The 49,631-nt window shown below is 71.6% G+C and carries 49 protein-coding genes and 1 riboswitch (1 of these 50 running past the window's edge); of the genes, 23 read left to right on the top strand and 26 right to left on the bottom strand.

Going from position 1 to position 49,631, the window contains the following annotated elements:
* Together ABD292_RS32280 and ABD292_RS32285 are read left to right on the top strand one after the other, a co-directional pair.
* Positions 1 to 357 carry the 3' portion of a TetR/AcrR family transcriptional regulator gene (locus ABD292_RS32280; protein WP_344213963.1) on the top strand. It extends 282 nt beyond the left edge of the window, so the window shows 357 of its 639 coding nt (coding positions 283-639); its start codon lies off the left edge, out of view; the stop codon is at positions 355 to 357.
* Between the two features lie 263 nt (positions 358 to 620).
* Positions 621 to 926: a hypothetical protein gene (locus tag ABD292_RS32285; protein WP_344213965.1), complete on the top strand. Its 306-nt coding sequence runs from the start codon at positions 621 to 623 to the stop codon at positions 924 to 926.
* 30 nt (positions 927 to 956) lie between these two features.
* On the opposite strand, the gene ABD292_RS32290 is transcribed toward ABD292_RS32285, so the two are convergent.
* A complete protein-coding gene (locus tag ABD292_RS32290) occupies positions 957 to 1,445 on the bottom strand; it encodes a MarR family winged helix-turn-helix transcriptional regulator (RefSeq protein WP_344213967.1) in 489 nt (162 codons plus the stop codon).
* A gap of 55 nt (positions 1,446 to 1,500) precedes the next feature.
* On the opposite strand from ABD292_RS32290, the gene ABD292_RS32295 reads away from it, so the two are divergent.
* Entirely contained in the window at positions 1,501 to 1,908 is a 408-nt protein-coding gene (locus tag ABD292_RS32295) for a VOC family protein (RefSeq protein ID WP_344213969.1), read from the top strand.
* Positions 1,909 to 1,912: 4 nt separating this feature from the next.
* On the opposite strand, the gene ABD292_RS32300 is transcribed toward ABD292_RS32295, so the two are convergent.
* Positions 1,913 to 2,413, bottom strand: a complete 501-nt coding sequence (locus ABD292_RS32300; RefSeq protein WP_344213971.1) for an HIT family protein — start codon at positions 2,411 to 2,413, stop codon at positions 1,913 to 1,915.
* Positions 2,414 to 2,449: 36 nt separating this feature from the next.
* On the opposite strand from ABD292_RS32300, the gene ABD292_RS32305 reads away from it, so the two are divergent.
* Entirely contained in the window at positions 2,450 to 2,677 is a 228-nt protein-coding gene (locus ABD292_RS32305; RefSeq protein ID WP_344213973.1) for a hypothetical protein, read from the top strand.
* A gap of 33 nt (positions 2,678 to 2,710) precedes the next feature.
* Here ABD292_RS32305 and ABD292_RS32310 read toward each other — a convergent pair whose 3' ends face one another.
* From ABD292_RS32310 to ABD292_RS32335, 6 genes are all read right to left on the bottom strand, one after another.
* Positions 2,711 to 3,145 (bottom strand): hypothetical protein, encoded by a 435-nt coding sequence (locus ABD292_RS32310; RefSeq protein WP_344213975.1) that lies wholly within the window; start codon positions 3,143 to 3,145, stop codon positions 2,711 to 2,713.
* A gap of 112 nt (positions 3,146 to 3,257) precedes the next feature.
* Positions 3,258 to 4,442: a hypothetical protein gene (locus tag ABD292_RS32315; protein WP_344213977.1), complete on the bottom strand. Its 1,185-nt coding sequence runs from the start codon at positions 4,440 to 4,442 to the stop codon at positions 3,258 to 3,260.
* Positions 4,439 to 5,023 carry a DUF6879 family protein gene (locus ABD292_RS32320; protein ID WP_344213979.1) on the bottom strand — a complete coding sequence of 195 codons (585 nt, stop codon included), beginning with the start codon at positions 5,021 to 5,023 and terminating at the stop codon, positions 4,439 to 4,441. The genes ABD292_RS32315 and ABD292_RS32320 overlap by 4 nt, the downstream gene beginning before the upstream one ends.
* Before the next feature lie 50 nt (positions 5,024 to 5,073).
* Positions 5,074 to 5,196, bottom strand: coding sequence for a hypothetical protein (locus ABD292_RS32325; RefSeq protein WP_344213981.1), 123 nt, complete (start codon positions 5,194 to 5,196; stop codon positions 5,074 to 5,076).
* 63 nt (positions 5,197 to 5,259) lie between these two features.
* The gene (locus tag ABD292_RS32330; protein WP_344213983.1) at positions 5,260 to 6,321 is read right to left on the bottom strand and encodes a HesA/MoeB/ThiF family protein; all 1,062 of its coding nucleotides are present in this window, start codon (positions 6,319 to 6,321) and stop codon (positions 5,260 to 5,262) included.
* A 174-nt stretch (positions 6,322 to 6,495) separates the two neighbouring features.
* Positions 6,496 to 8,394 carry a WD40 repeat domain-containing protein gene (locus ABD292_RS32335; RefSeq protein ID WP_344213985.1) on the bottom strand — a complete coding sequence of 633 codons (1,899 nt, stop codon included), beginning with the start codon at positions 8,392 to 8,394 and terminating at the stop codon, positions 6,496 to 6,498.
* 239 nt (positions 8,395 to 8,633) lie between these two features.
* Here ABD292_RS32335 and ABD292_RS32340 point away from each other — a divergent pair, with 239 nt between their 5' ends.
* Positions 8,634 to 9,206, top strand: coding sequence for an RNA polymerase sigma factor (locus ABD292_RS32340; RefSeq protein WP_344213987.1), 573 nt, complete (start codon positions 8,634 to 8,636; stop codon positions 9,204 to 9,206).
* On the top strand, positions 9,199 to 10,038 hold the full coding sequence (locus tag ABD292_RS32345; protein ID WP_344213989.1) for a CU044_5270 family protein: 840 nt from the start codon (positions 9,199 to 9,201) through the stop codon (positions 10,036 to 10,038). Before ABD292_RS32340 ends, ABD292_RS32345 begins: the two co-directional genes overlap by 8 nt.
* 10 nt (positions 10,039 to 10,048) lie before the next feature.
* On the opposite strand, the gene ABD292_RS32350 is transcribed toward ABD292_RS32345, so the two are convergent.
* Positions 10,049 to 10,516 (bottom strand): anthrone oxygenase family protein, encoded by a 468-nt coding sequence (locus ABD292_RS32350; protein ID WP_344213991.1) that lies wholly within the window; start codon positions 10,514 to 10,516, stop codon positions 10,049 to 10,051.
* A gap of 82 nt (positions 10,517 to 10,598) precedes the next feature.
* Here ABD292_RS32350 and ABD292_RS32355 point away from each other — a divergent pair, with 82 nt between their 5' ends.
* Both ABD292_RS32355 and ABD292_RS32360 read left to right on the top strand, forming a co-directional pair.
* On the top strand, positions 10,599 to 11,258 hold the full coding sequence (locus tag ABD292_RS32355; protein WP_344213993.1) for a TetR/AcrR family transcriptional regulator: 660 nt from the start codon (positions 10,599 to 10,601) through the stop codon (positions 11,256 to 11,258).
* Between the two features lie 36 nt (positions 11,259 to 11,294).
* A riboswitch (SAM riboswitch) is annotated at positions 11,295 to 11,400 on the top strand.
* Positions 11,394 to 12,050: a GNAT family N-acetyltransferase gene (locus ABD292_RS32360; protein WP_344213995.1), complete on the top strand. Its 657-nt coding sequence runs from the start codon at positions 11,394 to 11,396 to the stop codon at positions 12,048 to 12,050. It overlaps the preceding riboswitch by 7 nt.
* On the opposite strand, the gene ABD292_RS32365 is transcribed toward ABD292_RS32360, so the two are convergent.
* Positions 11,980 to 12,990 carry a GlxA family transcriptional regulator gene (locus ABD292_RS32365; RefSeq protein ID WP_344213997.1) on the bottom strand — a complete coding sequence of 337 codons (1,011 nt, stop codon included), beginning with the start codon at positions 12,988 to 12,990 and terminating at the stop codon, positions 11,980 to 11,982. The genes ABD292_RS32360 and ABD292_RS32365 overlap by 71 nt on opposite strands.
* A gap of 52 nt (positions 12,991 to 13,042) precedes the next feature.
* Here ABD292_RS32365 and ABD292_RS32370 point away from each other — a divergent pair, with 52 nt between their 5' ends.
* Positions 13,043 to 13,438 (top strand): cupin domain-containing protein, encoded by a 396-nt coding sequence (locus ABD292_RS32370; protein WP_344213999.1) that lies wholly within the window; start codon positions 13,043 to 13,045, stop codon positions 13,436 to 13,438.
* Here the strand turns inward: ABD292_RS32370 and ABD292_RS32375 are convergent.
* The 4 genes from ABD292_RS32375 to ABD292_RS32390 form a co-directional block, all read right to left on the bottom strand.
* A complete protein-coding gene (locus ABD292_RS32375) occupies positions 13,435 to 13,773 on the bottom strand; it encodes a VOC family protein (protein ID WP_344214001.1) in 339 nt (112 codons plus the stop codon). The two genes, ABD292_RS32370 and ABD292_RS32375, sit on opposite strands and share 4 nt — an antisense overlap.
* A gap of 62 nt (positions 13,774 to 13,835) precedes the next feature.
* Positions 13,836 to 14,261, bottom strand: coding sequence for a hypothetical protein (locus ABD292_RS32380; protein ID WP_344214003.1), 426 nt, complete (start codon positions 14,259 to 14,261; stop codon positions 13,836 to 13,838).
* A gap of 29 nt (positions 14,262 to 14,290) precedes the next feature.
* Positions 14,291 to 14,575, bottom strand: coding sequence for a hypothetical protein (locus tag ABD292_RS32385; protein WP_344214005.1), 285 nt, complete (start codon positions 14,573 to 14,575; stop codon positions 14,291 to 14,293).
* 60 nt (positions 14,576 to 14,635) lie between these two features.
* A complete protein-coding gene (locus ABD292_RS32390; protein ID WP_344214007.1) occupies positions 14,636 to 17,638 on the bottom strand; it encodes an AfsR/SARP family transcriptional regulator in 3,003 nt (1,000 codons plus the stop codon).
* 260 nt (positions 17,639 to 17,898) lie between these two features.
* Between ABD292_RS32390 and ABD292_RS32395 the strand changes: the two genes are divergently transcribed.
* Both ABD292_RS32395 and ABD292_RS32400 read left to right on the top strand, forming a co-directional pair.
* A complete protein-coding gene (locus ABD292_RS32395) occupies positions 17,899 to 18,978 on the top strand; it encodes a HesA/MoeB/ThiF family protein (RefSeq protein ID WP_344214086.1) in 1,080 nt (359 codons plus the stop codon).
* Positions 18,957 to 20,177: a hypothetical protein gene (locus ABD292_RS32400; RefSeq protein ID WP_344214009.1), complete on the top strand. Its 1,221-nt coding sequence runs from the start codon at positions 18,957 to 18,959 to the stop codon at positions 20,175 to 20,177. Before ABD292_RS32395 ends, ABD292_RS32400 begins: the two co-directional genes overlap by 22 nt.
* Here ABD292_RS32400 and ABD292_RS32405 read toward each other — a convergent pair.
* Positions 20,174 to 21,070 (bottom strand): NAD(P)-dependent oxidoreductase, encoded by an 897-nt coding sequence (locus tag ABD292_RS32405; RefSeq protein WP_344214011.1) that lies wholly within the window; start codon positions 21,068 to 21,070, stop codon positions 20,174 to 20,176. The genes ABD292_RS32400 and ABD292_RS32405 overlap by 4 nt on opposite strands.
* A gap of 48 nt (positions 21,071 to 21,118) precedes the next feature.
* Here ABD292_RS32405 and ABD292_RS32410 point away from each other — a divergent pair, with 48 nt between their 5' ends.
* The gene (locus ABD292_RS32410; RefSeq protein ID WP_344214012.1) at positions 21,119 to 21,469 is read left to right on the top strand and encodes a winged helix-turn-helix transcriptional regulator; all 351 of its coding nucleotides are present in this window, start codon (positions 21,119 to 21,121) and stop codon (positions 21,467 to 21,469) included.
* An 88-nt stretch (positions 21,470 to 21,557) separates the two neighbouring features.
* On the opposite strand, the gene ABD292_RS32415 is transcribed toward ABD292_RS32410, so the two are convergent.
* From ABD292_RS32415 to ABD292_RS32430, 4 genes are all read right to left on the bottom strand, one after another.
* Positions 21,558 to 22,157 (bottom strand): cytochrome c-type biogenesis protein, encoded by a 600-nt coding sequence (locus ABD292_RS32415; protein WP_344214014.1) that lies wholly within the window; start codon positions 22,155 to 22,157, stop codon positions 21,558 to 21,560.
* Positions 22,158 to 22,163: 6 nt separating this feature from the next.
* Complete coding sequence (locus ABD292_RS32420; RefSeq protein ID WP_344214016.1) at positions 22,164 to 22,913, bottom strand: class I SAM-dependent methyltransferase; 750 nt, start codon at positions 22,911 to 22,913, stop codon at positions 22,164 to 22,166.
* 68 nt (positions 22,914 to 22,981) lie between these two features.
* Complete coding sequence (locus tag ABD292_RS32425) at positions 22,982 to 24,586, bottom strand: N-acyl-D-amino-acid deacylase family protein (RefSeq protein WP_344214018.1); 1,605 nt, start codon at positions 24,584 to 24,586, stop codon at positions 22,982 to 22,984.
* A 143-nt stretch (positions 24,587 to 24,729) separates the two neighbouring features.
* A complete protein-coding gene (locus ABD292_RS32430; RefSeq protein ID WP_344214020.1) occupies positions 24,730 to 25,764 on the bottom strand; it encodes a TetR family transcriptional regulator in 1,035 nt (344 codons plus the stop codon).
* 140 nt (positions 25,765 to 25,904) lie between these two features.
* Between ABD292_RS32430 and ABD292_RS32435 the strand changes: the two genes are divergently transcribed.
* The 4 genes from ABD292_RS32435 to ABD292_RS32455 are packed head-to-tail and all read left to right on the top strand — an operon-like array spanning position 25,905 to position 31,278.
* Complete coding sequence (locus ABD292_RS32435) at positions 25,905 to 27,341, top strand: MmgE/PrpD family protein (protein WP_344214022.1); 1,437 nt, start codon at positions 25,905 to 25,907, stop codon at positions 27,339 to 27,341.
* Positions 27,341 to 28,303, top strand: coding sequence for an ABC transporter substrate-binding protein (locus tag ABD292_RS32440; RefSeq protein WP_344214024.1), 963 nt, complete (start codon positions 27,341 to 27,343; stop codon positions 28,301 to 28,303). Before ABD292_RS32435 ends, ABD292_RS32440 begins: the two co-directional genes overlap by 1 nt.
* Before the next feature lie 25 nt (positions 28,304 to 28,328).
* Positions 28,329 to 30,083, top strand: coding sequence for an amino acid ABC transporter permease/ATP-binding protein (locus ABD292_RS49050; RefSeq protein ID WP_425565206.1), 1,755 nt, complete (start codon positions 28,329 to 28,331; stop codon positions 30,081 to 30,083).
* Between the two features lie 37 nt (positions 30,084 to 30,120).
* The gene (locus ABD292_RS32455; protein WP_344214026.1) at positions 30,121 to 31,278 is read left to right on the top strand and encodes an NAD(P)/FAD-dependent oxidoreductase; all 1,158 of its coding nucleotides are present in this window, start codon (positions 30,121 to 30,123) and stop codon (positions 31,276 to 31,278) included.
* Here the strand turns inward: ABD292_RS32455 and ABD292_RS32460 are convergent.
* Positions 31,263 to 32,480 carry a polysaccharide biosynthesis C-terminal domain-containing protein gene (locus ABD292_RS32460; RefSeq protein ID WP_344214028.1) on the bottom strand — a complete coding sequence of 406 codons (1,218 nt, stop codon included), beginning with the start codon at positions 32,478 to 32,480 and terminating at the stop codon, positions 31,263 to 31,265. The genes ABD292_RS32455 and ABD292_RS32460 overlap by 16 nt on opposite strands.
* A gap of 101 nt (positions 32,481 to 32,581) precedes the next feature.
* Positions 32,582 to 34,651, bottom strand: a complete 2,070-nt coding sequence (locus ABD292_RS32465; RefSeq protein WP_344214030.1) for a P-loop NTPase fold protein — start codon at positions 34,649 to 34,651, stop codon at positions 32,582 to 32,584.
* A gap of 246 nt (positions 34,652 to 34,897) precedes the next feature.
* Between ABD292_RS32465 and ABD292_RS32470 the strand changes: the two genes are divergently transcribed.
* Entirely contained in the window at positions 34,898 to 36,850 is a 1,953-nt protein-coding gene (locus ABD292_RS32470) for a tetratricopeptide repeat protein (protein WP_344214032.1), read from the top strand.
* A gap of 39 nt (positions 36,851 to 36,889) precedes the next feature.
* Here ABD292_RS32470 and fxsA read toward each other — a convergent pair whose 3' ends face one another.
* Positions 36,890 to 37,069, bottom strand: coding sequence for an FxSxx-COOH cyclophane-containing RiPP peptide (gene fxsA / locus ABD292_RS32475; RefSeq protein WP_344214034.1), 180 nt, complete (start codon positions 37,067 to 37,069; stop codon positions 36,890 to 36,892).
* A 191-nt stretch (positions 37,070 to 37,260) separates the two neighbouring features.
* Between fxsA and fxsT the strand changes: the two genes are divergently transcribed.
* A complete protein-coding gene (gene fxsT / locus ABD292_RS32480) occupies positions 37,261 to 39,807 on the top strand; it encodes an FxSxx-COOH system tetratricopeptide repeat protein (RefSeq protein WP_344214036.1) in 2,547 nt (848 codons plus the stop codon).
* 19 nt (positions 39,808 to 39,826) lie between these two features.
* Here the strand turns inward: fxsT and ABD292_RS32485 are convergent, their stop codons facing one another.
* On the bottom strand, positions 39,827 to 41,158 hold the full coding sequence (locus tag ABD292_RS32485; RefSeq protein ID WP_344214038.1) for an HEXXH motif domain-containing protein: 1,332 nt from the start codon (positions 41,156 to 41,158) through the stop codon (positions 39,827 to 39,829).
* A complete protein-coding gene (locus ABD292_RS32490; RefSeq protein WP_344214040.1) occupies positions 41,155 to 42,438 on the bottom strand; it encodes an FxsB family cyclophane-forming radical SAM/SPASM peptide maturase in 1,284 nt (427 codons plus the stop codon). Before ABD292_RS32490 ends, ABD292_RS32485 begins: the two co-directional genes overlap by 4 nt.
* A gap of 176 nt (positions 42,439 to 42,614) precedes the next feature.
* On the opposite strand from ABD292_RS32490, the gene ABD292_RS32495 reads away from it, so the two are divergent.
* The 4 genes from ABD292_RS32495 to ABD292_RS32510 are packed head-to-tail and all read left to right on the top strand — an operon-like array spanning position 42,615 to position 46,447.
* Positions 42,615 to 45,044 carry a sensor histidine kinase gene (locus ABD292_RS32495; RefSeq protein ID WP_344214041.1) on the top strand — a complete coding sequence of 810 codons (2,430 nt, stop codon included), beginning with the start codon at positions 42,615 to 42,617 and terminating at the stop codon, positions 45,042 to 45,044.
* Complete coding sequence (locus tag ABD292_RS32500) at positions 45,044 to 45,475, top strand: roadblock/LC7 domain-containing protein (protein WP_344214090.1); 432 nt, start codon at positions 45,044 to 45,046, stop codon at positions 45,473 to 45,475. The genes ABD292_RS32495 and ABD292_RS32500 overlap by 1 nt, the downstream gene beginning before the upstream one ends.
* Positions 45,472 to 45,870, top strand: a complete 399-nt coding sequence (locus tag ABD292_RS32505; RefSeq protein ID WP_344214043.1) for a DUF742 domain-containing protein — start codon at positions 45,472 to 45,474, stop codon at positions 45,868 to 45,870. The genes ABD292_RS32500 and ABD292_RS32505 overlap by 4 nt, the downstream gene beginning before the upstream one ends.
* Entirely contained in the window at positions 45,851 to 46,447 is a 597-nt protein-coding gene (locus tag ABD292_RS32510; RefSeq protein WP_344214045.1) for a GTP-binding protein, read from the top strand. Before ABD292_RS32505 ends, ABD292_RS32510 begins: the two co-directional genes overlap by 20 nt.
* 9 nt (positions 46,448 to 46,456) lie before the next feature.
* On the opposite strand, the gene ABD292_RS32515 is transcribed toward ABD292_RS32510, so the two are convergent.
* Positions 46,457 to 47,785 (bottom strand): aminotransferase class I/II-fold pyridoxal phosphate-dependent enzyme, encoded by a 1,329-nt coding sequence (locus ABD292_RS32515; RefSeq protein ID WP_344214047.1) that lies wholly within the window; start codon positions 47,783 to 47,785, stop codon positions 46,457 to 46,459.
* Between the two features lie 34 nt (positions 47,786 to 47,819).
* On the opposite strand from ABD292_RS32515, the gene ABD292_RS32520 reads away from it, so the two are divergent.
* Entirely contained in the window at positions 47,820 to 48,449 is a 630-nt protein-coding gene (locus tag ABD292_RS32520) for an FMN-binding negative transcriptional regulator (RefSeq protein WP_344214049.1), read from the top strand.
* A gap of 253 nt (positions 48,450 to 48,702) precedes the next feature.
* Here ABD292_RS32520 and ABD292_RS32525 read toward each other — a convergent pair whose 3' ends face one another.
* A complete protein-coding gene (locus tag ABD292_RS32525; RefSeq protein ID WP_344214051.1) occupies positions 48,703 to 49,266 on the bottom strand; it encodes a hypothetical protein in 564 nt (187 codons plus the stop codon).
* Positions 49,267 to 49,631: the final 365 nt, after the last annotated feature.

The raw sequence follows: 49,631 nt of genomic DNA on the forward strand, positions 1-49,631 counted from the left end.
ACCGCGGCCGGGCAACTGCGCGCGCACGTCCGCGGCACCTGCGAGATCCTGGGCCGGGTCGCCCCGATCATGCCGCTGATCGCGTCCGCTGCGGCCACCGACCCCGAGATCGCCGCGCAGTGGCCGGATGGGCCCGACCCGCGTTACACCGTGCAGTACGCGGCGGCCGAAGCCCTGGTCGGCAAGCCCGACGTCCGGTCCGGCCTCTCCGTCGAGATAGCGGCGGATCTGCTGTTCGGCCTGCTCAGTCCGGAGCTCTACCTGATCTTCGTCCGCGACCGCAGCTGGTCGGCGGACACGTGGGAAGAGTGGGCCCGCACCACTTTGACCTTCCAGCTCTGCGCCGGCCCAGGGTAGTGATCACCTGATACCTGCGTTCCGCGTAATTCAGTAATTTCAAACGACTCGGCGAATTCAATCTGCAGGTCAGAGCATTGAGACCGCCTTAATGGGGCGAGATTACCTGAAAGCCGATTTTCTGGGATGCCCTTCGCCGTGTGTTCCGCCAGGAGGACAACGGCCGGCAGATCTTTGTGTCCAAGTGGTGAATATCGCCGCGATATCGACGTGCGCTAAATCTACTTCGATCGATCAACTGCCCGTCCCCTGTAAGGAGAAGCATGCAGAAAGTCACTTGGCTCCACCGGCTGGGCCTCGTCCCAGCGGTGGTGGCGGTCGGCCTGGCAACCGCGCCCGTGGCCGCGCACGCCGACGGCTATGACACTCCCCGCAGCGCCACCGCGCTGGGGGCGGGCAGCACCCACGCGGCCGGGCTGGCGGCGGCCGAACAGCGGGCCCGGGAGGCCGTCCTCGCGGTCGGCCACGACTGCACCCCTGGGACCTATTACACGCTGACGATCTATTCCTCTCCAGGTGGTGGCACATGGGTCTTCAGGTCCACCCACGAAGCGATGTGCGTTGACTGATCAGGTTTCCGCAGGTCGGCAAAGCGTCAGCTAAAAAGCCACTTCCCTAGAACGGGAAGTGGCTTTTTTATTTCGTACGGCAGCACCTTCGAGGTGGTGGAAGACCCGGGTCAGCAGGGTGTGGAGCTGGGCGCGCTCCGCTGCGTCCAGAGGCGCCAGCACTTCGTCCTCGACCGCTGACACTTCGGCGGCCAGGTCGGCGAGGGCGTCGGCTCCCGCGGGAGTGAGCATGACGTGGATGCGGCGACGGTCTCGCGGGTCGCGGGTGCGTTCGACGTGGCCGGCGGAGACCAGTTCGTCCAGCACCTTGGTCACGTCGCTGGGGTCGATCGCCAGTGCGGCGGCGAGCTCCCGCTGTGAGCGCGGCCCGGAGCCGGCCAGGGCGTCCAGGATCGCCATGTGCCACATCCGTACTCCGTGCAGGGCGAGCCGGGAGGCGACCTGGCCGCGTACGGCCTTGCCGGTCTTGGACAGCAGGTAGGGGGTCAGCGCTGCCAGGCGGGGTGGTGTCTTGGTCACTCATCTATTGTAGGTTGGTACCTATCATTGGTGCGAACCTACGATGGGAGCGGGAATGGACGGGTTCCACCCTCGTTTGCTGGCCGGCGACTTCGCTGCGGCCTTTCGCTTCTATGACGCCGTGCTCCCCGAGTTGATCGGCGCCGAGCGGGTGCAGGGCACCGAAGCCGGCCCGTACGCTCACTGGGACGCCGGCGGGCAGGGGGTGCTGACGCTGTTCGACCGGGAGGCCATGGCCCGGGTGGCCGGCACCGCGGACCTGCCGGAGCACGGCCCTGCGGTGCAGGACGTGGTGATGTTCGTCAGCCGGGTGGCGGACGTGGACGCCGGCTACCGGTTCTGCCTGCGTCAGGGGGGTCAGGCCGTGGCACCGCCGACGGACCGGCCGGAGTGGGGCCCTGGCCTTCGTACGGCGCTTCTGCGTGATCCGGAGGGCAATCTGCTGGAGTTGCAGGCGTACTGACAAGCTAGGCGTCCAAGGCATTCCTTAGCGCGGTGGCCAAGGCGGCGGCCTCCTCGGGGGTGTGCTCGACGATCCCGTTCTCTGCCATGAGGGCGTGGTACTGCTGCTGTTCGTACGGCACGCCAGGCGGCAGAGCCGCGACGTGCCAGTGCAGGTGGGCGTTGCCCTGCTGGCTACCCAAGGACAACAGGTACGTTCGCTCGCAGGGCACGCTCGCCTCCAAAGCCAGAGCGACTCGACGCACAATCCGCATCACCGTGACGAACTGGTCCTCAGTGAGGTCTCGGACGACGTGTTCGATGTGGGCTTTGGGCGCCACGAGGACATAGCCCGGCAGCGAGGCGAAGCGGGCAAGGAACGCGATGTGCTCGCCATCGTCGTAGACGATTTCCTCCGGCTGGGCGGGATCTTTGCTGACGATCGCGCAGATGAAGCACGGTCCCGTACGGGAACGGCGGATGTAACTTTCCACGTCGAACGGCACGCGCTTGATGGGATCAGTCATCGCTGCCTTTCCTGGAACCCTGGGAGGATTTTCCGCATGGCGGCAGAGAAGCTCGACGCGGACGCCTATGGCCTCGCTTCGGGTGTTCTCGAGGGCCGGGTCAGCGCACGGCACCGCTCTCGCCTGACGCGGCTGACATCGGCGTTCGAGAAGGTCCTCTTGGTGATTGATGACCAATATGCGATCAAGTACTACACGCATGGGCGGGACATGGTCGTATTGGCCGCCGAGATACTCCAGGTCAAAGGCCACATCCCCTCGTGAGCGGGATGTGGCCTTTTGTCAGTCTGTTCCGGGTCAGGCCGGGATCTGCTTCTCGTACCAGGTGTAGTAGAGGTACGTGCTGCCGGGGCCGGTCAGCGTGCCGTAGACCTGCCAGAAGCTGTTGGGGGCGAGCGAGTAGCGGAAGATCTTGTCCCCGGGTCGGTCGTCCACGAACGAGCTCTGTGAGCCGTTGTTCCAGCTCCGCACCTCGATCGTGAAGGTCGAGGTGTCCGGGATGTCGAGGCAGATCTCGTACGTGTACGCGAGCGGGCCGCCGATGTTGTAGCTGCGGCCGTCGATCGCGGGCCTCTCGATGTTGGTGGGGACGTAGCTGTTGTGGACCCGGGTGTATCCGCCTGCCGCGCAGTCGACGGCGGAGGTGGATGCGGATGCGAATGCGGGACTGGTGCCGGTGAGCGTGGCGCCGAGGACGCCGGTGGCGACGAGAACGGAGATGATGCGCTTCATGCCTCTCCTATCCGTGCAGTGACGCTCCAACCCAGTAGTTGAAGGCTGAACTGATTCTGGCGTGGATCACTGCATCTGGACAAGACCGGGCAAAAACTCGTGCATGTTCGAGTCAAGTTGGGGCGTTCCATAACCCACGCGCCACCGCCGCTGTCGCTCGTCTGATCCGTGGGCCGTGCCTGCGCCACCACACGCGGGCCCAGAGCACGTCCGGAACGATGACGAGCAACAGCACCACGACCGCCTCGGCCATCGCCCACGGCTCCACCGCCGCCAGCAGGTCCCGGACCGAGTGGGCGATCAAGGTGATCACCAGCGGCAGCGTGACCAGCGCCGCGAACGCGAGGCAGGCGACGGTGCCGACGCTCTGGAGCATCGCGTAGAGGCGCACGCTGAGCCGCTCGCGTGGCGGCAGCGCGGCCAGGGTGTTCCGCCTGCCGCGCAGGAGGCCGCGCACGTAGGCGGCGCCGTCGCCGTACAGGTTGCGGCAGCCGGTGACGTCCTGCAGCAGGAAGTACAGGTCGGTACGCATGAACACCAGGAGCTGATTGGCCAGGCGCATTGCCTGGATGAGGATGGTCCAGGAGGTGAGCGGGTTCGGGCCCATGAGGTACGCCCAGGTCAGGGCCAGGCCACAGATCGTCAGATCGACGGCTATGCCGGACAGGTAGACGGTGACGCGGACGCGTGTCGGCGCCAGCCAGATCCCCGAGACGTCGGTCTGTGCCACCAGGAACTGCAGGCGCGTGCCAAGGGTCATCCGCGCCGGCACTCCGGCGGCCCTGGCGGTGACCAGGTGAGCCAGCTCGTGGAGCCCCGTCGTCAGCCAGGCGATCGCCGCCCAGGTCAGCAGTACGGCGACGCCGTGGCCGGTCCACAAGGCCGCTTCCCATCCCGGGAAGATCGCGGGGCGTAAGGCCAGGCAGGCGATTCCCGCCCCGATCGGCACCGACAGGGCCAGGTGCAGCGCGGGATGCAGCGTCCAGCGCACGTACCGGGGCTGGAGCCGGGGAAAGGTCGGTCGCGGTGGCGGCGGGCTCGGTACGGGACGCCCCTCGACCTCGGCCACCAGACCCGCGTCCGACAGGTCGGCGACGAAGTCGTCCACATCGAGGTCGGTGCCGGTCTCCTCCCACAAGCGGGCGCGTACCTGCTCGACGCTCATTCCCTGCCCCAGCAGGCGGATGGCCAGCAGTCCTTCCTCGGGTACGGCCACGAAGTCGCCCGAGTCCACCCGCCCGACGATCCACTCGTCGCCGTCACGGCGGACACCGAGACGGTGGAAGGCGACCGTCAAGCCACCCTCATCCTGGCGCAGTACGTACGCAGGTCCTCGCCCTTCTCGAAGAGATCTGCCAGGACCGGTATGCAGGGCTCGACGGCGCGCGGATCGGTGATCTTGCGTGCGCCGGTGTGCCTTCCGGTCTCGTCGTAGCGCACCTCGTACAGCAGGGTCGGGTTGAACAGGACCAGCTCCGGCACGGGCCCCTCGGCCTCGTACGGGTGCACCGCCGAGACGGGCACGACCCTGCTGTTCTCACCCTCCTCGGCGCGCATGGAAAGCAACGCGAGCTCCCAGCGGACGTACGGGGAGAACGGCTCTTCCACCACTCGGATCCGGCGGAAGTCCATCCGGTCGGGATTGTCGGCGCGAAAACCGGGACGCATCTGTTCCGCCAGCTCCATCGCCCGGTCCCAGTCTCCGTCGAGCATCGCCAGATAGCTGGGCAGATCCCCCTCGTCGAAATGCTGGGCGCGTTCGAGTTTCCACACGACTCCGGCGGCGCGGTCGAACTCTCTGGCGAAGTCGGCCCCGTATTCGGCCGCGTTCATCGCCTTGGCGGGCACGTTGATCAAGCGGCTCAGAACGTCACTCATCACGCCTCCCGAGATGCAGGTGCGGGCAGGTCGCCCTGCCCGCACGTTGATCAGTTGGAGTTGCCCTGGCTGGGAGTCATCGTGGTGGGCTCGATCTTTTCCAGCCGGCGCACAATGATTTTCTTACGCGGCTTCCGCTCCTGCTGTGGTTCCGGGGAGGGGGTGCTACTCATGACACTCCTTACCGATCGGGTCGGGAACGGTAACGGCGAGAGTATGATCCCTTCGGCCGCAGATCAAGAACAGATTTCGCACTCGGGTCGCGATGGATGGCGGGCGTACACGTGCCCGTCCGGGTCCAGCAGCGTCACTCCGTGGAAGTAGCCCGGCGGTGTGGCCAGAGTCCCGGTCACGAGCGCCAGGACGTCGTGCGCGACCAGGTGCCCGGACAACCCCGCGGACGCGCCGGTCACCCCGGGCCAGGCGTAGTCGGCGCCGGGCTGTGGCGGTATGCCGGCTCGTACGCAGGCGAAACACGGTCCCCCAGGGCCGAAGACGCCCACGCTGACGAGGGGACCGTTGTACCCGCCGCTCACCCACGGGATCCCCGCCTTCCAGCACGCGCGATTGGCCCAGCTCTGGATGCCGGACGGCTCGCGCGGCCGATCGGCGCACAGCGCCAGGACGTCGAAGCCGCCGACCAGGCCTGCCAGTTGCTCAGGGCTGTCCACCGTCGACTTCTCCACGGTGACCTCGACACCGGAGTTGACCTGGCGCAGCCGCTCCAGCGCCACTTCGGTCTTGGGCCGGCCGATGTCCGCTTCGGTGTAGAGCAGTTGCCGGTTGAGATTCGACAGCTCCACGACGTCAGGATCCACCAGGTGCAGCCGGCCCACTCCTGCGGCGGCCAGCGACCAGGCCGCGTGACTGCCGGTCCCGCCCAGGCCGAGCACCAGCACGCGAGCGTCCTTGATCCGCAGCTGGGGTTCCCATCCGTGGTCGCGCGGGGTGAGATCCACCCAGCGGAAGTAGTCCCTGCTCCGGCTGTAGCGTTCCTGCTCCTGCTCGGCCAGCTCCTGGCACGGGCCGGGGGCGGCCTCCTCCACGTGGCCGGAGGACAGGAGGGTCGCGACGATGCCTTCGGCGTCCTCGGCGGTCAGGTCGGGGAAGCCGGAGCGGAGCTCGGAGGCGATCTCCGCGGGGGACCGGGTGCCGTTCATGAGCATCAGGGCGGCCCACGCCCAACCGTCGGCATCCGCGATCTCCGACGCTATCCCGTGCAGGGCGCCGCCGAGACGGATCGTGCCGTCGCTGAGCCGGTAAGGGGCGTGTTCCGGTTTCACACGGGGAAGGCGCATTCACCGATGGTCGGCAGCGGCGCGTCGCAGCGTCAAGATCGAGCGCTCCAGGCCGCGGTCACGTAGGCGATTGCTCAGTTCTGTCGGGGGGAGCGGATCAGGAGGGTGGCCAGCGCTTCGTCCGGGCCGACGGTGCTGTAGACGTGGGGGACGTCCTGCCGGACCAGGCCGCGGTCAGCTCGATCTGGCCATGGTGAGTACGGCGATGTCACGGCCGAAGCAGACGATGACGTGGCCCTGTGGGGTGGTGGCGACGGCGTTGACCTGGTCGGGGAACGCGAGGTCAGGGATGATCCTGTCGAAGGTGGCGAGGCTCCAGGCTGCTACCGTTCTCTGGCTCGCGGTGAGCGCGATGGGGTGGCCGTCGATCGTGGTGGCGGCGAGGACGTCCACGTTCATCAGGTAGACGTCCTTGTACGTCGTGCGGAGCTGACCGATCTGCTGGGCGGTGGCGACGTCCCAGACCTGCGTCCATGGGTCGCGCCAGTCGTCGTTCGTGGTGACGGCGATGGGTCGTCCGTCCGCGAGGGTGGCGGCCACGAGACGCACCGGTTTGCCGTTGCTCCCGGTGGTCTGGAGCCGGGTGTCGCGGTTCGCGGTGAGATCACGGACCCGGAAGCCGCCGCCCCGCCGTCCGAGGAGAGCGACGGGCCGATCGTCGAGCGTGGTGATGGCGAGGGCCTGTACGGATCGGTGGTCGCTCTTGCGGGGGTTTCCGGTCTCTTCGCCGGTGCGGAGATCCCATACCCGGATGGTCTTGTCGTCGCCGGCGGTGATGGCCCGGGGCGGGTCGTCCGTGTCGTCGGCGGCGATCGCGGTGATCGGGCCGCGGTGGGCGGCCAGCGGCGCTCCGGCCGCTTTCCCCAGGGCGAGGTCCCAGACACGGGCCTCGCCGTCCTTGCCTCCGGCGAGCGCCACCGCCCGGCCGTCCACCTGGGTCGCGGCCACGACGGTGATGGCGCCGGTGTGGTCCGTGAGTGGCCGGCACACCTGATCGCCGGTTTCCAGATCCCACGCCCGTACGGTCGCGTCAGCGCTCCCGGTGACCGCCACCGGCCGGCCGGCCACTGAAGTGGTGGCCACCGCCGTGATCGCGGCGTCGTGGCGTTCCGGCTTGCCGGCCGGTCGGTCGACGACCAGGTCGGACACCCGGACCGATCCGCCGTCGCAGCTCGACACCACCACCTGCCGGCAGTCCGTCACAGCCGTCGCCACCGCGAGCAGCGTGCGGGGATGCTGGGGGTACAGCTCATCGACCAGCTCGGCCGTTCGCAGGTCCCATACCTGGATGGTGGGCTCATTGGAAGTGCAGGTGATCGCCAGCAGCCGGTTGTCCATGACCGTGGTCGTCACGGACTTCAGGTCCACCGATCGGGGGAGGTCACCGACCGGCAGGCCGGTGGCCAGGTCCGACACGCGGGTGGTCGTCTGGTAGCCACCGGAGACGACCACCGGATGGCCTGGAGTCAGCTCCGTGACCGCGAGCGCGCTCACGTGTCCGCTGTCGCGGGTGAACGGGCTGCCGACCGGGTCACCGGTGTCCAGGTCCCACACCCGGACCGTTCGGCCGCTCGTGACGGCCACCCAGCGGCCGTCCAGCGCCGCGGTCGCCACCGCGTACACCGGGCCACTGTGGCCGCGGATCGGCGCCATCACCTCCTGCCGCGTCTCCAGGTCCCATACTCCTACCGGCGTGTGGTAGCACGCGGTGACCACCGCCTGGCGGCCATGGCGTTCGGCGATCGCGAGGGCCCGCACGCCGTCCTGGAGGTGGAACGGCTCGCCGACCGGCTTGCCGGACGCGAGCTCCCACACCCGTACGGTGCCGTCGTCACCACCGCTGACCACGACGGGACGGCCGTCCAGCACGGAGATCGCCAGCGCCCGCACCGTGTTCGTGTGACCGGTCCATGGGGCGCCGATCAGCTCACCGGTGGACAGATCCCAGACCCGTACGGTGTTGTCGCCGCTCCCGGTGACCGCCACGGGACGGCCGTCGAGGACCGTGGTCACCACCGCCGACACATAAGTGGTGTGGCCCTCCGCGGAGCCCAGCGGCGGGCATGACTTCACGCCCTTCGGCAGCAGACTGGTCCACGTCGGCTGCACACGCCAGGCAGCGGGACGGCTGATCGGTGCCTCATGGCGGGGCAGGGACGACATTCCGCGCATCTTAGACGCCTATAAAGGGACACGTCCCGAAAACCTCGGGCATGCCGCCGGCGTGTGGGAAGACGATTCCGGGCTGCGGCGAAGGATGGGTGATCGAGACCGCAGACCCAGAAGGCAGACCGCATGCCGGAGACAAGAACGTGAGCGCCGAAGCGAGCGAACAGGTGACCGACGCCGAGCTCGTCGCCCGGTACCGGCGCGACCCCCACCTGTTCACCGCCGTCCACGACCGCTACTACCGCGACATCTACCTGTACGTCGCGGGCCGCCTGGACACGCAGATCGCCGAGGACCTCACCGCCGAGACGTTCCTGCTGGCCTTCGACCGGCGCGACCGGTACGACCCGGAACGCGGAGACCTTCGGCCCTGGCTGTTCGGCATCGCCACCAATCTGATCGCCAGGCACCGCCGCAAGGAGACCCGCCACTACAAGGCGCTGGCCAAGCTGGGACCCGAGCCCGTCGTGGAAGGCCACGAGGACCGGGTCGTCACCTCGGTCGCCGCCGAGCGCATGCAGCCGTATCTGGCCAGGGCGCTGGCCGCCCTGTCCGGCGGCGAGCGCGACGTGCTGCTGCTCGTGGCCCTGGGCCAGCTCAGTTATGACGAAGTGGCTCAGGCGCTCGGCATCGCCGTCGGCACCGTGGGCTCCCGGCTCAGCCGGGCCCGCAGCAAGATCGTCGCTATCATCGACAAGGAGAACGCCCGTGGATGACCTGGACGCCGTCGCGACCCTTCTCGCCAAGCCCGAGCCGTCCGCCGAGGCGGTCGCCCGCAGCCGGGAACGTCTCCGGGACAGGATGAGGCGCAGCCGCGCCCGCCGGCGCCTGCCGGTGCTGGGCATGGCGGTGGCCGCCGCGGTGACCGCCGCAGTGATCGTCGCCGGCGTGTTCCAGCCCGCCGCCGCGCCGGTCTCGGGCAGGGACGTCCTGCTCATGGCGGCGGCCAGCGCCGAGCACGTCTCCCAGGGGACGGGGACCTACTGGCACATCAAGCGTACGTTCCAGGGCCCGGACGGGCCCCATGTGCAGGAGAGCTGGACCACCCGCGACGGCCGCCACTGGTCCAGGAACGAGCCGTCCGCCACGCCCGGCTCGGTCGTCGAGGACCCGGCGCCGTTCAGACTCATGGGCGCCGAGATCGGGTTCGAGGAGCTCGAAGGGCTGCCGGCGGATCCGGAGAAGCTGAAGGAGCACATCGCCGGGCTGCCCCGCCAGGACAGCGCCATGTTCCCTGCCGACCGGCAAGGCGAGCTCGTCTCCCCGCTGATCGAGCTGATCACGGAGCTGCCGACGCCCGCGCGGGTCCGTTCGGCGGCATTCGAGGCCCTCGCCACCACCCCCGGGGTCAGGAACGTGGGGCCTGTCGAGGACGGACAGGAGCTGGTGATCCCGCTCTCCGGGAAGGTGGAGGTCAAGATGGTCGTCGATCCTGAGGCCGCCCGGGTGACGCGCGCCACCATCCTGCTGACCGCCGAAGGAGGTGCGGCGATCAGCAACTCGTACATCTCCGTCACCACCGGGTGGACGGACGAGTTCCCGCGCTGAAGGCCGCTCTTCAGGGGCGGTCGAAGGTCTGGACGGTGATCAGGGAGGCGAACGCCGCGAGCGCGAACGCGGTCCGTACGAGGTGCAGGTTCAGCCACCGACGGCGGCTCTCCTCCCAGTCGGCGGGCAGGAGGTCGGGGTCCCAGGCGTCCGCCAGCCGGTTGAGCGGCTCCAGGCCCGCCAGGGTGAGGGCCACGGTGAGGATCACCAGGATCAGGGCGGCGGCGGTGAGGCCGAAGGCGAACCATCCGCGGGGCCACGACAGGGCGGCCGCGACGATCAGCGCCGCGATGCCGGCCAGCAGCAGCGGCGGCATGGCGCGGCCGTAGTCGACGTTGAGCGCCTGCCAGTACCGGACGTAGGCAGGTCCCGGCAGGCGGGCCACGGACGGGGCGAGGAGGACGAAGACGACGCCGCCCGCGTACAGGCCGATCAGCAGCAGCGCGACCATCCTGGCCGCGGTCAGCACCAAGGACATCGCATCTCCGGGAGTTGGGTATAGACAGACGCTTTCATTGGAAGGGCTTCTAGTCAATATGGTTCTGGGAGTATGGCTGGCGATGACTGAGCGGAAGAAGCGCCGTCCCTACTCCAGCGCTCTGCGACAGGAGCAGGCCGAGGCCACGCGGCAGAGGATCGCGGGCGCGGCGCGGGAACTCATGATCAGGAAGGGCTACGCGGACACGACCATGGCCGAGGTCGCCCGCGAGGCGGGGGTGGCGCTCCAGACGCTGTACACGTCCTCCCCCGGCGGCAAGCCCGCCCTGGCCAAGCTCGTCTACGACATCACGCTGGCCGGCGACGCCCGGCCCCTGCCGCAGAGCGACCGCCCCGAGGTCCAGGCGATCATCGACGAACCCGACCCCGCACGCAAGCTGGCCCGGTACGCCGCCATGGCCACCGGGATCCTCCGGCGCATCCAGCCCGTGCACCGCGTCCTGCGCGCGGCCGCCGCCGCTTCCCCGTCCGACGCGGGGCTCCAGGAGGTCCTGGCCGACATCGAACGTGAGCGGCTGAAGGGCAGCCACGGGCCGGCCCACCATCTGCACGCGCTCGGGGCCCTGCGGCCGGGCCTCACTCCTGCCAGGGCGGCCGAGCAGATCTACGTCCTCACCTCGACGGAGAACTTCGAGAAGCTGACCGAGGTCTGCGGGTGGAGCGAGGCCGAGTACGAGGAATGGCTGGCCGGGATCCTCGCGGCCACCCTCCTCCAGGCTTGACGCTGCCGGCGGTCGTTGGGAAGGATCGGTCTTCGACGATCATCCAGAGGATCTGAGGGGCCTGGCCCTGTGACGGTCCGGCAACCTGCCCAGCTCGGGCAAGGTGCCAACGCCAGGAACGATGAGGAAGGTCTGATGAGCGTTCAGCTCGACGTTCCCGTGCTCGCCGGTTCCCTGGTACGGCTGGAGCCGTTGACTATGGAACACGCGGCCGACCTGGCGGAGGCCGCCGAGGAGGACAGGGCGTCCTACGGGTTCACGCTGGTTCCCCGAGGGTCCGGGATGCGGGGGTATGTCGCGGCGCAGTTGGCCAGGGACGGGCTGACGCCGTTCGCCCAGATCCGCGTAGGTGACGGGAAAGCCGTGGGGTGCACCGCGTTCTGGGACCCGCGGCCGTGGCCGGACCGGCCGGACTCCCTACGGGCGATCGAGATCGGCTTCACCTGGCTCGCGGCGTCGGCGCAGGGCACCGGGATCAACGCCGAGGCGAAGCTGCTGCTGCTGGCGTACGCGTTCGAGAGCATCGGCGTCGCGCGGGTCGATCTGAAGACCGACGCCCGCAACCACCGGTGCCGACGTGCGCTGGAGCAGCTCGGCATCGGCTTCGAGGGGGTCCTTCGCAACTGGTCGATGTCGTGGGCGCCCGGCGAGGAGGGGATGCTGCGGGACTCGGCGATGTTCGCGGTGGTCTCGTCCGACTGGCCGGCCGTCCGGCGGACGCTCATGACCCGGCTGGCCTCGGCGTCGGCGCCTGGCCCGGGCCGAAGCGGTGGCGGTACTGCAGGGGGGTGAGGCCGATCCTGCGGCGCATCAGCGCGCGAAGGTTCGCGGCCGTGCCCAGGCCGGTGTGCCGGGCGACCGTCTCGAAGCGGGACTCGCCGCGTTCGATCAGCCGGCAGGCCAGGGCGAGGCGTTCCCCGGTCAGCCAGGCCAGCGGGGTGGTGCCCAGTTGCGCCTGGAAGCGGCGGTGCAGGGTGGCCGCGCTGACCGAGGCGCGGGCCGCGAGGTCGGACACCGTGAGCGGGGCGTCCAGGTGCTCCTGGGCCCAGGCGAGTACGGGCGCCAGGGACTCGTCAGGCACCTCGGGCACCGGCCGCTCCACGAACTGCCGCTGCCCGCCGTCGCGGTGGGCGGCGAAGACCAGCCGCCGGCTCACCGAGTTGGCGACCTCCGCGCCGTGGTCGCGGCGGACGATGTGCAGGCCGAGGTCGAGCGCGGCCGCGCTGCCCGCGGCGGTGAGGATGTCGCCGTCGTCCACGAACAGCACGTCCGTCTCAAGGCGGACGGAAGGGAAGCGGGCGCGGAAGGAGTCCGCCCACTGCCAGTGCGCGGTGGCCCGGCGCCCGTCGAGCACCCCGGCCTCGGCCAGGGTGAAGGCGCCGCTGCAGAAGCCGACCAGGCGGGCGCCACGCGCGTGCGCCCGGCGGACGGCGTCGAGCACGGCGGTTCTTCTGGGCACCTCGACATCGGGACGGTTCGGGACGATCAGGGTGTCCGCCGCGTCGGCCGCCTCCAGGCCGGCGACGCCCGTGAGGGTGAAGAACCCGTCCCGCATCAGGGTGCGCGGCTCGGGGGAGCACAGGCGGAAGTCGTACAGGTCGCGGCCGAGCTCGGGCCGACGGAGGCCGAAGACCTCGGTCGCGCAGCCCAGCTCGAAGGGGTTGGAGTTCTCGTCCACGATCACGACGACCCGGTGCGCGTCCGAGGCGGTGTGCGAGGATTCTTGCGGCATGTGCTATTCCTAGCACTCACGCCGGGCGGGTCCGGTGGGTCAGGATGCACTCGTGAACCTCGAACCCATCGCACTCAGCCAGGCCCTGGCCTCCTTCGACGCCCTGTGGAGCCCTCGGATCGTCACGCGGGTCAACGACTACGACGTACGCGTCGCGAAGGTCGAGGGCGAGCACGTCTGGCACGTCCACAACGACACCGACGAGTTCTTCCTGGTGCTCGACGGGGAGCTGGACATCGCGCTGCGCGAGCCCGGCGGGGAGCGTACGGTCCGGCTGCCCACGGGCTCGGTGTTCACCGTCCCGCGCGGCACGGAGCACCGGCCGTCCGCGCCCGCCGGGGCGGCGATCCTCATGTTCGAGCCCACCGGGACGTCGTCGGTCGGCGACCGCCACGCCGAGATCCCCGATCACGTCGACGCGACGACGGGTCGCCCGCTCGGTTTCTAGGGGAGCTGTGCGAGCGACATGCTGTTGCCGTCGGGGTCGAGGATCTCGACGTGGCGCACCCCGTTGGGGTAGGTCTCCACCGGTTCGTGCTCGATGCCGTGCGCGGCCAGGCGGGCCAGGATGTCATCGAGGTCGGTCACGCCGAACGTGATCATGGCGCCTCCGACGCGGGCGGCCCGGACGGGCCGGTCGTCGATGACGAGCCAGGCGTTCTCGCCGGTCTGCCACAGGTGTTCCTCGCCGATGATCTCGTCCGCCGGCCGGCCGAAGAAGGCTTCGTACCACTTCAGGGAGATTGTCCGGTCACGTACGCACACCACGCTGTGCAGGTCCACGGGATCGCTCCTCCTCATGAGTTCGGTCGTCTCATGAGGAAGACCACGCCCGGGCCCGGGAGTCATCGGAGGGAGTCGATGAACGCCTCGGCCTCCGCCTGGCTCATGTCCTCGGTGGTTCGTACGAGAAAGACGGCCTCCTTCCGGCTCCCGGCCGCGATCAGCGCACGAACCTGAGCGGAGAGGTCACCCTGGTCGAAGACCGGGAACCCCGGCAGGACCCCGCCGTCCCGCAGCACGTTCGCGACCTCCACGGCCGTGCGGCGGGACACCTGGGACTCCTTGCGGACCAGCTTCACGGCGTCGCGGAACCTGCCCGCCTCAATGAGGTCGTGGGCGCGCACCTGCACGCCGACAGGGGTGATGTGGTCCAGGCCGATGTAGATCTGCGCCACCTTGCGCCGCGCCGCCCACCTACTGATCCCCGTCCCGACGATCATCAGTAACAGGATGAGGAGCAGCGACTCCTCCGTGTCCAAGCCGAACATGCGGGGAGCGTAGCGAGAGGTACCGACATTCAGAAGGACAGGCTGCAGCTCACCTTCGTGCCGGTGCTGAACCACGTGACCGGCACGTAGTAGACGTAGAAGTGGTGGGTCCGGGTGCCGTGGCCTCCCTTGCTGATGGTCGAGGTGTACTGGTACTCCCACTCGTACGTCCCGTTGCCCTGGCTCTCGGGGACGCACCGGGGCGGCGGGATGGCAGCGGGCGGGATCGGGTTCGCGGCGGCGGGGCTGGCGGGCGCGACCAGGGCGAGGCCGGCGGCGGCCAGCGTCGGGACCAGCAGAGCGATCTTTTTCATGTGGTCAAGGCTCGCGGACCGAGGGTGCCGGGACCAGGACACGGGCAGGGCATTGACCGGTCATCGGAGTGCGGCGCGGGAGCGGGCGATCTGGTCGCGGGTGCGGGCGGACCAGAGGTGCTCGTTGAGCGGGTCGAGCCGGTCGAGGCAGGCGGTGAAGTGGGCCAGCGCCACCCGTTCGTCGCCGCGCCACCGGCTGATCTCGCCCAACGTGTACGAGATCAGCGCCTGCCCCCGCGTGTCCCCCGCGTTCACGAACATCCGCGCGCACCGGGCGAGCATGCCGATGGCGGTGTCGTGGCGGCCCAGCGCGGCCTCGGCCTGGGCCAGCCGGTGCAGCGACAGCCGTTCGCCGGTCTCCCATCGCAGCTCGCGGCAGAGGTCCAGGCTGGCCCGGTAGTGGCCGATCGCCTCCTCGACGCGGCCCGTCTCGTAGCAGGCGATCCCGAGGGCGCGCAGGAAACGGGCCCGATGGAGGGAGCTGTGGCCGTCGAGGTGGGCGAGGGCCAGGCGGCAGGTCGCTCCGACGGCGTCGTGCCGGCGCAGGTAGAACTGGATGCCGGCGATCTCGGTCCACGCGCTCAGCAGGCCGTGCGCGTCGCCCAGCTCCTGGAACCGTTCGGCGGCCAGCGTGGCGGCGGTGAGCGCGGAGCCCAGGTCGTGTTCCAGGGTGGCGGCGACCCCGAGCAGCGCGTACGCCGCCGCGTGCCGGTCCCCCGCCCGCGAGCTGCGGCCGAGCAGGTGGCGGAACTCGTCCGCGACCGTGCCGGCGCGCCGGCGATCGACCTCGGCGTCGGCGCTCACCAGCCGCAGGCGCGTCTCGGTGACGGTGTCCCCCGCCGTCGCGGCGGCGTGGGCGACCGTGCCCACCATCCGTACGACGTCGTCGTGGAAGCCGCGCACGACGAGGAACGGCGCCAGCGCGTACGCGAGACCGGCCGCCTCCCGTACCAGCCCGGCTCGGGCGGCGGCCTCGGCCACGGCGACGAGCACGCCGCGCTCGGCCGCCAGCCAGGCGCCGCCTTCCGGGCAGGGCGGCGTCCTCTCCGGCAGATCCAGCGGCGGCGGGGCGAAGGCGAGGGGCAGCTCGGAGGCGGCGCCGGCGGCGCGGGCGCGGGCCTCGGCGGCGACCCGGCGCAGCGCGGCCGTCCGGTGTTCACCGCTCTCCTCGGCGTGGAACAGCTCGCCCGCGAAGCCGCGCAGCAGGTCGTGCATGCGGTAGCGGGGCTGGGCGGCGGCGTCGGCCGCGCCGGCGGTGATCAGGCCGGCGACGGCCAGCTCCTCCAGGGAGCCGTCCACGTCGTACGGGCTCGCCCCCGCCAGCGCCGCCACCGTCCAGGCCGCCACGCCGTCGGCGGCCACCGACCCGAGCAGCCGGAACGCGTGCCGCGCGGGCGGAGACAGGGTCGCGTAGCTCGCCTCGAACGTGGCGCGGACGTCCAGATGGCCCGCGCGCAACTCGTTCAGCGCCGAAGCGTCCGCGAGGCGGCGTGCCAGCTCGGCCAGGGGCCAGGCCGGGCGGGTGGCGAGGCGCGCCCCGGCGATGCGCAGGGCGAGCGGCAGCCGCCCGCAGGCGTCGAGTATCGCCTGCGCCGCCTCCGGGTCGCTCGCCACCCGGTCCGCCCCGGCCACGCCCGCGAGCAGGGCGCGGGCGCCGGCCGGGGTGGGCACGTCCAGCGCGTACGTGACCGCGCCCGGCAGCGCGGGCAGCGGCCCCCGGGAGGTGAGGAGGACGGCCGATCGCGGCGTGCCCGGGATCAGCGGCTGCACCTGGGCCGCGCCGGCCGCGTCGTCCAGCAGCACGAGCACCGCGCGGTCGGCGATCATGGCCCGGTACGTCGCCGCCCGCTCCTCGGTGGAGGCGGGCACGCCCGCTGAGTCCACGCCGAGCGCCCGCAACAGCTCCGCGAGCAGGTCGGACGGGTCGCGGGGCGTCGCCGACGCGCCGTGCAGCCGGACGAAGAGCTGGCCGTCGGGGTACCGGTCGCGGACCAGGTGCGCGACGTGCACCGCCAGCGTGGTCTTCCCGACACCGGGCGGCCCCGACACCGCCACGATCACCGGCGCCACACCGGCAGCCCGGCGGGCCGCACCGGCCGCCGCGCCACTCGCCGCATTGGCCGCCGCACCACTCGCCGCACCGGCCGCCCCTCCGGACATCCCACCGGCCGCCGCACCACTCGCCCCATCGGCCGCCAAACCGGACGCCGGCTCGGAGGCGCCCAGGGCCGTGACCAGGTCGCGGGTCTCGCGCTCCCGCCCCGCCAGGTCGGCGATGTCCGCCGGAAGCAGGCAGATCCCCGTCCACCCCGGCTCCCGTACCGTCTCCAGCTCGGGAGCGGGAACGGGACCGTCGTCGAGAACCGCCGCGTGCAGCTCGCGTAACTCCTGGCCGGGCTCCAGCGCCAGCTCGGCGACGAGGACCGAGCGGGCCCGCCGGTACGCCTCCAGCGCCTCGGCGCGCCTGCCCGCCCGGTGCAGCGCCAGCATGAGCCGGTGCCACAGGCGTTCGTTGAGCGGCGCGGCCTCCACCAGCGCGGTCAGCTCACTGACGAGCTCGTCGTACAGGCCGAGCCGCAGGCGCACGTCGATCCAGCCGAGCCGGGCGCTCTCCCGGCGTTCCTCCAGCTCGGCGATGCGCGCCTGCACCGTCGCGGCCAGCGTCACGTCCTCGGCGGGCCGGCCGCGCCACAGCGACAGCGCCCGCGCGAACAGCCGGTTCGCCGCGGCGGGCTCCCCGCGCGCCGCCTCCAGCCTGGCCTCACGTACGGCCTCCTCGAAGGCGAGCGCGTCGAGCCGGTCGGGCCCGAGGCACAGGCGGTAGCCGTGCGGCACGGTCTCGACCTCGATCGCCGCACGGCGCAGCGCGGTGAGGTACGTCTGCAGGTTCGGCAGCGCGGACCGGGGCGGGTCGTCCCACACCGAGGCGATCAGCCGCTCCCTGGTCAGGACGGTGTTGGGGTGGAGCAGGAAGACGCCGAGCACCGCGCGCGCCTTGGCGGCCAGCCGGACGGGCCGCCGCGCGTCGGTGACCTGGACGGGCCCGAGGATCGCGAAGTCCACCTGCGTCTCCCGGCACGATCAGCGGTTCTGTCCTTCTATGGCGACCCTATGCGGTTTGTGTGGGCCGATGGAGGAGGTTGATCGGAAACGAGCGGAGAAGGAGGTGAACGCGGTGAAGATCGAGGTTCGCAAGGTCGAGGCCGTCAAGGCGACCCAGTTCATGACCTGAGGCACCGCCTCTCAGCCGGCCGGGAGGCGGTCCTGCCGCCTCCCGGCCAGTCCCCGGCCCGACGGATGATGCGGACAGCGTGATGCAGGTGATGTTGAAGGAGTGCGCCTGGGAACCCCTGGGCGACGAGCTGGTGGTGGTCCATGACCCGCGCGAGGCGTACACGCTGGCCGATCCCGACGGCCGGATCGCGGCGCTCCTCGACGAGCTGGCGCGCGGGCCGGCCACGGCGGAGGAGTTGAGCGCGCGGTTGGCCGCGCGGGGCGTCGCCGTCACGGGGGACGACGTCCGCGCGGGGCTGGCCGGGCTCGACTCGCTCGGCCTGGTCGAGGACGCCGCGGAACGGTTCCTGGGCGACCCGGAGGCCAACGAGCGGCATTTCTCCAATCTGACGTTCTTCGGGGCCTTCGCCCGGCTGGGCAGGTCGCGGGCGGAGTTCGTCCGGCGGCTGCGCGACTCGCACGTCCTCGTGCTCGGCGCGGGCGGCGGCGGCTCGGCCCTGGTGCAGTGCCTGGCCGGGCTCGGCGTCGGCGCGCTCACGCTGGTGGACCGCGACGACATCGCGCCGCGCAACTTCGCCCGCCAGTTCCTCTACCGGCAGGCCGACGTCGGCCGGTCGAAGGTGGAGCGCGCCGCCGAATGGGTGCGCGAGTTCGACCCCGGCATCGAGGTACGCGCCGTGGACCGCTGGATCTCCGGCCCTGACGACCTCAAGGACCTGACCGAGGACGTCCACGTGATCGCGGGCGGCCTCGACGGCGCGCCCGACGCGAACCTGTGGGTGAACGAGGCGGCGCTGCGCGCGGGCGTCCCCCTGGTCGCCGGCGGGATGACCCGTACCCAGCTCATCTACTTCTCCGTGGACCCGGGCAGGAGCGCCTGCCTGCTCTGCGACGAGTCCGACCTGCCGCCGCGCGACGGGCGGACGAGCGCGGCCGTCGCGCAGCGGCTCAGCCGGGGGCTGCGGCTCGCCAACGGCCTCACCGGGCCGATGGCGATGCAGGTCGGGTCGCTGGTCGCGTACGAGGTCATGCGCTATCTGACCGGCGTCGAGCCGCCGCGCGCGGCCGGGGCCCGGGTCGTGCTCGACCTGCTGGACGGGCTCGTCCCCGTGTGGCAGCCGTTCCCCCGCGACCCGGGCTGCCCGGCGTGCGCGCTGGCCCGGCGGTGACGCCCATGACCGGCGGGGTACGGCTGCGCCCGCTCACCGTGATCCAGGAGGGCGACGAGGCCCTGGTCGGCGACCCCGCCACCGGCACCTTCGTGGCCATGCCCGCCGTGGGCGGCGTGCTGATCTCGGCGCTGCTGCGCGGCGCGAGCGTGGAGGAGGCCGCCGCCGAGGCCGAGGCGTACGCCGGCCGGCCCGTGGACCTGCCGTCGTTCGTGGCGACCCTCGCCGAGCTGGGCTTCCTCGACGACCGGCCGGACGCGGAACGCCAGGTCGTGCGCACCGCGCCGATCCAGACGCGGCGCTGGTTCGCGGGGGTGAGCGAGCGTGTGGCCCGCCCGTTCTTCGGGCGGGCGGCCTGGGCCTGCTACCTCGCCCTCGCCCTGTTCTGCCTGGCCGTCTTCGTGACCTCGCCGTCGCTGTTCCCGAGTCCGGAACGGGACGCGTTCCTGCTCGGCGACGTCGGGCTGAGCGTGCTGCTGCTCATGCCGTTCGTCCTGGTCTCGACCGCTCTGCACGAGGGCGGGCACTGGCTGGCCGCCCGCGCGATCGGCGTCCGGTCCAGGTTCGGGGTGGACCGGCGGATGATGCTGCTGGTCCTGGAGACCGACCTGTCCCAGCTCTGGACGGTGCCGCGCCGCCTCCGCTACGGGCCGCTGCTCGGCGGGATGGCGGTGGACGTGGTCGTGCTCAGCCTGCTGCTGGCCGCCCGGCTGCTGATCCGGCACGGGGTGTGGTCGCCGGCTCCCGCCGTGGACGCGACGCTCGCGGTGTGGGTGTTCGTGAAGCTGGCGGGCCTGCTGTGGCAGTGCATGGTGTTCCTGCGTACCGACCTGTACGCGGTGCTGGTCAACGCGCTCGGCTGCCGCGACCTGTGGCGGGTCAAGACCCTGCTGCTGCGGCGGGCGTTCGGCCGGCTCACCCCGGGCCAGGCGGCGGAGCTGGTCGCGGCCGGGCCCACCGACATCAGGGCCGGGCGGTGGTTCCGGTGGGTGTGGCTCGCCGGGTTCGCCGGGGTGCTGGCCTGGTTCGTCTTCTTCGTGCTCCCGGTCGTGGCCGCCACGCTGGCGTGGACGGCCGACCGGCTCGTGCTGGGGCCGTTCGAGCCGCGGTTCTGGTACGCGCTGCTGTGCGCGGCCCTGCTGCTCGGGCCGTACGCGCTGGCCCTTTTCCTCGCGGTACGGGAGCGCGTGCGGCGCTAGGCGCGCGCCGACGGGTTGAGCAGCTCCGTGACGCGGAGGAACCCGTCGTCGCCGTGGCCGAGCCCGATGACGCGGCGGGCCAGCCCTTCGGCCGCGCGCATCACGCTCGCGTCGATGCCGTGGGCCTCGGAGGTGTGGACGATGTGGGCCATGGACGACACCGCCGAGGTGATCGGGTTTCCCTCGCCGGAGTACGTGCCGCTGTCCGCCTCCGCCGCGCCCTCCTCGAAGAGCGGCGGCAGGATCGCGCCGATCCCCTGGGCGAACGGCGCAAGCTCCCGCGCGCTGATCCCCTCGGCCCTGGCCACGGCCAGGGCGTGGGCGTACCCGGCCATCGCCGTCCAGAAGATGTCGAGCAGGGCGATGTCGTACGCGGCCGCCCTGCCGACGTCCGCGCCGAGGTGGGTGTGCGTGCCGCCCAGCGCGTCCAGCGTCGGCCGGTGCGCGCTGTAGAGGTCCTCGGGGCCGCTGTGCAGGAACACCCCGGCCGGGGTGCCGATGGTCGGGGTCGGCGTCATGATGGCGCCGTCCAGGTAGCCGATGCCGTGCTCGCCCGCCCAGGCCGCGGTGTCCCTGGCCCGGTCGGGGGTGTCGGCGGTCAGGTTCACGAGTGTGCGTCCCTTGAGCGCGCCGGTCACCTCGGGGCGCCGTACGACGGCGTCCACCGCGTCGTAGTTGACGACGCAGATCACGGTCAACGGGCTCGCGCCGGCCGCCTCCTCGGGCGAGCGGGCGCTGACCGCGCCCCGCTCGACCAGCTCATGCTCCTTGCCCGGCGTACGGTTCCATACGGTCGTCCGCACGCCGGCGGCCAGGAAGGCCCCTGCCAGCGCCCGGCCCATCGGGCCCAGACCGAGCACGGTGACGGCAGACTGTTGGGTGTTCGAGGTCATTCCTCAGCTCCTCAAAATGGCACTGAACGACGAAAAAAGGGGACGACGATGACGCGCAGCCGCGCCCGGGACCCGAACGTCTGCGGGGTGACCGCCGCGATCGCCGTGATCGACGGCAAGTGGAAGACGATGCTGCTCTGGCTGCTGGAATCCGGCCCGCACCGGCCCGGCGAGCTACGCCGGCGGCTGCCGGGGCTCACGGAGAAGGTGCTGACTCAGACGCTGCGCGAGATGGAGGCCGACGGGCTGGTCCACCGGGAGGTGCACGACGTGCGGCCGCTCAAGACGGTCTACTCCCTGACCCCGTTCGGCCGCGAGCTCTCCGAAGCCCTGGAGCCGCTGTCCGACTGGGGACACCGCCGTCTGGAGAAGCTGGCTGAGTCACGACCAGCCTCATGAACCACCGCCCACTTCCCGCTTCACCTGCTTGTACGGACCAAGCTTCACCCCGTCCGGGCCCGGCCGACAAGTACCCACAAAAAGGTGGCTATCGGGCGTCCAGCTCTTCCGCGAGGCTCCGCCAATGGGTATGCACCTGGGCGGCGAGCCGCTCGTCTCCCGGGCGAGGTCCGATCGTGCCGTCGAGCAACGTGAAACCGACATCCCGGTAGTCGGGATCCTTCTTCCTGACCACCCGCAGAAGGGCCACGTCGCCGGACGGCACCCGATAGGCCAGCACCGCCCCGGCCGACAGGTCGGTGACGTGCCGCCACGGCGGGCGCAGCCGCCTGCGGGCCGGCTGAGGACCGGTGAGCTGCGCCCGCGCCTTCAACAGCGCCGCCTCCCGCCGGGCCAGAGCCTTGGCGCCGGCCGCCTCCCACCCGGCGAGAGCCTCCCCTCGCTCGATGATCCCGAGCGCCCGGTCCCGCACCACGGGGTCCAGGCGGCCGAGCTTCGACTCCGTGACCGCGAGAGCCAGCCAGAACACCGGCGCCTCGCCGGGATCGTCCAACGCCTCGGAATAAGACTCAACCACGCGGCGCCGCGCTTCCTCGTCGGTCGCGCCGTCCTCGATGAGCTCGCGATATTCGTCCCGTACGTCACACGCGAGATCGTCCGAGAACAGGCCGGGACCCCAGGCACCCATCCCGTGTCACCCCCGCTCAAGGGTGAGCAGCGGCTCGGCGAACACGGGGGCCGGGGCGTCGGGGTCCTCGGCGACGGCCCGTTCCAGGCTGCGGAAGCCGGCCTCCTGCTCGTCGGGGGTGAGGTGGGCGAAGAACGACAGGCTGCGCAGGCGGAGCCGGTCGAGCATGTCCCGGCGGCTGCCGGACGAGGGCTCGGTGACCGTGGTGAAGTCGGTGACCCGCCAGCCGTTCGCCGTGAACATGGCGATGACCTCGTGCAACGGCTGGAAGAGCGCGGTCTCGACCTCGTGGGCCCGGGGGAAGTGGTCCAGCCACCACGGCCGGGGGTGGTGGTCGCTGAAGTTCGCGCGCAGCAGGAGCCGCCCGCCGGGACGGAGCACTCTGGCGAGCTCGTGGACGGCCTGCGGCTTGTCCACCACGTGGTGCCAGGACAGGAACATGAGGGCGTAGTCGGCGCTCGCGGCCGGCACGGGCAGGTCCTCGGCGCGGCCGTCCAGGTACCGCACGCCGGGACGTGCCTCGGCCACCTCCCGCATGCGGACCGACGGCTCGATCCCGATCACCGGGCCGAACGCGCTCGCCAGCGCCGGGGTGAAGCGGCCGGTCCCCGACCCGACGTCCAGGCCGGTCAGGGGACGACGACCGGGCAGCACCGCCGCGAAGGCGTCGATCCAGACCTGGAGCTGCCGCCCGGTGAGCGCCCGGCCTCGGGCGTAGTTCTCGTGCAGCTCCGTGTCGTAGTCGATCCGTCTCATCGCGGCCGCCGTTCCTGCTCGCTTCGATATATCGACCTGATACATCGCGACGATAGGCCGCGTGAACGTCATCCCGCAAGGCCGCGGCGGAGCACCTTGCCGGGAAGCGCGCCGGACGCGGCGCCGTCGAGGCGGAAGCCGTCGCCGGCCGTCCGCCGGTCGACCACGACCACCCCGTTGACCAGCACGAAGTCGATGCCGGCCGGCGCCGCGGGGGCGTCGAACGTCGCCCGTTCCCCCACGCTCGCCTCGTCGAACACCACCACGTCCGCCCACGCGCCGGCCCGCAGCACGCCGCGGTCGGTCAGCCCCATCAGCGAGGCCGGCAGCGAGGTCATCTTCATGACCGCGGTCTCCAGCGGCAGCGCTCGCTTCTCCCGTACGTACTCGCCCAGCACCTTCGGGAAGGCCCCGTAGCTGCGCGGATGGCACGGGGCCAGCCACGGCTGGTTGAACCCGTCGGTGCAGACCGCCAGGTACGGCAAGGACAGGTAGCGCCGGACGGCGTCGTCGCTCGTGCTCAGGTCGGTCCCCATGACGGCGTCGGAGCGCTCGTCGGGCAGCATCTCCAGGATGAGCTCGGCCTCCGCGTCGGGGGTCGGGGTGAGGCCGCGCGCGGTCAGGATGTCCGCCAGCGTCTTCCCCTGCCACCGGCGTCCGTCGCCGTCGGTCCAGTCGAACACCACCACCAGGTCGCCGTCGCCGCCGTGGTAGCGGGTGATCCGGTCGACGATGCCTTCCTTGATCAGCCGCCGGCGGGCAGGGTCGGGCAGGTAGGTGTCGAGCAGGGTCGTCCGGCCGGCCGCCAGGTGCTCGCCGGGGATGAAGATGGAGGGATTCCAGCCGAAGAACGTGTACGGGTACTGGTCACCGGCCACGTCGATGCCGTCGGCGCGGGCCGCCTCGATCGCGCCGATCACCGCGTCCGTCTTCCACCAGTTGCATGCGCCGTCGGTCTTGAGGTGGGAGAGCTGGACGCGGGCGCCGGAGTCACGGCCGATCCTGATGCCCTCCTCGACGGCGGCGAGCAGGTGATCGCCCTCGCTGCGCATGTGGCTGGCGTAGAAGCCGCCGTGCTCGGCGACGACGGTGGCGCACGCGATCAGCTCCGCCGTACGGGAGGACAGGCCGGGGATGTACTCGAGCCCGGTCGACATGCCGAACGCGCCGTCCGCCATCGCCTTGCCGAGCACGTCCCGCATGGCCCCGATCTGCTCGCCGGAGAGCTCTTCTGCGCCGGCCGGGACGCCGCAGGCGTCGCGTACGTATCCGTGCCCGGCCAGCGTGCCGAAATTGACCGCGGGAGGGTGCTGGTCGAGGCGGCCGAGAAGCTCGCCCGGCGCCATTTCCGCCATTCCGCAATTACCGGCGAGGACCGTGGTGATGCCCTGCATGAGGTAATTCTTGAACAGCAGGTGCCCGGGGTTCCGGAACAGGTCGAGATCGGTGTGCGTGTGAATGTCGACGAAGCCGGGGCACGCCACCCGCCCGCCCGCCTCGATGACATCGGTGCCGGGACCGATGAGCGCGGCCACCTCGGTATGGTCCCCGACCTGGCTGATCCTGCCTCCGGTGATCGCCAGCGCTGCCGCCCGCGGCCGCGCCGGGTCCATGGTGAGCACGGTGGCGTCGAGCACGACGACGTCCGCCGGGCCTGGGCGTGAATCAGGCATGCAATTTTCCGTTCCGAGGTGTCCGGGGGGTGGTTGCAGGATTGTCGGCGCGGCGCCGAAGCGCTGTCAAGGAAAACAATGCGCCCGGCGCGCAAGTCGCCATATCGGACGGGAGAATGACCGTTGAGCCAAGTGCGCCGATTTCAGCGCGGCGACAGCAGATCAGCCGGCACGCCGAGTTGCTCGGCCGTGAAGCGGGCGAGCAGGCCCCGCGCCGTCTCGGCGGACATGCCGCTGTAGCCGAGCGTGTTGCGCACGGCCAGGCTCTCGGAGATGGCGACGTACCGCTCGCACACCTCGCCGAGCGGCGCGACCGGCGTGAACGTGCCGTCCGCCACGCCCGCGACGAACACCCCCATCACCGCGTCGGCCCACCGCCGCGACATGCGTACGCACTCGTCGAGGAAGGCCGGGTGACGCCTCACCCGCGCCCACATCTCCAGCCACAGCAGGTACTCCTCGAAGGCGCCCTGGTCGCCGGGGATGCTGAGTTCGAGCAGGTGGCGCAGTTGGCCGATGGTGCCGACGTTCTCGTCGAGCAGGCGTTGCAGGGTGACGTGCAGCTGGTCGCCGGCCCAGCGGAAGGCGGCCAGCAGCGCCTCGTCCTTGCTCCTGAAGTAATAGTGGATGCTGGCGTTCGCCACTCCCGCCTCGCGGGCGATGTCGGCGATGCGGGTCGCCTCGATGCCGCGCTCGGCCATGAGCCGGCAGGCCGCGACGCGGATGCGGTCCTCGGGGCTCCCGGGGTCGGGGGTCCGGCCCGGCCTGGTGCGGCCCTGCTCCTTCCAACGGCCGGCCAGCCTTCGCAGCAGGTCGGCGTCGTCGCCGCCGGCCTGGAGCACCTCGTCGATCCGCCGGGTCATCCGCCAGGCCCGCCGGTAGTCGACGCCCAGCGCCCCGGCGACCCGGTTCGGGCGCGCCTTGCCGGGGGAGTCCAGCATCAGCACGACGGCGTCGAGCCAGGCGGCGAGCGGCACGGGGGAGCCGGCGAACGGCGTGGTCGAGGCCGGGTAGACGTGCGCGCCGCAGCTGTCGCACGCGTACGCCCGCCGCCGCGAGACCCTGTGGAACGAACGATCGGCGGCGCACCGGCGGCAGTAGGGCGTCCGGCCTTCTGGGGCGTGGACGGCGCTCCACAGCAGCGCCAGCGCGGCCTCCTCACGCCCGGCGTCCGTCACGGACGTACTTGCTTCTAAAGGTATTTTCACACTTCCGGCTCTCTGTAAATACAAGGTAGAACGTTCCTTGACAAGCCATCGCAGCGAATGGAATTGTTTCCGGCACCAAAGATATACCTGCAGAAACATTGGAGAAACAAATGGCGGCGCCGTTTCGTGACGATCTCCGGAGCGCGCCCACGGCCTGGACGGGCGGCGATTCACCGGCGGCGGCCTTCATCACCGGGCTCACCTGGGAGCGGTTACCGCGCGAGGTGATCGACCGGGCCGTGATGTGCCTGATCGACACGCTCGCGGCCGTGCTCGCCGGCCGGGCGTCGAAGTCCGCGCTCGTGGCCGACGACCTCGCCCGCGCCTGGTGGCCGGCCGGCCCGGCGACCTCGATCGTCAGCGGCAGCCCGCTGACCACCGGCGGCGCCGCCTTCGCCAACGCGGTCGCGGCCAACGCCGTCGACATCGACGACTGCGGCATCTACACCTGGGGCCATCCCGGGGCCCAGGTCGTCCCGACCGCGCTCGCCCTGGCCGAGGAGCTGCGTCTCAGCGGACGCGAGCTGATCACCGCGATCGTCGTCGGCTACGAGACCGCCTTCCGCGCCGGCCGCTGCGTCAACCACGAGCAGAGCACCGTCCACTCGGCCGAACGCACCTATCGGGCCTGCGGCTCGTGGGGCGCGGTGGCCTGCGCCGCGATCGCCTGCCACGTCCACGGGCTGGACCAGATCACGACGCGGCACGCGCTGGGCATCGCCGAGTACGACTCCCCCGATCTGCCGATGATGCGCGCCATCGACACCCCTGGCATGGTCAAGCACGGCGTCGGCTTCGGCGCGCTCACCGGACTGCTGGCGGCCGACCTCGCCCGGCGCGGCTTCACGGGGATCGAGCCCAGCCTCGACCTCCCACGTTTCCGCCCGTACGTGGACGACCTGGGCAGCGACTACTACCTGCCCCACGGCATCACCTGGAAGCGGTACTCCAGCTGCGCCTGGACCCACCCCGCCCTGCTCGCCGTGGAGAAGCTGCGCACCGAGCACCCCCTGCCGCCCGCGGACATCGCCCGCGTCGTCGTCGAGACCTACCCCGACGCCGCCCGGCTCGGCACCCGGCTGCCGGAGACCACCGAGGAGGCCCAGTTCAACCTGGCCTGGCCGGTCGCGGCGCTGCTGGTCGACGGCCGGGTCGGCCCGGACCAGATGGCCGACTCCCGCCTCGGCGCGCCCGAGGTCGTCGAGCTGTGCCGGCGGATCGAGGTGGTGGTGACCGACGACCTCACCCGCCGCTACTACCTCTCGGAGGTCAACGACCCGGAGGGCAGCGACTCCGCCGTGGTCACCGTCACGCTGACCGACGGCACCGTGCTGTCGTCGGGCCGGGTCGACCACATCCTCTACCCCGAGCCCGGCTGGACCCTGGACGAGATGCGGGACAAGTTCACCTGGCTGGCCTCCGGCCGGATGGCGCCCGAGTCGGTTCCCCGGCTGCTGGAAGCCCTGGAGGGCGTGGAATCCGCCGACGACAGCTCCGTCCTCCTTCGGGACCTGGCGTCGTCTCTGACACCGGTTGGAGCCAACTGATGAGATCACTTCGCCGGCGCGGCCGGTCGACGTTTCTGAGCGTGGTGGCGATGGTCGTCGCGCTCGGCGGCTGCGCCCTGGCCGCCGACCCGCCCGCCCCCGAGGTCGGCGGCAAGGAGAGCGCCGCCCCCGCCCCCGCCGCAGCGACGCCCGCGGCCGACCCCGCCCTGCACGACCTGCTGCCCGAGCGGATCAAGTCGGCCGGTGTCATCCGGGTCGCCAGCAACATCCCCTATCCGCCCTGGGAGATGTACACGACGGCGGGCGGCCAGCAGCCCACGGGCATCGACTACGACCTCTCCCAGGCCCTCGCCGCCAAGCTCGGCGTGAAGGCGTCCTTCGACCAGACGGCCTTCGACAGCATGATCCCCGCCGTCCTGGCCGGCAAGGCCGACATCGTCATGGCGGGCATCTTCGACACCCCGAAGCGGCGCGAGTCGCTGAGCTTCGTCGACTACGCCAAGGACGGCTACTCCCTGCTGGTCGTCAAGGGCAACCCCCAAGGTCTGAAGGACGTCACCGACCTGTCGGGCAAGACCGTCGCGGTGCAGAGCTCCACCTCGGAGGAGGCCGCGATGAGCAAGCTGAGCAAGCGGTTCGAGTCGGAGGGCAAACCGGGCGTCACGGTCCTGGCGTTCCCCGGCGACAGCGAGGCGTTCCTGGCGATCAAGAGCGGCAAGGCGACGGCCCGCGTGCAGGCGACCTCCGCGGCCGCGTACGCCGCCAAGACCTTCGAGGACGGCAAGGCGTTCGAGCTGGTCGAGGCGCCCTCGATCACGGCGGAGTTCGGCGGCGGCATGGAGGGCATCGGCGTCCCCAAGGCGGACACCGAGCTCAGGACGGCGCTGCAGAAGGCGCTGCAGGCGCTGATGGACGACGGGACCTACCTGAAGATCCTCTCCCGGTATGGCGTGGAGAACATCGCGTTGACCAAGGCGGAGATCGACCAGGGGACCGACTAGGGCACCCGCGAGAAGGAGAAGTGTTGTGACCTCCTTGGCATCCGCCGACGCCACCTCGGCCCCGGCCGGGCAGCGGCCGCCTCCCGTCGCCGTGGTGCCGGTCCGCCGGTACGGCCGCTGGGCGGCGGCGGCACTGGTGGCGTACGTCCTGTTCGCCCTCGGCTGGTCGTTGTGGCACAACCCCAACCTCGACCTCGCCTCGATCCGGCAGTACCTGTTCGCGCCCTCGATCCTGCACGGCCTCGCCGTCACCATCGAGCTGACCCTCGTGGCCATGGTGATCGGCGTCGCCGGCGGCGTGCTGCTCGCGGTGATGAGGCTGTCGGACAACCCGGTGCTGTCCGGCGTCGCGCAGGGTTACATCTGGTTCTTCCGCGGCACTCCCCTGCTGGTCCAGATCATCTTCTGGGGCTTCCTGGGCGCGCTCTACCCCAACCTCTTCCTCGGGATCCCGCTCACGGGCATCGTGTTCGGCTCGGTGCCGACGAGCTCGCTCATCGGCGCGGCCACCGCGGCGGTGCTGGCGCTGGCCACGAACGAGGCCGCGTACTGCGCCGAGCTGGTCCGCGCGGCGATCATCTCGGTGGACGGCGGGCAGCGCGAGGCGGCCATGTCGCTCGGCATGTCCTCGGGACGCAGGATGCGCTTCGTCATCCTGCCGCAGGCCATGCGGGTGCTGATCCCGACGCTCGGGAACGAGGCCATCTCGATGCTGAAGATGACCGCGCTGGTCTCGGTCATCTCCGGGCGGGACCTGATGACCAGCGTGCAGCAGATCTACCAGCAGAACTTCAAGATCATGCCGCTGCTGGTGGTGGCCTCGCTGTGGTATCTGCTGCTGACCTCGGTCCTCAGCGTCGGACAGCACTACGTGGAGCGCTACTTCGGCCGCGGGTTCGGCGTGAAGCCCTCGGCCGCGGCCGAGCGGCGAGCCCGGCGTCGCGCGGCCGCCCGCGCCAAGGCCAGGCCCACGCCCGAGCTCGTGCCCGACGCCCCGAAGGAGAGCACGGACGACGGCGAGCCGATCATCCGGGTGGAGCAGGCGTGGAAGTGGTTCGGCTCCACCGACGTGCTGCGAGGGGTGAACCTCACCGTCCGCCCCAGGCGGACCCTCGTCCTGCTCGGCCCGTCGGGCAGCGGCAAGTCCACCCTGCTGCGCTGCGTCAACGCCCTGGAACGCCTGGACTCCGGCCTGGTCGAGGTGGAGGGCCGGCGGGTCGGGCTGCGCGAGGCCGGCGGGCGGCTGCACGAGCTGACCGAGGCCGAGCTGTGCCGGCAGCGGGTCCGTATCGGCATGGTGTTCCAGCGTTTCAACCTGTTCCCGCACATGACCGCGCTGGAGAACGTCACGCTCGGCCCCCGGCGCGTACTGGGCCTGTCCCGCGCCCAGGCCGAGGCGGAGGCCGAGCGGCTGCTGACCCGGGTCGGCCTGCGCGACAAGCTCGATTCCTACCCGTCACAGCTGTCCGGCGGGCAGCAGCAGCGGGTGGCCATCGCGCGGGCCCTCGCGATGAAGCCGCACGTCATGCTGTTCGACGAGCCGACCTCGGCCCTCGATCCCGAGCTGGTGGGCGAGGTGCTCGACGTCATGAAGGACCTGGCCCGGCAGGGCATGACCATGATCGTGGCCACCCACGAGATCGGGTTCGCCAAGGAGGTCGCCGACACCGTCGCCATGCTCGACGGCGGTGTCGTCATCGAGTCGGGCCCGCCCGGGGAATGCCTGGTGGCGCCGAAGGAGGAGCGCACCAAGGCGTTCCTGTCGAAGGTCCTCGGATGACCCCCGCTCGTCATCACGTTTCCTGGAGGTTTGAGCAGTGCCCGAGGTCATCGTCGTCGGCGCCGGCGTCATGGGCGCGTCCACCGCGTTCCACCTGGCCGAACGCGGCGCGCGTGCGGTCACCGTCGTCGACGCGCGGCACGCCGGGGAGGGCATGAGCAGCCGCTCGTCGGCCCTCGTCCGGATGCATTACACGTTCGAGCCGGAGGTACGCCTCGCGGTCGACAGCCTCGCCTTCTTCCGGGAGTGGCCGGAGCGGGTCGGGCGGCCTTCCGTGCTGCGCGAGTGCGGGTTCGTCCGGGTCGTCCAGCCCGGCGAGGCCGACCTGCTGCGCAAGAACGTCGAGATGCAGCGGGCCTGCGGGGCCGAGGCCGAGGTGATCACCGCGGCCGACGTGCTGGAGCTGGAGCCGCGCTGGCGGGTGGACGACGTGGTCGCGGCCGCGTACGAGCCGCGCGCGGGCTACGGCGACGGCGCGGTCGTGGCAGGCGATCTCCTGTCCCGCGCGCGGGAGCTGGGCGTCGCCTACCGGCCCAACACCCCCGTACGCTCGCTGCTCACCGACGCCGGCGGCCGGGTGCGCGGGGTGCGTACCGACACCGGCGACCTCATGGCCGACCTGGTCGTCCTGGCCACCGGCGTGTGGACCCGGCCGCTGCTCCGGGCCGTGGGCGTGGATCTGCCCATCGAGCCCGAATACCACGAGGTGGCGGTGCTGCGGGACGGGCCCGATGGGCCGGCGTCCAGGATCGCCTGCATCGACTCGGGGACCCGTACGTACTTCCGCCCGGAGGGCGGCGGCCTGCTGCTCGGCGACTTCGTCGGCCCGCGCGACGGGATCGACCCCGACGACTTCCCGCAGACGCCGGGCGAGGAGAGCGTGGTGGAGCTGGTCGGGCGGGCCGCGCGCCGCGTTCCCGCCCTCGCCGAGTCGGGCATCAGCCGCGGCGTGACCGGCGTGTACGACATGTCGCCCGACGCCCGGCCGATGCTGGGCCCGGTGGCCGGGATCGAGGGACTGATCGTGGCGGCCGGCTTCTCCGGCATGGGCTTCAAGATCTGCCCGGCGGTCGGCCGGGCCCTCGCTGAACTGGCTCTGGGAGAGCCGCAGACCGTGGACGTCTCCGCCTTCACCCCCGACCGGTTCGCCCAGGGACGCCCGATCAACCCCCCGTACGGCTACGACGACGACTGACGGGCGCTGTACCGCAGGAACCCGGCGACCTGCAGCACGCCGATGAGCGCCACGCTCGCCACCATCGCACACCACAACCCCGCCAGTCCCCCGGCCTCGGCGGCCGGGGTCATGGCGAGCGTGAGCAGGCCGTACCCGGTGCCGGTCGAGGCGAGTTGCCAGGTCGAGCGCCTGAGCCCGACCAGCCCGTACGCCACCACGATCCCGCAGTTCCCCACCAGGGAGAAGGCCACCAGCAGCGGCACCAGGCCACCGGCGAGGCCGAGCACGGCGGCGTCCGGCGTGAACGCGCCGAGCACCGCCCCACCGGAGAGCAGCAGCACGAGCCCGCCCACGAGCACCCCGGCCGCCGCGATCGTGACGGCCGCCCCGCTGACGCGCCGGGCCTCCCGGGGCGAGGCCGCCCTCGCGATCTCCGGCGTCGCGGCCTGCGCCGCCGCGAAGGCCGCCAGCCCCAGGAACCCGTCCAGCGCGATGAGGATCGCGTGCGCCGCCGCCCCCTGGACCCCGGTCCGGGCGGCGGTGTACGCCACCCCGCCCAAGACCATGAACTTGATCACCAGCGTGGCGGACATGGGAACGCCCACCTTGGCCATCCGGACGATCCGCCGCGCTCGCGGCCGCCCCGGCCACGGCGACGCGCCCGTCAGCCGCACCAGCACCCCGTTCGAGACGGCGACCGCGACGCCGGTGGACCCCAGCAACGCGACACCGATCCCTTGAACCCCGACCCTCGGCACGAGAACGAGCGACAGCGCGACCTGCGTGCCCGTGCCCGCGAGGCCGGACCAGAGCACCAGCCGGCTGCGTCCGAGCGCGACCAGCACCCCGTTGGCGCCGCTGCCCGCCGCGAACAGCAGCACGTGCAGCGCCAGGAGCAGCGGCAGCAGCCCGAGCTCCGCCACCGCCTCGTCCGGCGCCCCGCCCGCCCGCGCGATGGACGGCACCGCGAGCATGACCCCGGCGCCCACCGTGCCGAGCCCGAGCGCGAGCCACCGCGCGTCCTTCAGCACGGCGACCGCCTCGGCGGGACGGTCGCGGTGGACGGCCACGAACGGCGCCGCCCCGCGCAGCCCACCGGCGACCGCCGCCGTGACCGGGTTCAGCACCGCGCCGGCCAGCGCGAACGCCGCCAGTTGGGCGGTCGCCTGGTGCCCGAGCAGCGACGTGCCGACGAGTTGCGCGACGACCCCGGCGCTCATGGACCCGAACAGGGGAACGGCCGCACTGAGAATCGTGCGATGAGGGGAAGGCATGAAAAGCAAAATCCCGGGCGGCCTCACCGCTCGGGACAATGATCATTCTACACCCGATCGCACGCGTCCACAGCTCGATTCAGCCGTCGTTCGATCGCCCGTGGGTGGCGTCCGAGCGAGGACCGGGCCTCCGCCAGGGCCATGACGGCCTGACCCATCGCCTCGCTCTGCCAGGCCGCCGGCGGGCGGGCGACGGAGAACAGCCGCTCGCAGAGGCCGGCGATCCGCGCGTACGGAGCCAGGGTCGCCGCCGGCTGGGCCTCCGGCGCCACCGGTCCCGCGTCCGGCGGGAACGCGCCCGCCTCGACGAGGTCGCGCAGCGGCGCGGACTCGTCCTCCAGCGACTCCTGGAACGCCAGCACCTGGTCCAGCAGCTCCTTGCCCCGGTCATCGCCCCGGTCATTGCCATGGTCGCCGCCGCGCAGCTTCTCGACGGTCGCGTCCACGACCTCGCGCAGGTCCTTGCGCAGCACCCGCCCGGACAGCAGGGCGACCGTGGCCTCCTCGCCGTCCTTGAGCTCGCGCTTGAGGTCCACGCACGCGCGGGCGGTCCGGATGAGGTCGCGGGCGTGGCCACCGGACCAGGCGTGGCAGAACAGCACGAACACGTTGGAGAACTCCCGCGCCCGCCGCGACAGCAGCGTCTGCGACTCCTTCAAGGAGAGCGGGCCGACGCCGATGATGGTGTCGAAGGCCGAGTCGAACACGTCCCTCACCGGCACCCCCCGCGCGGCGAAGTTGTGCATGGCGTCCGTGGAGACCGAGAGGACGAAGTGGGCCTTGGCGACGTGGAACAGGTCCTTGAGCCCGTTGATCGCGTCGACGGCCTCGGCCGGGTTCGCCAGCTTGTCCAGCTCGTCGACGCAGATGACCACGGGCTTGCTGCTCAGCGCGAGCAGTTGGTCGATGAACTGCCGCAGCGCCTGGACCGACTCGGCGTGGGTGATCTCCCGCTCGGTCCTGGAGAGCTTGCCGCCGCCGTCGAAGCCGGTGCCGCCGACCTTGAGCGCGGCGCCCGCGCTTCTCTCGACCGTCGTCGACCAGCGCAGGAACTCCAGTTGCTGCAGGCAGAGCTCACGGACGGTCCGGGGCGGGACCGTCAGCCTCGTCCGGCTCTGGAAGAGGACCCAGCCCCGGCTGAGCATGAACCCCATGATCAGCGCGCCCAGGACGACCGCGGCGAAGCCCGCCCAGCCGAGGTCGAGCGCGTCCGGCACGGGACGGTTCTTGTCGTAGATCCATAACGTGATCATGAAGAACAGCACCACGGACGCGAGCAGCGTCCGCAGCACCGCGCGCAGCGTCGGCGCCACCATGCGGTGCCGGATGAGCGCCGCCTCGCCGGGTTTGAGCCCGACCTGTGCCAGCTCGTTGTGGATGAGGCGGGTGAACTCCACTGCGGAGTACTGCACCGGCGCGCTGACCAGGGCGACGTGACAGTCCAGGTCCTTGTCCAGCCGCAGTTGCCGCATCAGGGTCGTCTTGCCGGAGCCGCGCGCTCCGGCCAGGCCGATGGCGGAGGACTCGTGCTCGCCGATGAAGGTGCGCAGCCGTTCGTAGGTGCGGGACGGGATGGTGTCCTGAAGGTGGAGCTCCACCAGCGCGGGAGCCTCGGACGTGCGCAGCGTGCCGCCCCAGCGCACCTCGTCGTCCTCCAGCTCGCTGATGAGGAGGCGGATCAGGGCGCGCAGCGGCGCCACCAGCGCCCTCCGCAGCTCGCGGGCGGCGTTCACGCCGCGCCGCCGGATCGCGGCCCAGCGCGCGGCGACGGCGATCGTCCCGAACACGGCCAGGCCGGACGCGAACGTGACGTTGGCCGTCCGCGTCCGGAACGGCGTCCCGTCGCTCCACAGAGCGGCCGCGAGGATGAGAAAGGTGGCCACGAGAAAGGCGAGAACGGCGACGACCCGGAGGCGGAGCAGCGCGCGGCGGGCCTCGCCGACCACCGCGATCTCTTCGCCCAGCAGCGCGGAGAGATCGTCGGACCGCTGCCGGACGTGATCGAGTATCGCGCGGTGCTGGTCGCGTCTGTACGCCAGCTCGGCGTCGTTCTCCAGCAACTGGCGGGCGGCCTGCTCCAGCTCCTCGGGCGACAGCCGATCGACCTTTTTCCGCATTCAGGTCACCATAGATGCAGTCGTGAGTCAGGGGGGTAAAAGGCGTTTCTTACGCCCGAGATTGTCTCCGCCGAGGACTTCTGACGCCAGACATAGCATGATAGAAGACTTTCTTGGATGATTGCGGCATTACCCAGCCGGATTTCATGCCAAGCCACCGTCAGGCAGAACACACATTCGCCTGCGGCGGCAGCGGATACGGGAGATCATGATTCGACAGGAATCGGCGTCGGCGGGAGTCTCTTCGTGACCTCCTACGAAGATGGGCCCTGGGTCGGCCTCCGGCCTTTCCGCAGGCCGGACGCGGCCCGTTTCTTCGGACGTGACGCCGAGAAACGCGAGCTGGCCGAGCTCTGGAAGAAACATCGGCTGACCCTGCTGGTCGGCGACTCGGGTGTCGGCAAGACCTCCCTGTTGCATGCCGGTGCGGCTCCGTACGCGGCCGCGAGCGGAGCTCGGGTGGTGCCGGTCGGCGACCTCGACTACCGCAGGTCCCTGCCGGCTCCCGTGGTCACGGCCCGGGGCCGCCCGCTCTTCGCGCTCCTGTCCTCGTGGCAGCCCGAGGAGGAGGACGCCGCCCGCAGCGTCGGGCTGACGATCCGCGAGTTCTTCCAGCGGGAGACCAGGAGGGCGGGGCGCGGCACGCCGATCCTCGTGGCCGTGGACGGGGCCGACCGGATCCTGCGGCGTCCGGCCGCCGCACTGCCGGACCACCGCCGCGTGCGCGCGGAGCTGGAGACGGCGCTGCGGGCGTTCCCCGACGTCCGGCTGCTGCTCGCCGTCCGGCCGGACTCCGTGCAGGAGGCGGGCGACCTCGGCGTGGCGCTCGGCCTGACCCCCGCGCGGTACGACCTGCCGCCTCTCGACCGGCCGTCCGCGATCGACGCGCTCACCCGTCCGCTGCTCGGCACCCACCTGCAGTTCGAGGAGCTCGTGCCGGAGCGGCTGGTCGACGCCCTGGCGGTCGAGCACGGCACGACGGGCGGGCGCGTGGAGCCCGTCCTGCTGCAGGCGCTGTGCGCCCAGCTCTGGGCCGGGCTGCGCGACGGCGGCGGCCTGTCCGTCGTCGCGGAGAAGGTGCTCGACGACGTGGACGCGGCGCTGGCCGACTACTGCACCCGCACGCTGTTCACGCTGACCACCGACCACAACCTGCCGACCTGCGAGATCGGCGGCTGGATGCGGCGCACCTTCACCAGGTCGCCGGACGAGCGGTCCCCGTACGAGGCCGTGCCGGCACCGCGCAGCGCCCGCCCCAAAGAGATCACGGACACCGTCGTCCGCGCGGTGGAGGACCGGCATCTGCTGAAGTACTGCCGGCTCACCGGCGACGACGGCCTCCAGCTCCAGCACCCGCGGCTGGCGCGGGCCCTCCAGCGGCTCGGCGAGGCGCCGGGGCCGCAGCCGGAGCCCACCGCGGACGACCTGCTGCGCGAGTGCGAGCAGGCGATGTCCGCCGGCAACCTGCGGCTCGCCGAGAAGTACGCGCGCGCGACGCTGGAGAAGGACCGGCGGGCCCACCACGACGCGCACACCGCCGCCCGGATCGTCCTGGGCGACATCGCCTACCTGCGCGGCGACCACGGCGCGGCGTGCGAGGCCTATGAGACGGCGCTGCAGGACAAGCTGATGACGGACCGCAGGTCGCCCGCCGTCATGCACCTGTACGCCGCGATCGCGCGCCTGCACCTGCTCCAGGGGGACGCCGACCGCGCCCTCGGCGCCGCGCGCTCGGGCCTGCTGAACCAGGCGGCGGAGTCCATCGCCAGGCTGGAGGTGGCGCAGGCCCACTGGCGGGCGAACCGCCACAAAGCGGCGGTGAGAGAGCTGAACGGGCTGCTGGAGCGGGATCCGAAGCACTGCGAGGCCCTGCGCATCCGCGGCGAGATCCACGCGGACTGGGGCAACTCACAGCTGGCCGTGGCCGACCTGAGCAGCGTCGCCACCGCGGCGCCGCCCTCGGCCCGCGCGGCGTACATCATGGCGGCCAATGTGCCGGTGGCGCGGAGCGAGGTCGAGGAGCTTCGCGAGGAGGGGCGGGCGCACGGCCTGGTCCTGGTGTTCCTGGCCCAGGCGGCGGACCGGCGCGGCGACCGGGACCTCGCGGCGGAGCTGGCCGAAGAAGCGCTCCAGGCGACGAGCCCGCGCCTGTTCCGCCATCACGAGAAACCGATGGGGAAAATTGCCCGCAGACAGTGACTAAAGGGCGATTTCCGCCCGAATGGGACGTTAAGCGCGTTACTGATAGTCGATGGAGTTGCTGAATCCGGCCACGACTTCGGTGTCGCGGGGGTCCGGCGACATCAGGCTCCGCAGCGCGTGGGCGAACGCCGAACTGTCGAGCTCATCGAGGTCGCGAAGGGACAAATCGGAGCAATCAGGCAGCTGACCTGCCAGGTCGTTCTGCTGCTGCTCCATGAGGGACTCCCAGCTCGATACATCATGGTGCTATGTCCGGGCCAGCATACAAGCTGAGCCTCCGCGCCTGACACCGGGGCTCGTTCAAAGGCCAGCACTAAAAGGTCATGGCCGGGCCCGAAGGAACCATTTACGATAGCGAAATCTTGCCCGACGTTGGCATTGAAATCCGCGATCCGGAGGTGTCCCTTATGACCGGTACGCACCAGAGTGAGGTACGACGGTCAGGCACCCCGGAGGTATGGGGCAAGGTGCCGCCCAGGAACAAGAACTTCACCGGCCGGGAAGAGCTCCTGGAGAAACTGCGCGCCGGGATGACCGCCGGCACCACCGGTCAGGTCACGGTCGTGCTCCCCCAGGTGCTCCCCCACGCCCTGCACGGCCTCGGCGGCGTCGGCAAGACGCAGATGGCGGTCGAATACGCCTACCGCTACGGCAACGAGTACGACCTCGTCTGGTGGATCTCCGCCGACCAGCGCGTGCTCATCCGCTCGTCGCTGGCGGCCCTGGCGCCCCACCTCGAACTGCCGTCGGCGGCGGCGGTCGGCGTCGAGGACGCCGCCAACGCGGCGCTGGACGCGCTGCGGCGCGGCCAGCCGTACGACCGATGGCTGCTCATCTTCGACAACGCCGACGAGCCGGAGGAGATCAGGGACGTCATCCCCGACGGGCCCGGCCACGTCCTGATCACCTCGCGCAACCACCGGTGGGAGGACGTCGTCGAGGCCGTGCCCGTCGACGTCTTCAGCCGCAAGGAGAGCATCGCCTTCCTCACCAAGCGGGTGCGCCGCGCCCTCGCCCCCGAGGACGCCGACCGGCTCGCCGAGCAGCTGGGGGACCTCCCCCTGGCGCTGGAGCAGGCCGGCGCGCTCCAGGCGGAGACGGGCATGCCCGTCGACGAGTACATCGAGCTGCTCAACGAGCACACCGGGCAGCTGCTCAGCGAGGGCAAGCCGACCGAATACCCGATCTCGATGACGGCGGCGTGGAACCTGTCGGTGAGCCGGCTGAGCGAGCGCCGGCCGGAGGCCATCGACCTGCTGCGCTGCTGCGCCTTCTTCGGCCCCGAGCCGATCCCGCGCGACGTGTTCAGCCAGCGGGTCAGCGGCCTGAGCCCGCGCATGAGCGAACTGCTCGCCAACCCGATCAAGCTGAGCCGGTCGGTGGGCGAGCTCGGCCGCTTCGCCCTCGCGCGCATCGACCCGGGCAGCCGGACCATCCAGGTGCACCGGCTGATCCAGGCCCTCGTCCGCGACGAGCTCGAACCGGAGGAGCGGGACGAACATCTCGCGGACGTCCACCGCCTGCTGACCGGCCTGCAACTCGGCAACCCGGAGGAGTCGGTCAACTGGGGGAAATACGGCGGCATCCTGGGGCACGTCGTCCCCTCCCGGGTCCAGGAGAGCCGCGACGTCAAGGTCCGCGACTTCGCGCTCGACCTGGCCCGCTACCTCTACATGTCGGGCGACGGCTTCGCCCACCAGTTCGTCAACCTCTTCATCGACCAGTGGGAGCGCGACTCCGGCCCCGACGACCCCCACGTGCTCAAGGCATACCGCGAGCTGGGCAACATCCTGCGCCAGCTCGGCAGGTACAACGAGGTCTACGAGCTCAACCAGCGCACCCTCGCCAAGATGCGGCAGGTGGGCACGCCGGAGGACGAGCTGCTCAACCTGGTCAGCGGCATCGGCGCCGACCTGCGCGCGCGAGGCGACTTCAGCGCCGCGCTGGAGCACGACGAGGACTCCGTACGCCGCCACGAGGCCGCCTTCGGCCCCGACGACCCGCGGACCCTGCGCGCCAAGAACAACCTGGCCCTGGACTACAGCCTCACCGGCAGCTTCCAGCGGGCGCGCGAGCTGCACGAGGTCGCCTTCATCGGGTTGCAGGACGCGCAGGCGGGCGCGGCGACCGTCCTCGTCCACTGGAACTCCCTCGCCCGCGCGGTCCGGCTCACCGGCGACTACGCCGAGGCGAGCGACCTCGGCGAGGAGGCCCTCGCCTACGGCCTCGAATACCTCGGCGGCGAGCACCCCGCCTACCTCTGGACGGCGAAGGACCTCTCCATCGCCTGGCGGCGGCTCGGCGAGCTCGACCGGGCGCTGGAGATGTGCGCCGACGTGCACGGCCGCTACGTGCGAAGGTACGGCCTCGACCACCCCGACACGCTGGCCGCCGCGATGTCCCTCGCCAACGTCCAGCGCAACAACGGCCAGGAGCAGGAGGGGCTGGAGCTGGCGGCCGACACCGTGGCGCGCTACCCCCGCGTGTACGGCACCAACCACCCGTACGTCCTCGCCTGCACCGGCAACCTGGCGCTGCTCCACCGCACCTGCCAGGACCCGGAGCGGGCCCGCGCGGTCAACGAGGAGACACTCAACGACATCGAGCGCCACCTGGGCCGCGACCACCACTACTACCTGACCGTGGCGACCAACCTGGCGAGCGACCTGGCCGAGCTCGGCCACCACGAGGCGGCCGTAGAGCGCGGCCACGACACCTACCGCCGGCTGCGGGAGCTGGTCGGCCCGGACCACCCGGTCGCCCTCGCCTGCGCCGCCAACCTCTCCGCCGACCTCAAGCGCCTCGGCACGCCGGAGGCCGTCGAGGAGGCGGAGCGGCTGAGGGAGGACACCCGCGAGAAATACGCGCACCGCCTCGGCCTCGAACACCCCGACGCCGTCGCCTTCCTCGAAGGGCGGCACCTGGACCTCGACTTCGACCCGCCGCCCATCTGACCGGGACGACGCCCAGGGCCTACGGCGCGGCCGGGGCGGGCACCTGCCCGGCCGGCGGCTCGCCGTTGCGCGCGCGCCAGCCGGCCAGGTGCCGGCCGGCCGAGCCCCGGGCCCGGAGCGTCGCCTCGGCCGGGACGTCCTCGGCGCCCATCGCGGCCATCACGTCCGCCATCCCGGCGGCGAACACCTCGCCCTCGGGGGTGAGCCGCCCGCTCGCCCGCAGCGTGCGGATCACCGCGTCGGTGCCCTCGCGCCACCGTACGAACTCCGTGTGCGCCCGCAGCAGCAGCTCGTCCGGATGCGGCTCGCGCCGCTCGACCTCCCAGAACGCGGCGATGGCCAGGTGCGCGTACGCGCCCTGGAGCAGGCCGCCCAGCGGGCGCGGGTCCTCCCGCCACGGCGCGTAGTAACGGCTGCCGTCGTCCGGCCGGGTCAGCGGGATCAGGTCGAGCAGGCCGCTCAGCTTCGCGTGCTGGGACTCGTGGGCCAGGGTCACGGCGAAGGAGTGCGGATCGGGCGGCGTGGACAGGCCGATGTTGCCGAAGGCCAGTTTGGAGGTCGCGCTGGCGGTGCCGTCCGCCGGGCCGATCAGCGGGGTGAGCGCCTTGACCACGGCGTCGGTCTCCTCGGCGACCAGCGGGTGCCGCTCGACCAGGATCTCCCACGCCGGCTGGAGGGTGGTGGCCCACCGGTGCAGGTCCGCCTCGCTCAGCCGCTCCTCCAGCCGCCGCGCCCCCGGCATCCGGCCCGGATCGACGTCGTCCACGACGAACTCGACCGCCACCCCGCGGTGCTCGGCGCGGATGCGGCGCAGGCCCTCCCACGAGGGGCCCTCGCCGACGCGTACGGTCACGCCGCCCGCGCTGATCTCCGCCTCGCCGTCGGCGATCCGTACGACGGCGGTCCGCGCGTCGCCCGGCACCACGGCCCGCCCCAGCGACGGGAGCACCACCGTGCCGTCGAGCACGGGCACCTCGACCGTCGCCGCACGCCCGGCCCGGATCGCCGCCACCGCCGCCAGCGACGCCATGACCGCCGGATCCTGCCAGGCGGCCGGCGGCGCCTCGCCCGCGAGGGCCTGGAGCGTACGCAGCCCCCAGGACCCCACGGTCGGGTAGCGCAGCACCGCCCTGACCACCTCGGGCGCGGCCTCCTGGAGGTCGGCGAGCAGGTCGTAGGCATGCCGGACCCGCTCGACGTCCTCGGTGGCGAGGTCGCGGACCCCGCGCAGGAGCAGCAGGCGTTTGCCGTCCTGCGCCGCCCACAGGCGGCCGACGGCGTCGCGGCCGCCCCCGCCCGAGGCGAGCTCGGCGAACACCTTCTGGGGCAGCAGTAGCGGGGTCAGCCTCATGACGTGGAGTGGCCTCTCTGCGGATCGGTGAGCTGCGCGGACGCCTGGCGGCGCCGGCGGCGCTCGCGTACGGCGGCGAGGTCGTCGCTCACCGCGTGCTGGACGTGCTTGATGAGCCGGAAGAGGTCGCGGCAGTAGACGCTGGGATTGGCGAACCCGGTGCCGGGGCGGTAGCGGTGGGGGTAGAGCCCGGCGCCGCACACCCGCCTGATCTCGCACGCCTGGCACTCCGGCGCGAGCGCGCGCTCGCCGATCTGGCGGGCGGCGATCGGCGGCAGCATGAGCGCCGTGTCGAAGGCGCCGGCGTCGCCGACGTGCAGCGGCGTGCGCGTCGCTCCGTCGTAGGCCGACTTGAGGCTGTCCACCTGCTCGATGCCGCCGTCGGTCTCGATCACGACGACGGCGACCGCGGACAGCCCGACGGTCTCGCTGCGCGAGGGGCGGCCGAGCAGCAGCCGGATGATCTCGTCGAACAGCCGCAGCCGCGTCTCCCGCTCCGGCGCGCGATACCAGCGGTCGAAGACGGCGACGAGCCAGTCTCCGTAGGGGGTGTCCTCGCTGTCCGGCAGGCGGCCCGGCGGCGGGGTCTCCCAGGTGCCGTGCGGCAGCAGGAGGTCCACGGCCGGCGGCCCGTACGCCAGCAGCGCCTCGTACGTGCCCACCGGATCGTTGCGCAGGTCCACGGTGCACAGCAGCCCGCTGAACAGGTGACGGAAGGCGGGGGAGACGAGCCTGGTCAGCCCGGCGTCCACCCGGTCGAAACTGCCCTGACCGGCCGGTCCGCGGCGGTGGCGGTCGTTGGCCTCGCGGTCGCCGTCGAGGCTGACCGCGACGAGCACGCCGAGCTCGTCGAACAGCTCCAGGAAGGCGGCGTCGAGCAGCACGCCGTTGGTCTGCACCTGGACGTTCACCGTCACGCCGGGATCGACCGCGGCGCGGACGGCGCTGACCGCGTAGCGGAGGTGGTCGACGCCGGCGAGCAGGGGTTCGCCGCCGTGCAGGATCACCTCGACCTGGGACAGGCGGTTCATCCTGGCGTGCTCGGCGATGCGGGCCGCGGCCGCGTCGATCGTGGCCTGCGACATGCGCCGGGGCTGGCGGCGCCAGCCCTGGTCGGCCATCTCGTACATGTAGCAGTAGGTGCAGGCGAGGTTGCACCTACTGTGGATCTTGAGTACGAACTGCTGGAAGGGCGTCGGGCGCCAGCCGCTCTCCAGCAGAGCGCCGATGTCCAGCCCCGAGGGCCATTCCGGCCGCGCCTCTTCGGACTGCGAACTCACGCCCGCCCTTTCCCTGGGGAGCTCCGAGCACCTGCGGAACGCCGCGATCCTAGCGCTCACGGGCAGGCGTCGCCGGACTTACACGCAGGCCGCCAAGCCCTGAACCGCGGGACTTTTCGTCACACCTGTCACATAGCTACGATCGAGCACCAATCCGAAGTGAGGAGAGTCCGCACGTGGCTGAATCAGGCAGGGGCGGGCGAGACGCGGCCGAGACCGCAGGCGACGACAACAGCTCGGACGGCGCTCGTCCGCGGCGGCTGGCCGGCGCGCGCCGGCTCCCTCTGCGTACGGTGCTGCTCATCATCGTGTTCGTGCCGAGTCTGACCTTCACTCCGCTGCTGGCCTCGGGCATGTACCAGCTCTCGTCCCAGTGGCGGGCGGAGCGGGCCCAGCTCGACCTCGCGACCGAGACCGCCGGCAGGCCCGCGGCGGCGCTCTTCCTCGACCTGCAGAAGGAGCGCAGGCTCACGGCCGAGGTGCAGGCCGCCGCCGAGCCGCGCGTCCGCGACCAGCTCGTCAAGCAGCGGGCGGCGACCGACGAGTCCGTACGCGCCTTCCGCTCACTCGTCGGCCAGGACTTCGCCAACGGGCAGGAGGGGCTGCCCGAGGCCGTCGCCGCGGCCGACCGCGTGCTCGCCTCCCTCGGCGCGGAGCGGCGGGCGGTGGACGCCGGCACGTCCACGGCGAGGAAGGCGTTCGACTACTACAGCCGCCTCCTGGTGGCGGACCTCGGCGTGCTCACCACGCTCAGCCACACCGACGAGGGCCAGGTGAACAGCCGCGCGCAGATCATGATCGACCTGTTCTGGGTCGTGGACACGATCGGCCGCGAGGACGCCGTGCTGGCCCGCGCCTGGAAGACGGGCCGGCTGACCAGGGACGACTACGCCGTCGTCACCGATGCCATCGGCACCCGTACACATCTCCTGGAGTCCAGGATCATGCCCGCGCTCACCGGCGACGAGCTGCGGCACCGCTCGCTGATGACGAGCCAGGCGTGGAACGCCCTGGTCGCCCAGGAAGCGCGCCTGGCCACCGGCGGCGACGACGCGAGCGGCCAGGTGGCGGTGCGCGGCGACGCGGCCGCCTGGCGCACGTCGGCCGACGCGGTCACCGCCCAGGTGCTGGACCTCCTCAACCTCCGGCTGGAGACCGTACGCGAGCTCGGCTACGGCCACGCCCGCATGCTGTTCGTCGTCTTCGTCAGCATCAGCAGCGTCGGCCTGCTCGCGCTCGGCCTGGTCATCTTCACGAGCTGGCGGCTCACCTCCGTCCTCCGGCGGCGAATCCTCCGCCTGCGCGAGGAGGCCCAGGAGCTCCAGGAGCGCCTGCCCGAGGTCGTCGCCCGGCTGGAGCGCGGCGAGGACGTCGACGTGGACGCCGAGGTCCACCTGGTCGAGCCCACGCCCGACGAGCTCGGCGAGCTGGGGGAGGCGCTCAACCAGGCCAGCCGCAGCGCGGTCCTGACCGCCGTCCGGCAGGCCGAGCAGCACCGCGGCTTCCAGCGGATGCTGCAGCGGATCGCCCGGCGTACGCAGATCCTCATCGGCCTCCAGCTCAAGAAGCTCGACGAGCTGGAGCGCAGGCACGAGGACCCGGAGGTGCTGGAGGGCCTGTTCGACCTGGACCACCTCACCGCCCGGCTGCGCCGCTACGAGGAGAACCTGGTGATCCTCGGCGGCGGGCAGCCGCAGCGCCGCTGGCGGCGGCCGGTTCAGCTGCTCGACGTGCTGCGGGCCGCGCAGGGCGAGGTGCAGGACTACCGGCGGATCACGATCGACGTCGAGGGCGAGCCCTGGGTGGCCGAGCGCGCGGTCGGGCCGCTGGTCCACGTCCTCGCGGAGCTGATGGAGAACGCCACCGCCTTCTCCAAGCCGCTGACGCCCGTCGAGGTGCGGGCCTCGCCGGTCAGCCGCGGCGTCGCGGTCGAGATCGAGGACCGCGGCCTCGGCATGGAGCCCGAGCAGTACGCGGCCGCCAACGCCCTGATGAAGTCGCCGCCGCAGCTCGACGTGATGACGCACGCCGACGACGTACGCCTCGGCCTGTACGTCGTCGCCCGGCTCTCGGCGAACCTGGGTCTGCAGGTGGAGCTGCGGCCGTCGGCGTTCGGCGGCGCCCGGGTCATCGTGCTGGTGCCGGAGACGCTGGTGGTGGAGCGCCCCCAGGAGAGCGCCGCGCCGCCCGCCGAGGAGCCCCGCCCGGCGGCGACCGGTCCCCGGCCCCGTCCCCAGGACGAGGCCGCGCGGGAGAACGCGGCCGCCGGCAACGGCCTGCCGAGCCGTACCAGGGGCCGCGCGCTGGCGAACGTGGCGGCCTCGCCCGTTCCCCCGCCGCCCGACCCGGATTCCGGCCGTCGTCCGCTGCCGCAGCGCGTACGCCAGGCCAATCTGGCCGAAGAACTCAGGACCCCGGCCACCCCGGATCCGGACGAGACAGACGAACAGCGGCTTTGGGCCTGGGGCGACCGGCCCAGCCGCTCCGGCGCCACGATCGGCGCCTTCCAGAGGCAGTCCCGCCTGCGCCGCGGCGACGACGACACCTCACCGCACCGGCCGAACGGGTCCCCCGAGCCCGGCTCCCCTACGACGGAAGATCGATGATGACGCAGCGAACCACCGCCACCAACGCCGACCTGGACTGGCTGCTGGACGGCCTGGTCGATCGAGTCGCGGGCACCAAACACGCCATCGTGCTGTCGGACGACGGCCTGGTGATCAGCCGCTCCCGGTCCATCCAGCGGGCGGACGCCGAACGACTCGCCGCCATCGCCACCGGCCAGCAGAGCCTCGCCCGCGGCGTCGGGCAGCTCTTCAGCGGCGGCCTGGTGCACCAGGTCATCATCGAGATGGCCGAGCTGTGGCTGTTCATCACGGCGGCGGGACGCGGCACGCACCTCGCCGTGGTCGCCTCCCAGGAGGTCGACGCCGAGCTGATGAGCGTCGCCATGCACACCCTCATCCAGCAGGTCGGCCAGAAGCTCGGCGCCGACGCCCGCGCTCCGGAGGCCCGCGACATCGGGGGACACGGATGAAACACTGGACGGAGGGTTTCGACGACGACGACGCCGACGAAACCCTCGTCCGTCCCTACACGATCACCGGCGGGCGCACCACTCCCGAGCGGGACGACCTCGCGCTGATCACCCTCGTGACGACGGTGTCCGACACCTTCCCCGAGCCCGGCCGCGGCCCGCGCCGGCTCCAGCCGGAGCACCGCCGGATCGCCGTCCTGTGCCACCGGCCGATGGCGGTGGCCGAGGTGGCCGCCGCGCTCGACCTGCCGGTGTCCGTCACCAAGATCCTCATTGGCGACCTGATCGAGACCGGGCAACTGCGCGCCCGGCCTCCGATGGCCTTCGCGCACGCGAACGGCCTTCCCGACATGGAAATCCTCAAGGCGGTGAGGGATGGGTTACGCGAACTCTGACCACGGGGACACCGCTCCCCTGGCGGTGAAGATCCTCGTCGCCGGCGGTTTCGGGGTCGGCAAGACGACCATGGTCGGCGCGGTGAGCGAGGTCGAGCCCCTGCGTACGGAGGAGTACCTGACCCACGCCAGCGTCGGCGTCGACGACCTGGAGGGGCTCAACGGCAAGACGAGCACCACCGTCGCGCTGGACTTCGGCCGCATCACGATCAACCGCGAGCTGGTCCTCTACCTGTTCGGCACGCCCGGCCAGGAGCGGTTCTGGTTCATGTGGAACGACCTCGTCAACGGCGCGATGGGCGCGGTCGTCCTGGTGGACACCCGGCGGCTGGACGTCAGCTTCGCCTCGATCGACTTCTTCGAGAGCCGCGGCATCCCGTTCGTCGTGGGCGTCAACTGCTTCCACGGCGTCAGGGACCGCGCGCCGGAGGAGATCCGCAAGGCGCTCGACCTCGACCCACAGGTGCCGCTCGTGCTGTGCGACGCCCGTGACCGCCGGGCGAGCCGGGACGTGCTGCTCGCGCTCGTGGACCACCTGATGGCGGCGCACTCGCGGCCGGCGACGCCGGGCTCCTAGCCGTACCGGCTAGGCGTACCGGCCGCGCGACGGGGCCTCGACGGCGGCGGCGAGGTCGGCGGCGAGCGGCGCGAGGTCGGCCGGGCTCAGCGTGGAGACGGTGACGCGGATCGCGGGCGGCGTACGGACCCGGTTGCGCGCCCCCGGCGCGGCGGCCCAGCCCCGGGCCAGCAGGCGGGTGATCGCGGCGGACTCGTCGGCGACGGGCACCCACACGTTGAGCCCGGTCCGGCCGTGCGCCCGCACGCCCCGCCCGGCCAGCGCCGCCACCAGGCCGTCCCGCCGCTCCCGGTACGACGCCGCCACGGCCGCCGTGTCCACCGCCCCCGTACGCCAGAGGTGCGCGACCGCCCGCTGCAACAGGTGGCTCACCCAGCCGACGGCCAGCCGCTGCCGCCCGCGCAGCCGGTCCAGCGTGGCCCGGTCGCCGGTGACCGGAGCCAGCCGCAGGTCAGGGCCGAACGCCTTGGCCGTCGAACGCACCAGCACCCACCGGGACGTGACCCCGGCCAGCGGGTGCAGGGGCACGTCCACGAAGCCGTCCCCGTGGTCGTCCTCGACGAGCAGCACGTCGGGGTGCGCGGCCAGCAGCTCGCGCAGGGCCGCCGCGCGGGCGGCGGTGACGGCGGCGCCGGTCGGGTTCTGGGCGCGGGCGGTGACCACGACGGCCCGTACGCCGGCCCGCAACGCCCGGTCGAGATCGTCGGGAAGCGGCCCTTCGTCGTCCACACGCACCGGCACCGGCCGCAGGCCCAGCACCGCGACCAGGTCGAGCAGGGACGACCAGCCCGGGTCCTCGACGGCGACCGGGTCGCCGGGACGCAGGGCGGTGGCGAGGACGCGTTCGACGGCGTCGAGGGTGCCCGAGGTGATCGCCAGATCGCCGGGCGGCACGCCGTCGCCGCTCAGGCGGGCGGCGGCCAGGGCGAGCAGGTCCGCGTCGTCGTGGGTGCCGTACATCGCGGGCCGCTCCTCATGGGCTCGGGCGGCGGCGGCGAGCGCGTCGTGCAGGGGCGGCAGCAGGGCCGCGTCGGGATTGCCCTTCGACAGGTCGCGTACGCCCGGCGGCACCTCGATGCGGATGTCCTCCCGGGTGGTGCTGGCCGGACGCGGCCGGACGCGGGTGCCGCGCCGCCCGGCGGTCTCGACCACGCCGCGCTCGCGCAGCAGCCGGTAGGCGGCCGCCGCCGTGCTGGGGCTGACCCCGGCCTGCTGCGCCAGCTCGCGGATCGGGGGGAGCGGCGAGCCCGGCGGCAGCCGTCCCTCGGAGACGGCGGTCTCGATCCCGGTGACCAACTCGCTGGCTGTCTCGCCGACGATCCGATATTTTTCTAGCACAAAAGACATTATGTACTAATACAAAGGAGTTCGGGTGCTTATTCATCCTTGGGACGCGGCCCTCGACGCGGACGAGTGGCGGTCCTGGCTGCGTACGCGTGACTTCGGCCTGCTGGCCGCGAACGGCGCGCAGGGCGGCCCGCCCGTGGTGGTGCCGACCCACTTCCTGCTGGACGCGGGCAGCGGCGAGGAGATCGTGCTGCATCTGGCCCGGCCCAACCCCATCTGGGCGGCGCTGGAGGCCAACCCGACCGTCGTGATGAGCGTGCACGACGACTACGCCTTCATCCCGTCCACCTGGCGCGCCGACTCCCCCGGCACCGGCGTCCCGACCAGCTACTACGCCTCGGTGCAGCTCACCTGCACGGCCCGGATCGTGGACGACAAGGAAGGCAAGGCCGACATCCTGCGCCGCCAGCTCGCCCACCACGAGCCGGACGGCGGGTACGGTGTGGTCGCCGCCGACGAGGGACCGTACCGCAAGATGTTGTCAGCCATCCGTGGGCTGCGGCTTGAGGTGATGGGCGTCCGGGCCAAGTTCAAGTACGACAGCCACAAGCCGGTCGAGCTCCGCGAGCGCGTCGCCGCCGCGCTGGCCGAACGCGACCTGCCGGGCGACGCGGGCGCGCGGGCGCACCAGCTCAGGAGGATGGGCACGCAGTAGGGCGAGCTTTCCCACACACTGTGGATAACTCACCCTTCCTGTGGATAACCACTCCCCGTAACGCCGCATCCCCAGCCAACCCCTCACCCCGGCCCACCGCGCCCAAAACCGGCTCCGCACGCACGTCCTCCCAGTACAGACCGGACGCGCAGATATCCACAGGATGATCGGCCGGCCGCGCCGAACCCCTTTCCCCGCCGTCCTTTCCGGGCGACCTCGTCCGTGCACAGCCTGTGGACGACGGGGGACTTGCCTACTCCACCCACCACCATCCGTCACCCAGCTCCCGGACCGGCCGCCCCATCCCTCCCTCCGCCGTCGGCACGAGCCGGCCGGCGTCCGGCGACGGCCCCAGGTACGCGATTCCCGCCCCGCTCTCCCTCCGCCACTCGTCCACGAGAACCGGCAGATAAAGCCCGCCATCCAGCACCCGGACCTCCCCGCCGACCGACACGTACGCCATCCATCCCGGCGGCTCGACCGGCCGGCCCTCCCGGTAGTCGGCGGCCAGCTCGGCGAACGCGTCCCGCTGCGCCCACATGACGCCGTCGACGAACGCGGTCCGCCAGTCCACCGCCCACACCCCGGCACCCCCCACGCTCGCGGCGACCAGCACCACCGCCGCCCGCGCGTACGCCCGTACGGACAGGCGCAGGATGACCGCGACGAAGGTCCACAAGCCGCTCCACAGCCAGCCGAACCCCACGACGAGCAGCGCCCCGAACCACCCCATCTCCCGGTGGAGGGGAATCTGCAGCCAGCTCGCCGCGACCAGGAACATCCACCCCAGCACGGCCATGAGAACAGACATCCGCACGAACGGATCGTCCCAGCCTCACTGTCGCCTGATCAGGACTTTCACCGTCTTCACACAGAACCCGCACATCTGAATTCTCGATTTGGAGGTTGACAAGCGAACCCTCATCCGTCATCCTGAAAATGCGACCGGATAGATGGGTCTGCGTTAGCGTGGACAAAATTAGGCAGAGCGAGTACGCTCATGCTTCCACGCTCCCCTTGTGACGCCTCGTGCTGCCCGCTCGCATCCCGAGGTCGTCTGGCGTGCGTGTAGTCAGTCCGCCGCGAGCCCTCGGAAGGACATCTGTTGGCAGCCTCGCGCAACGCCTCCGCCGTACCCGCTGGTCCCCGTCGCGTGTCTTTCGCGCGTATCCAGGAGCCGCT

This window comes from Nonomuraea bangladeshensis (assembly GCF_039529455.1).
GTDB lineage: Bacteria > Actinomycetota > Actinomycetes > Streptosporangiales > Streptosporangiaceae > Nonomuraea > Nonomuraea bangladeshensis.

Bases quoted from the DNA above. Each gene is read 5' to 3' on its own strand.
- ABD292_RS32285 (WP_344213965.1), top strand. From the start codon at position 621: ATGCAGAAAGTCACTTGGCTCCACCGGCTGGGCCTCGTCCCAGCGGTG.
- ABD292_RS32295 (WP_344213969.1), top strand. From the start codon at position 1,501: ATGGACGGGTTCCACCCTCGTTTGCTGGCCGGCGACTTCGCTGCGGCC.
- ABD292_RS32300 (WP_344213971.1), bottom strand. From the start codon at position 2,413: ATGACTGATCCCATCAAGCGCGTGCCGTTCGACGTGGAAAGTTACATC.
- ABD292_RS32305 (WP_344213973.1), top strand. From the start codon at position 2,450: ATGGCGGCAGAGAAGCTCGACGCGGACGCCTATGGCCTCGCTTCGGGT.
- ABD292_RS32310 (WP_344213975.1), bottom strand. From the start codon at position 3,145: ATGAAGCGCATCATCTCCGTTCTCGTCGCCACCGGCGTCCTCGGCGCC.
- ABD292_RS32320 (WP_344213979.1), bottom strand. From the start codon at position 5,023: ATGAGTGACGTTCTGAGCCGCTTGATCAACGTGCCCGCCAAGGCGATG.
- ABD292_RS32325 (WP_344213981.1), bottom strand. From the start codon at position 5,196: ATGAGTAGCACCCCCTCCCCGGAACCACAGCAGGAGCGGAAGCCGCGT.
- ABD292_RS32330 (WP_344213983.1), bottom strand. From the start codon at position 6,321: ATGCGCCTTCCCCGTGTGAAACCGGAACACGCCCCTTACCGGCTCAGC.
- ABD292_RS32350 (WP_344213991.1), bottom strand. From the start codon at position 10,516: ATGTCCTTGGTGCTGACCGCGGCCAGGATGGTCGCGCTGCTGCTGATC.
- ABD292_RS32355 (WP_344213993.1), top strand. From the start codon at position 10,599: ATGACTGAGCGGAAGAAGCGCCGTCCCTACTCCAGCGCTCTGCGACAG.
- ABD292_RS32360 (WP_344213995.1), top strand. From the start codon at position 11,394: ATGAGCGTTCAGCTCGACGTTCCCGTGCTCGCCGGTTCCCTGGTACGG.
- ABD292_RS32365 (WP_344213997.1), bottom strand. From the start codon at position 12,990: ATGCCGCAAGAATCCTCGCACACCGCCTCGGACGCGCACCGGGTCGTC.
- ABD292_RS32380 (WP_344214003.1), bottom strand. From the start codon at position 14,261: ATGTTCGGCTTGGACACGGAGGAGTCGCTGCTCCTCATCCTGTTACTG.
- ABD292_RS32385 (WP_344214005.1), bottom strand. From the start codon at position 14,575: ATGAAAAAGATCGCTCTGCTGGTCCCGACGCTGGCCGCCGCCGGCCTC.
- ABD292_RS32395 (WP_344214086.1), top strand. From the start codon at position 17,899: ATGTTGAAGGAGTGCGCCTGGGAACCCCTGGGCGACGAGCTGGTGGTG.
- ABD292_RS32405 (WP_344214011.1), bottom strand. From the start codon at position 21,070: ATGACCTCGAACACCCAACAGTCTGCCGTCACCGTGCTCGGTCTGGGC.
- ABD292_RS32410 (WP_344214012.1), top strand. From the start codon at position 21,119: ATGACGCGCAGCCGCGCCCGGGACCCGAACGTCTGCGGGGTGACCGCC.
- ABD292_RS32415 (WP_344214014.1), bottom strand. From the start codon at position 22,157: ATGGGTGCCTGGGGTCCCGGCCTGTTCTCGGACGATCTCGCGTGTGAC.
- ABD292_RS32420 (WP_344214016.1), bottom strand. From the start codon at position 22,913: ATGAGACGGATCGACTACGACACGGAGCTGCACGAGAACTACGCCCGA.
- ABD292_RS32425 (WP_344214018.1), bottom strand. From the start codon at position 24,586: ATGCCTGATTCACGCCCAGGCCCGGCGGACGTCGTCGTGCTCGACGCC.
- ABD292_RS32435 (WP_344214022.1), top strand. From the start codon at position 25,905: ATGGCGGCGCCGTTTCGTGACGATCTCCGGAGCGCGCCCACGGCCTGG.
- ABD292_RS32440 (WP_344214024.1), top strand. From the start codon at position 27,341: ATGAGATCACTTCGCCGGCGCGGCCGGTCGACGTTTCTGAGCGTGGTG.
- ABD292_RS32460 (WP_344214028.1), bottom strand. From the start codon at position 32,480: ATGAGCGCCGGGGTCGTCGCGCAACTCGTCGGCACGTCGCTGCTCGGG.
- ABD292_RS32465 (WP_344214030.1), bottom strand. From the start codon at position 34,651: ATGCGGAAAAAGGTCGATCGGCTGTCGCCCGAGGAGCTGGAGCAGGCC.
- fxsA (WP_344214034.1), bottom strand. From the start codon at position 37,069: ATGGAGCAGCAGCAGAACGACCTGGCAGGTCAGCTGCCTGATTGCTCC.
- fxsT (WP_344214036.1), top strand. From the start codon at position 37,261: ATGACCGGTACGCACCAGAGTGAGGTACGACGGTCAGGCACCCCGGAG.
- ABD292_RS32485 (WP_344214038.1), bottom strand. From the start codon at position 41,158: ATGAGGCTGACCCCGCTACTGCTGCCCCAGAAGGTGTTCGCCGAGCTC.
- ABD292_RS32500 (WP_344214090.1), top strand. From the start codon at position 45,044: ATGACGCAGCGAACCACCGCCACCAACGCCGACCTGGACTGGCTGCTG.
- ABD292_RS32505 (WP_344214043.1), top strand. From the start codon at position 45,472: ATGAAACACTGGACGGAGGGTTTCGACGACGACGACGCCGACGAAACC.
- ABD292_RS32510 (WP_344214045.1), top strand. From the start codon at position 45,851: ATGGGTTACGCGAACTCTGACCACGGGGACACCGCTCCCCTGGCGGTG.